Source organism: Kluyvera sp. 142486 (genome assembly GCF_046569695.1).
Taxonomy (GTDB): Bacteria; Pseudomonadota; Gammaproteobacteria; order Enterobacterales; family Enterobacteriaceae; genus Kluyvera.
In genome coordinates, this window is the sequence record NZ_JBKHUI010000023.1 from 1 (window position 1) to 56786 (window position 56786).

At 56.2% G+C, this 56786-nt stretch carries 51 protein-coding genes (1 of these 51 running past the window's edge); 27 read left to right on the plus strand and 24 right to left on the minus strand.

The features are described from left to right. The first annotated feature begins 382 nt into the window (after window positions 1–382). The 8 genes from yecR (at window position 383) to ACLGE8_RS20460 (ending at window position 7931) form a co-directional block, all read left to right on the plus strand. Window positions 383–610 carry a YecR family lipoprotein gene (gene yecR, locus ACLGE8_RS20425; RefSeq protein ID WP_411000900.1) on the plus strand — a complete coding sequence of 76 codons (228 nt, stop codon included), beginning with the start codon at window positions 383–385 and terminating at the stop codon, window positions 608–610. A gap of 669 nt (window positions 611–1279) precedes the next feature. After that, the gene (gene sufA / locus ACLGE8_RS20430) at window positions 1280–1648 is read left to right on the plus strand and encodes a Fe-S cluster assembly scaffold SufA (protein WP_333494896.1); all 369 of its coding nucleotides are present in this window, start codon (window positions 1280–1282) and stop codon (window positions 1646–1648) included. Window positions 1649–1658: 10 nt separating this feature from the next. Next, window positions 1659–3146, plus strand: coding sequence for a Fe-S cluster assembly protein SufB (gene sufB / locus ACLGE8_RS20435; protein WP_411000787.1), 1488 nt, complete (start codon window positions 1659–1661; stop codon window positions 3144–3146). 17 nt (window positions 3147–3163) lie between these two features. Beyond that, window positions 3164–3910 carry a Fe-S cluster assembly ATPase SufC gene (gene sufC, locus ACLGE8_RS20440; protein ID WP_411000789.1) on the plus strand — a complete coding sequence of 249 codons (747 nt, stop codon included), beginning with the start codon at window positions 3164–3166 and terminating at the stop codon, window positions 3908–3910. Beyond that, window positions 3885–5159 carry a Fe-S cluster assembly protein SufD gene (sufD, locus tag ACLGE8_RS20445; protein WP_411000791.1) on the plus strand — a complete coding sequence of 425 codons (1275 nt, stop codon included), beginning with the start codon at window positions 3885–3887 and terminating at the stop codon, window positions 5157–5159. Before sufC ends, sufD begins: the two co-directional genes overlap by 26 nt. Further along, the gene (gene sufS / locus ACLGE8_RS20450) at window positions 5156–6376 is read left to right on the plus strand and encodes a cysteine desulfurase SufS (RefSeq protein WP_411000793.1); all 1221 of its coding nucleotides are present in this window, start codon (window positions 5156–5158) and stop codon (window positions 6374–6376) included. Before sufD ends, sufS begins: the two co-directional genes overlap by 4 nt. 12 nt (window positions 6377–6388) lie before the next feature. Beyond that, window positions 6389–6805: a cysteine desulfuration protein SufE gene (sufE, locus tag ACLGE8_RS20455; RefSeq protein ID WP_411000795.1), complete on the plus strand. Its 417-nt coding sequence runs from the start codon at window positions 6389–6391 to the stop codon at window positions 6803–6805. A 109-nt stretch (window positions 6806–6914) separates the two neighbouring features. Continuing rightward, on the plus strand, window positions 6915–7931 hold the full coding sequence (locus tag ACLGE8_RS20460; RefSeq protein ID WP_411000797.1) for a L,D-transpeptidase family protein: 1017 nt from the start codon (window positions 6915–6917) through the stop codon (window positions 7929–7931). A 65-nt stretch (window positions 7932–7996) separates the two neighbouring features. Here the strand turns inward: ACLGE8_RS20460 and ACLGE8_RS20465 are convergent, their stop codons facing one another. Both ACLGE8_RS20465 and pykF read right to left on the minus strand, forming a co-directional pair. Next, the gene (locus ACLGE8_RS20465) at window positions 7997–8233 is read right to left on the minus strand and encodes a major outer membrane lipoprotein (RefSeq protein ID WP_002908860.1); all 237 of its coding nucleotides are present in this window, start codon (window positions 8231–8233) and stop codon (window positions 7997–7999) included. A 311-nt stretch (window positions 8234–8544) separates the two neighbouring features. After that, window positions 8545–9957, minus strand: a complete 1413-nt coding sequence (gene pykF, locus ACLGE8_RS20470; RefSeq protein WP_185668662.1) for a pyruvate kinase PykF — start codon at window positions 9955–9957, stop codon at window positions 8545–8547. 464 nt (window positions 9958–10421) lie between these two features. Here pykF and fumD point away from each other — a divergent pair, with 464 nt between their 5' ends. Further along, window positions 10422–10634: a fumarate hydratase FumD gene (fumD, locus tag ACLGE8_RS20475; protein WP_185668663.1), complete on the plus strand. Its 213-nt coding sequence runs from the start codon at window positions 10422–10424 to the stop codon at window positions 10632–10634. A 19-nt stretch (window positions 10635–10653) separates the two neighbouring features. Here the strand turns inward: fumD and ACLGE8_RS20480 are convergent, their stop codons facing one another. Further along, window positions 10654–11292: a TetR family transcriptional regulator gene (locus tag ACLGE8_RS20480; protein WP_411000802.1), complete on the minus strand. Its 639-nt coding sequence runs from the start codon at window positions 11290–11292 to the stop codon at window positions 10654–10656. A gap of 132 nt (window positions 11293–11424) precedes the next feature. On the opposite strand from ACLGE8_RS20480, the gene ACLGE8_RS20485 reads away from it, so the two are divergent. The 4 genes from ACLGE8_RS20485 to ACLGE8_RS20500 all read left to right on the plus strand — a co-directional run bounded on the left by ACLGE8_RS20485 (window position 11425) and on the right by ACLGE8_RS20500 (window position 16351). Then, on the plus strand, window positions 11425–13275 hold the full coding sequence (locus ACLGE8_RS20485; RefSeq protein WP_411000804.1) for a bifunctional sugar phosphate isomerase/epimerase/4-hydroxyphenylpyruvate dioxygenase family protein: 1851 nt from the start codon (window positions 11425–11427) through the stop codon (window positions 13273–13275). A 92-nt stretch (window positions 13276–13367) separates the two neighbouring features. After that, window positions 13368–14717 carry an MFS transporter gene (locus ACLGE8_RS20490; RefSeq protein WP_220439727.1) on the plus strand — a complete coding sequence of 450 codons (1350 nt, stop codon included), beginning with the start codon at window positions 13368–13370 and terminating at the stop codon, window positions 14715–14717. After that, entirely contained in the window at window positions 14707–15543 is an 837-nt protein-coding gene (locus tag ACLGE8_RS20495; RefSeq protein ID WP_411000806.1) for a shikimate dehydrogenase family protein, read from the plus strand. Before ACLGE8_RS20490 ends, ACLGE8_RS20495 begins: the two co-directional genes overlap by 11 nt. 67 nt (window positions 15544–15610) lie before the next feature. Continuing rightward, entirely contained in the window at window positions 15611–16351 is a 741-nt protein-coding gene (locus ACLGE8_RS20500) for a substrate-binding domain-containing protein (protein WP_411000808.1), read from the plus strand. Here ACLGE8_RS20500 and ACLGE8_RS20505 read toward each other — a convergent pair. The 3 genes from ACLGE8_RS20505 to ACLGE8_RS20515 are packed head-to-tail and all read right to left on the minus strand — an operon-like array spanning window position 16335 to window position 19142. Then, complete coding sequence (locus ACLGE8_RS20505) at window positions 16335–17084, minus strand: ABC transporter ATP-binding protein (RefSeq protein ID WP_411000810.1); 750 nt, start codon at window positions 17082–17084, stop codon at window positions 16335–16337. The two genes, ACLGE8_RS20500 and ACLGE8_RS20505, sit on opposite strands and share 17 nt — an antisense overlap. Beyond that, on the minus strand, window positions 17081–18088 hold the full coding sequence (locus ACLGE8_RS20510; protein ID WP_411000812.1) for a FecCD family ABC transporter permease: 1008 nt from the start codon (window positions 18086–18088) through the stop codon (window positions 17081–17083). The genes ACLGE8_RS20505 and ACLGE8_RS20510 overlap by 4 nt, the downstream gene beginning before the upstream one ends. After that, window positions 18075–19142: an ABC transporter substrate-binding protein gene (locus ACLGE8_RS20515; protein WP_411000814.1), complete on the minus strand. Its 1068-nt coding sequence runs from the start codon at window positions 19140–19142 to the stop codon at window positions 18075–18077. Before ACLGE8_RS20515 ends, ACLGE8_RS20510 begins: the two co-directional genes overlap by 14 nt. 674 nt (window positions 19143–19816) lie before the next feature. On the opposite strand from ACLGE8_RS20515, the gene ACLGE8_RS20520 reads away from it, so the two are divergent. Next, complete coding sequence (locus ACLGE8_RS20520) at window positions 19817–20719, plus strand: alpha/beta hydrolase (RefSeq protein ID WP_411000816.1); 903 nt, start codon at window positions 19817–19819, stop codon at window positions 20717–20719. A 10-nt stretch (window positions 20720–20729) separates the two neighbouring features. Here ACLGE8_RS20520 and ACLGE8_RS20525 read toward each other — a convergent pair whose 3' ends face one another. Together ACLGE8_RS20525 and ACLGE8_RS20530 are read right to left on the minus strand one after the other, a co-directional pair. Continuing rightward, entirely contained in the window at window positions 20730–21017 is a 288-nt protein-coding gene (locus ACLGE8_RS20525; protein ID WP_411000818.1) for a putative quinol monooxygenase, read from the minus strand. Next, window positions 21018–22025: a zinc-binding alcohol dehydrogenase family protein gene (locus ACLGE8_RS20530; protein WP_411000820.1), complete on the minus strand. Its 1008-nt coding sequence runs from the start codon at window positions 22023–22025 to the stop codon at window positions 21018–21020. Window positions 22026–22272: 247 nt separating this feature from the next. On the opposite strand from ACLGE8_RS20530, the gene ACLGE8_RS20535 reads away from it, so the two are divergent. Both ACLGE8_RS20535 and ACLGE8_RS20540 read left to right on the plus strand, forming a co-directional pair. Then, window positions 22273–23139: an aldo/keto reductase family oxidoreductase gene (locus ACLGE8_RS20535; RefSeq protein WP_411000822.1), complete on the plus strand. Its 867-nt coding sequence runs from the start codon at window positions 22273–22275 to the stop codon at window positions 23137–23139. Window positions 23140–23147: 8 nt separating this feature from the next. Next, window positions 23148–23558, plus strand: coding sequence for a GFA family protein (locus ACLGE8_RS20540; protein WP_411000824.1), 411 nt, complete (start codon window positions 23148–23150; stop codon window positions 23556–23558). 94 nt (window positions 23559–23652) lie between these two features. On the opposite strand, the gene azoR is transcribed toward ACLGE8_RS20540, so the two are convergent. Further along, the gene (gene azoR, locus ACLGE8_RS20545) at window positions 23653–24255 is read right to left on the minus strand and encodes an FMN-dependent NADH-azoreductase (RefSeq protein ID WP_411000826.1); all 603 of its coding nucleotides are present in this window, start codon (window positions 24253–24255) and stop codon (window positions 23653–23655) included. A 199-nt stretch (window positions 24256–24454) separates the two neighbouring features. Here azoR and hrpA point away from each other — a divergent pair, with 199 nt between their 5' ends. Then, window positions 24455–28357, plus strand: coding sequence for an ATP-dependent RNA helicase HrpA (gene hrpA / locus ACLGE8_RS20550; RefSeq protein WP_411000828.1), 3903 nt, complete (start codon window positions 24455–24457; stop codon window positions 28355–28357). A 158-nt stretch (window positions 28358–28515) separates the two neighbouring features. On the opposite strand, the gene ACLGE8_RS20555 is transcribed toward hrpA, so the two are convergent. The 6 genes from ACLGE8_RS20555 to ACLGE8_RS20580 form a co-directional block, all read right to left on the minus strand. Then, window positions 28516–29175, minus strand: a complete 660-nt coding sequence (locus tag ACLGE8_RS20555; RefSeq protein ID WP_411000830.1) for an O-methyltransferase — start codon at window positions 29173–29175, stop codon at window positions 28516–28518. Between the two features lie 21 nt (window positions 29176–29196). Then, window positions 29197–30573, minus strand: coding sequence for an efflux transporter outer membrane subunit (locus ACLGE8_RS20560; RefSeq protein WP_411000832.1), 1377 nt, complete (start codon window positions 30571–30573; stop codon window positions 29197–29199). Continuing rightward, window positions 30570–31655, minus strand: a complete 1086-nt coding sequence (locus ACLGE8_RS20565; protein WP_411000834.1) for an HlyD family secretion protein — start codon at window positions 31653–31655, stop codon at window positions 30570–30572. The genes ACLGE8_RS20560 and ACLGE8_RS20565 overlap by 4 nt, the downstream gene beginning before the upstream one ends. A 24-nt stretch (window positions 31656–31679) precedes the next feature. Next, window positions 31680–33332 (minus strand): MFS transporter, encoded by a 1653-nt coding sequence (locus ACLGE8_RS20570; RefSeq protein ID WP_411000836.1) that lies wholly within the window; start codon window positions 33330–33332, stop codon window positions 31680–31682. Then, entirely contained in the window at window positions 33332–33763 is a 432-nt protein-coding gene (locus ACLGE8_RS20575) for a MarR family winged helix-turn-helix transcriptional regulator (RefSeq protein WP_411000838.1), read from the minus strand. Before ACLGE8_RS20575 ends, ACLGE8_RS20570 begins: the two co-directional genes overlap by 1 nt. A gap of 203 nt (window positions 33764–33966) precedes the next feature. Next, a complete protein-coding gene (locus ACLGE8_RS20580; protein ID WP_411000840.1) occupies window positions 33967–35289 on the minus strand; it encodes an MFS transporter in 1323 nt (440 codons plus the stop codon). A 328-nt stretch (window positions 35290–35617) separates the two neighbouring features. Here ACLGE8_RS20580 and ACLGE8_RS20585 point away from each other — a divergent pair, with 328 nt between their 5' ends. Then, window positions 35618–36412 (plus strand): YdcF family protein, encoded by a 795-nt coding sequence (locus tag ACLGE8_RS20585; protein WP_411000842.1) that lies wholly within the window; start codon window positions 35618–35620, stop codon window positions 36410–36412. Window positions 36413–36440: 28 nt separating this feature from the next. On the opposite strand, the gene ACLGE8_RS20590 is transcribed toward ACLGE8_RS20585, so the two are convergent. Then, a complete protein-coding gene (locus tag ACLGE8_RS20590) occupies window positions 36441–36968 on the minus strand; it encodes a hypothetical protein (protein WP_370631777.1) in 528 nt (175 codons plus the stop codon). Window positions 36969–37192: 224 nt separating this feature from the next. Between ACLGE8_RS20590 and aldA the strand changes: the two genes are divergently transcribed. Then, window positions 37193–38638: an aldehyde dehydrogenase gene (aldA, locus tag ACLGE8_RS20595; protein ID WP_411000844.1), complete on the plus strand. Its 1446-nt coding sequence runs from the start codon at window positions 37193–37195 to the stop codon at window positions 38636–38638. A gap of 43 nt (window positions 38639–38681) precedes the next feature. On the opposite strand, the gene ACLGE8_RS20600 is transcribed toward aldA, so the two are convergent. From ACLGE8_RS20600 to gap, 4 genes are all read right to left on the minus strand, one after another. Next, the gene (locus ACLGE8_RS20600) at window positions 38682–39569 is read right to left on the minus strand and encodes an alpha/beta hydrolase (protein WP_411000846.1); all 888 of its coding nucleotides are present in this window, start codon (window positions 39567–39569) and stop codon (window positions 38682–38684) included. A 31-nt stretch (window positions 39570–39600) separates the two neighbouring features. After that, window positions 39601–40659, minus strand: a complete 1059-nt coding sequence (locus tag ACLGE8_RS20605) for a bifunctional transcriptional activator/DNA repair enzyme AdaA (RefSeq protein ID WP_411000848.1) — start codon at window positions 40657–40659, stop codon at window positions 39601–39603. Further along, the gene (locus ACLGE8_RS20610; protein ID WP_411000850.1) at window positions 40643–41419 is read right to left on the minus strand and encodes an isocitrate lyase/phosphoenolpyruvate mutase family protein; all 777 of its coding nucleotides are present in this window, start codon (window positions 41417–41419) and stop codon (window positions 40643–40645) included. The genes ACLGE8_RS20605 and ACLGE8_RS20610 overlap by 17 nt, the downstream gene beginning before the upstream one ends. 123 nt (window positions 41420–41542) lie before the next feature. Next, the gene (gene gap, locus ACLGE8_RS20615) at window positions 41543–42544 is read right to left on the minus strand and encodes a type I glyceraldehyde-3-phosphate dehydrogenase (protein ID WP_411000852.1); all 1002 of its coding nucleotides are present in this window, start codon (window positions 42542–42544) and stop codon (window positions 41543–41545) included. 227 nt (window positions 42545–42771) lie between these two features. Between gap and cybB the strand changes: the two genes are divergently transcribed. From cybB to ACLGE8_RS20640, 5 genes are all read left to right on the plus strand, one after another. After that, the gene (cybB, locus tag ACLGE8_RS20620) at window positions 42772–43299 is read left to right on the plus strand and encodes a cytochrome b561 (RefSeq protein WP_411000854.1); all 528 of its coding nucleotides are present in this window, start codon (window positions 42772–42774) and stop codon (window positions 43297–43299) included. Window positions 43300–43369: 70 nt separating this feature from the next. Next, window positions 43370–44008: a leucine efflux protein LeuE gene (gene leuE, locus ACLGE8_RS20625; protein WP_333494924.1), complete on the plus strand. Its 639-nt coding sequence runs from the start codon at window positions 43370–43372 to the stop codon at window positions 44006–44008. Between the two features lie 239 nt (window positions 44009–44247). After that, entirely contained in the window at window positions 44248–44523 is a 276-nt protein-coding gene (locus ACLGE8_RS20630) for a metal/formaldehyde-sensitive transcriptional repressor (protein ID WP_368301229.1), read from the plus strand. A 23-nt stretch (window positions 44524–44546) separates the two neighbouring features. Continuing rightward, window positions 44547–45665 carry an S-(hydroxymethyl)glutathione dehydrogenase/class III alcohol dehydrogenase gene (locus tag ACLGE8_RS20635; protein ID WP_411000856.1) on the plus strand — a complete coding sequence of 373 codons (1119 nt, stop codon included), beginning with the start codon at window positions 44547–44549 and terminating at the stop codon, window positions 45663–45665. A 138-nt stretch (window positions 45666–45803) separates the two neighbouring features. Beyond that, a complete protein-coding gene (locus tag ACLGE8_RS20640) occupies window positions 45804–47501 on the plus strand; it encodes a methyl-accepting chemotaxis protein (RefSeq protein ID WP_411000858.1) in 1698 nt (565 codons plus the stop codon). Between the two features lie 140 nt (window positions 47502–47641). Here ACLGE8_RS20640 and ACLGE8_RS20645 read toward each other — a convergent pair whose 3' ends face one another. From ACLGE8_RS20645 to pcaH, 4 genes are all read right to left on the minus strand, one after another. Beyond that, on the minus strand, window positions 47642–50017 hold the full coding sequence (locus ACLGE8_RS20645; RefSeq protein WP_411000860.1) for a glucose/quinate/shikimate family membrane-bound PQQ-dependent dehydrogenase: 2376 nt from the start codon (window positions 50015–50017) through the stop codon (window positions 47642–47644). 286 nt (window positions 50018–50303) lie between these two features. Next, the gene (locus ACLGE8_RS20650) at window positions 50304–51227 is read right to left on the minus strand and encodes a LysR substrate-binding domain-containing protein (protein ID WP_411000862.1); all 924 of its coding nucleotides are present in this window, start codon (window positions 51225–51227) and stop codon (window positions 50304–50306) included. A 212-nt stretch (window positions 51228–51439) separates the two neighbouring features. Continuing rightward, on the minus strand, window positions 51440–52060 hold the full coding sequence (gene pcaG, locus ACLGE8_RS20655; protein ID WP_411000864.1) for a protocatechuate 3,4-dioxygenase subunit alpha: 621 nt from the start codon (window positions 52058–52060) through the stop codon (window positions 51440–51442). After that, window positions 52057–52797 (minus strand): protocatechuate 3,4-dioxygenase subunit beta, encoded by a 741-nt coding sequence (pcaH, locus tag ACLGE8_RS20660; protein ID WP_185668696.1) that lies wholly within the window; start codon window positions 52795–52797, stop codon window positions 52057–52059. Before pcaH ends, pcaG begins: the two co-directional genes overlap by 4 nt. 225 nt (window positions 52798–53022) lie before the next feature. Here pcaH and ACLGE8_RS20665 point away from each other — a divergent pair, with 225 nt between their 5' ends. The 3 genes from ACLGE8_RS20665 to ACLGE8_RS20675 all read left to right on the plus strand — a co-directional run. After that, entirely contained in the window at window positions 53023–54366 is a 1344-nt protein-coding gene (locus ACLGE8_RS20665) for a VOC family protein (protein ID WP_411000866.1), read from the plus strand. A gap of 46 nt (window positions 54367–54412) precedes the next feature. Beyond that, window positions 54413–55918: a carboxylesterase/lipase family protein gene (locus ACLGE8_RS20670; protein WP_411000868.1), complete on the plus strand. Its 1506-nt coding sequence runs from the start codon at window positions 54413–54415 to the stop codon at window positions 55916–55918. 113 nt (window positions 55919–56031) lie between these two features. After that, window positions 56032–56786 carry the 5' end (the start) of a glucan biosynthesis protein D gene (locus ACLGE8_RS20675; RefSeq protein ID WP_411000870.1) on the plus strand. Its footprint extends 901 nt past the window's final position, so the window shows 755 of its 1656 coding nt (coding positions 1–755); it begins with the start codon at window positions 56032–56034; its stop codon lies beyond the right edge, outside the window.

Here is a 56786-nt window from a genome sequence, read left to right on the forward strand (position 1 = left end):
ACGGCCACATCTGGCCCTGAAGTACAAAACGCCCGATGACGTTCATCAGGCGTTTTATCGACAGAAAACTGTCAACCTATATCAGGACTAGTCAAGGCTCCCGGAACCCCATCAGGTACTTTGTCGTTAAGCATTCGGAGAGCCAGAACCTCCGCCAGGTACAACGTCAACCGAGCGTCCGGTGCGCGGTAAAGGGCGCATTGAGATAAGAGCCTGCCATTACAAAGCTCGTCTGCGCGTGGGCTTGATAAGGGTCATGGTCCTGCAAGCCAGAATGCTCCAGAATTTCTAAACTAACTCTGGGGGAAATATGCGTCTTATTTGGATTGTGCCAGTACTGGCTCTGGCAGGGTGCGCATCGGTTAAGCCGGTTGCGTTCCATATGGTTGGTGGCTCAAAAGCCGATGGTTACGTCACACTTGAAAGTGACATTTATAACTACTATACAACCACACCTGACATTAACAGCCCGCAGGTCCTATCTGTTGCAGCTAAACGATGCGCTATGTGGGGGTTCCATGGGCAGCCAGACCCTGTTGGGGATCATAAGGAAGTCGATATTCCTTTCCAGGGAATGAAATGGGTACAGAGTTACCAATGCTCTGAATAACATAACCGCCTCCGGGCGGTTTTTTATTGCCATCACCATGGGCGGATCCATCGTAATGGCGTAAAAAAGAGCCTAAATCATCGCCCTTGTGTCAACTGGCCTGATGAGTGATGAGGACAAACAAAAGCTGATTGCTTGGCGGCTTTAAGTGAAGGTTCTGGATGCGACGCCGGAGATTGAGTGGCCGCTGGTGCCTACGGTGTGATGGGGTTGTCGATCGGACGGCACTATGAAACTGCATACAAACAACTTCCACCTGAATCAGAAGGGGGCAGATTGGGGGCAGAATGCATGCTGGGGAAAGTTTGGGAGCATCAAAAAGGCCGCATATGTCCCTATATGTCCATACGGCACTTTTTCTAACCCCCTGATTATCTTCTAAGTGCTTGATTCACTGAACTCCTCAAAACCGATTAAATAAATAGGCATTGGCTATACATCTTTAGCACATCTCGCCAATTCACCTATCATCATCGATAAGGCCATTATTTTTCAAAACATTGTAAAAATAAATCTATCTCAATCGGCGCTTGTCGCAGGGTCTATGCTTATAAAAAGGCATGAATAAAGGGAAAACGGGGAATACCCCCACGCGGTGCGGGTTGAAGTGATAATCATTATCACTAACATAGCGTTATCCCTTTGTGGCTCCACTGATGAGGTAGACCTATGGATTTGCATTCAGGAACTTTCGATCCCAGCGATGTGACCTGGCGCGGCGTGACGCTCACTCCGCCCGCGGCGGCGCATATACGGGAGTTGGTCAAACAACAGCCCGGTATTCAGGGCGTGCGGCTTGGGGTGAAACAGACCGGCTGCGCGGGCTTTGGCTATGTGCTGGACGCGGTGAGTGAACCGAATAAAGACGATCTGCTGTTTGAAGCCGACGGCGCGAAGCTGTGGGTACCTTTAAGCGCGATGCCGTTTATTGACGGCACGGAAGTGGATTACGTGCGGGAAGGATTGAACCAGCTGTTTAAATATCATAACCCGAAAGCGCAGAACGAATGTGGCTGCGGCGAAAGCTTCGGGGTATAGGCGGTACATAATGACGCGCAATACTGATGCAAGTGACGATGTCCAGACCTGGGCCGGCGGCCCGCTGAACTATAAAGAAGGGTTTTTTACCCAACTACAGACCGACGAACTGGCGAAAGGGATCAACGAAGAGGTGGTGCGGGCTATTTCAGCCCGCCGTAATGAGCCCGAGTGGATGCTGGAATTTCGCCTGAAGGCTTATCACGCCTGGACCCAGATGCAGGAGCCGCACTGGCTTAAGGCCCACTACGCCTCGCTGAACTATCAGGACTACAGCTATTACTCTGCGCCGTCATGCGGTAACTGCGATGATACCTGTGCTTCTGAACCGGGCGCGCAGCAGCAAACCGGGGCCAGTAGCTTTTTGACCGATGAAGTTGAAGCGGCCTTTAACCAGCTCGGCGTACCGGTGCGCGAAGGCAAAGAGGTGGCGGTGGATGCCATTTTTGACTCCGTTTCGGTCGCAACTACCTATCGCGAAAAACTGGGCGAGCAGGGGATCATTTTCTGCTCCTTTGGTGAAGCGATCCACGATCACCCTGAACTGGTCCAGCGCTACCTGGGCACCGTCGTGCCGGAAAACGATAACTTCTTCGCCGCGCTAAATGCGGCGGTGGCCTCGGACGGCACCTTTATCTATATCCCGAAAGGGGTGCGCTGCCCGATGGAACTATCGACCTATTTTCGTATTAACGCCGAGAAAACCGGCCAGTTTGAACGCACCATCCTGATTGCCGATGAAGGTAGCTACGTCAGCTATATCGAAGGCTGTTCCGCCCCAGTGCGCGACAGCTATCAGCTGCACGCGGCGGTCGTTGAGGTGATCATCCATAAAGACGCGGAGGTGAAATACTCCACCGTCCAGAACTGGTTCCCCGGTGACAACAACAGCGGTGGGATCCTCAATTTCGTTACCAAGCGTGCGCTGTGCGAAGGGGAAAATAGCAAGATGTCCTGGACGCAGTCGGAAACCGGCTCGGCCATCACCTGGAAATACCCGAGCTGTATCTTGCGCGGCGATAACTCGGTTGGTGAGTTCTTCTCAGTGGCGTTGACCAGCGGCCATCAGCAGGCTGACACCGGCACTAAGATGATCCACATCGGCAAAAACACCCGATCGACGATTATTTCGAAGGGGATTTCTGCGGGTCACAGTCAGAACAGCTATCGCGGGCTGGTGAAAATCATGCCAACAGCGACCAACGCGCGTAACTACACCCAGTGCGACTCAATGCTAATTGGCCCCGACTGCGGCGCGCATACCTTCCCGTACGTCGAGTGTCGCAACAACAGCGCGCAGCTGGAACATGAAGCCACAACCTCACGAATTGGTGAAGATCAGCTGTTTTACTGCCTGCAGCGCGGCATCAGCGAAGATGACGCTATCTCGATGATAGTGAATGGTTTTTGTAAGGATGTTTTCTCAGAGCTGCCGCTGGAATTCGCCGTGGAAGCGCAAAAACTGCTGGCTATCAGCCTCGAACACAGCGTCGGTTAAGGATTAAGGGAAACGGTATGTTGAACATCAACGAATTAGAAGTCTCGGTTGACGATAAAGCGATCCTGCGCGGCGTTAACCTGAACGTGCGTCCAGGTGAGGTGCACGCCATTATGGGGCCAAATGGCTCAGGGAAAAGTACGCTCTCCGCAACGCTGGCGGGGCGTGAAGATTACACTGTTACCGGCGGTTCGGTAACATTTAAGGGCAACGACCTGCTGGCGTTGTCTCCGGAAGAGCGGGCCGGAGAGGGCATCTTTATGGCCTTCCAGTATCCGGTCGAGATCCCAGGGGTCAGCAACCAGTTTTTCCTGCAAACTGCGCTGAACTCGGTGCGCGCGCATCGTGGGCAGGAGCCGCTGGATCGTTTTGACTTCCAGGATCTGATGGAAGAGAAAATCGATCTACTGAAGATGCCAACGGATCTCCTGACCCGCTCGGTTAACGTTGGATTCTCCGGCGGCGAGAAAAAGCGCAACGATATTCTACAGATGGCGGTACTGGAGCCGGAGCTTTGCATTCTCGATGAAACGGACTCCGGGCTGGATATTGATGCCCTCAAAATCGTTGCCGACGGCGTGAACTCGCTGCGTGACGGCAAGCGGGCGTTTATCATCGTCACCCACTACCAGCGTATTCTGGATTACATCAAGCCGGATGTGGTGCATGTGCTTTATCAGGGGCGCATTGTGAAATCCGGCGACTTCCGTCTGGTGAAACAACTGGAGGAGCAGGGCTATGGCTGGCTTAGCGAACAACAGTAGCGCGCTGCAGCAGTGGCATGCGCTGTTCCAGTCGCGGGGCGGCAACGTGTCGCCTCAGGCGCAGCAGCACCTCCAGCAGGTAGAAAAGCTGGGTCTGCCAACGCGCAAAGATGAAGACTGGAAGTACACCTCGCTGGATAAACTGCTCGCCAGCACTTTCGTCGCTCCGGCGCTGCCGGCGCTGACCGCCGCTGATCGCGATGCGCACGCAGTGGAGCTGGATGCTTACCGGCTGGTGTTTGTTGACGGGCAGTTCGATGCTCGACTGAGCGACGATTTATCGGCGAGCGGCTTTGAGGTGACGGTGGATAACCAGCGTCAGTCGCTGCCGGAGGCCGTGCACGGTGAAGTATTCCTCCATCTGACCGAAGGGCTGGCAACCAGCGTGACCCATATTGCGGTGGCTCGTCATCAGCATCCGGCAAAACCGCTGTTGCTACTGCACATTACCCGTGGCCTTGATGCTGATGAGATGAACACCGCACACTATCGCCACCACCTGCGGCTGGCGGAAGGGGCACAGGCGACGGTGATTGAGCAGTACGTTAGCCTGAATGCAGCGCGCCATTTTACCGGTGCGAGGTTGACCGCAGAAGTGGCAGACAACGCGCAACTTCAACATTTTAAACTGAACGGTGAGAATGCCCTGAGCTATCACTTCGCCCACAACGATCTGCGATTAGGGCGCGATGCCTCGGCCTTCAGTCACAACTTCCTGCTGGGCGCGGCGGTCACCCGTCACCACACCAGCACACAGCTGAATGGCGAGAACAGCACCCTGCGGGTTAACAGTCTGTCGATGCCGGTGGGCAACGAAGTGTGCGATACCCGTACCTGGCTTGAACATAATCAGGGTTACTGCAACAGCCGCCAGCTGCATAAAACTATCGTTAACGATAAGGGCCGGGCGGTGTTTAACGGCGTGATTACCGTGGCACCGCACGCGATTAAAACCGACGGGCAGATGACCAACAACAACCTGCTACTTGGCCGGCTGGCGGAAGTGGATACCAAGCCGCAGCTGGAAATCTACGCCGATGACGTGAAGTGCAGCCACGGTGCCACCGTGGGTCGTATCGACGATGAGCAGCTCTTTTACTTACGCTCACGCGGGATAGCGCAGGAGGAGGCGAAGAAAATCATCCTCTATGCGTTTGCCGCCGGGCTGACCGATGCCATTGCCCTGGAAGCGCTCAAACAGCACGTTCTGGCGCGTATTGGGCTGCGTCTGGCAGGAGGTAAACAATGACTTTTTCAGTACAACAGGTTCGCGGTGATTTTCCGCTGCTGGCACGTGAGGTTCACGGTCAGCCGCTGGTGTATCTCGACTCGGCCGCCAGCGCGCAAAAACCAGAGCAGGTGATCAACGCCGAAGCGACCTTTTATCGCCACGGCTATGCCGCTGTACACCGGGGGATCCACACGCTCAGCGCCGAAGCTACACAGCGCATGGAAGATGTTCGTCAGAAAGTGGCGCACTTTCTCCATGCCGCCAGCGCTGAAGAGATTGTCTTTGTTCGCGGCACCACCGAAGCGATTAACCTGGTGGCAAATAGCTGGGGAAATAGCAACGTCAAGGCCGGTGACAATATCGTGATCACCGCCATGGAGCATCATGCCAATATCGTACCCTGGCAGATGCTCTGCGCGCGCAGTGGGGCGGAGCTGCGGGTTATCCCACTTACGCCTGACGGCACCCTGCAACTCGATGCTGTAGAGTCATTATTTGACGAACGTACCCGGCTGCTGGCAGTCACCCAGGTCTCTAACGTACTGGGCACGGAGAACCCGCTGCCGGCGCTGATCGCCCTGGCCCATCGCCACGGTGCGAAGGTGCTGGTGGACGGTGCGCAGGCGGTGATGCATCTGCCGGTTGATGTGCAGACGCTGGACTGCGATTTCTATGCGTTCTCCGGCCATAAACTGTATGGCCCAACCGGAATTGGCGCGCTGTATGTCAAAGCGGAGATCCTGCAGGAGATGCCGCCGTGGGAAGGAGGCGGTTCAATGATCGCCACCGTCAGCCTGACTGAAGGCACTACCTGGACCAAAGCGCCGTGGCGTTTTGAAGCGGGTACGCCTAACACCGGCGGCATTATTGGCCTTGGTGCGGCGTTGGACTACGTGAATACGCTGGGGCTGACGGCGATCGATGAATACGAGCAGACGCTGATGCGCTATGCGCTGGACGCGCTGGCGACCGTGCCTGACCTGCACCTTTACGGTCCCGCTGAACGACGTGGGGTGATAGCCTTCAATCTGGGTAAGCATCACGCCTATGACGTGGGCAGTTTTCTTGATAACTACGGCATTGCCGTGCGTACCGGACACCATTGCGCCATGCCGCTGATGGAATTCTATCAGGTACCCGCCATGTGCCGGGCCTCGCTGGCGATGTACAACACCGTAGAAGAGGTCGACAGGCTGGTGGCAGGATTACAGCGTATCAGGCGCTTATTGGGTTAACAGGGAGCAACGATGGCGGCTTTACCGGATAAAGACAAACTGCTGCGCAACTTCACGCGCTGCGCCAACTGGGAAGAGAAGTATCTCTATATCATTGAACTGGGGCAGCGATTAGCGCCATTAAGCGCTGAACAGCACAGCCCGGAGCATATCATCCAGGGCTGCCAAAGCCAGGTGTGGATAGTGATGGGGCGTGATGAACAGGGCAGGATAACTCTGCAGGGCGATAGCGATGCCGCTATTGTTAAAGGCTTGATTGCCGTGGTGTTTATCCTCTACGATGGGATGACCCCCGCCGATGTTCAGGCATTCGATGTTCGCCCCTGGTTTGAACAGCTGGCGCTGGCGCAGCATCTGACACCATCGCGCTCCCAGGGGCTGGAGGCGATGATTCGGGCAATTCGTACGCAAGCAGCAAGTTTTAGCTAATATCAAATAGACAGCTTTCATTCTGTTACGAAAGGCGGGCTTAAGCCCGCCACGCTGGTGGTTCAGCTTTCTGGCACGTTGTCAGTGAATATGAATAAGGAATCCAGATATGAAGCGCGCGTCCCTCTTAACACTCAGCATTTTAGGAGCCCTCAGCGCCATTTCCAGCGCCTGGGCCGTTGACTACCCGTTACCCCCTGCCAACAGTCGTTTAATCGGCCAGAATCAAACCTACACCGTTCAGGACGGTGATAAGAACCTACAGGCTATCGCCCGACGCTTTGATACGGCGGCGATGCTGATCCTCGAAGCCAATAACACCATCGCGCCGGTGCCAAGACCCGGTACCGTTGTGACTATCCCGTCGCAGATGCTGCTGCCGGATGTGCCGCGTGAAGGGATTGTGGTGAACCTGGCTGAACTGCGTCTTTACTACTTCCCGCCGGGAGAGCAGCAGGTGCAGGTCTATCCTATTGGCATAGGTCTGCAAGGGCTGGAAACGCCTGAAATGACGACACGCGTTGGGCAGAAAATCCCGAATCCGACCTGGACGCCAACAGCGGGCATTCGCGCACGATCTCTGGAGCGTGGCGTCACGCTGCCCGCGGTGGTACCCGCAGGGCCTGGTAACCCGCTGGGGCTCTTTGCGCTGCGCCTGGCGTACGGTAACGGCGAATATCTCATTCATGGCACTAACGCCCCGGACAGCGTCGGTCTGCGCGTCAGTTCGGGTTGTATTCGCATGAACGCGCCAGATATCAAAGCGCTGTTTGCTCAGGTTCGCAGTGGAACGCCAGTCAGGGTGATTAACGAACCGGTGAAGTATGCCGTCGAGCCGGATGGCTCTCGTTATCTGGAAGTGCATCGACCGCTGTCGCAGAGCGAAGCACAGGACACGCAAACCATGAAGATGACGTTATCCCCTGGCTTTAAGCAATTCGTCCAGCAGGCGAGCGTAAGCGAAGACCAGGTGAAGAAAACGCTGTCGCGTCGTGCCGGTTATCCGGTGATTATCTCTGCGGGGAAAGGTACGGCTTCTGCGGCTGAACCCGTGCTGTCGGTACAGAACAGTGCGCGGGGAGAAACGGTAGGTGCAGAAACGTCATCCGGGAAGGTGACGCAGTAGAGCCGGGCAAATCACAGACAAAAAAAAATGGCGCACAATGTGCGCCATTTTTATTACCAGAACTCTTACTTACGGTAAGAGTGAGCCTGGTTGTCCAGACGCTGGTTAGCACGAGCTGCGTCGTCTTTAGCAGCCTGAACGTCGGAACGCATTGCGTTCACGTCGTTGCTCAGCTGGTCAACTTTAGCGTTCAGAGTCTGAACGTCAGAAGACAGCTGATCGATTTTAGCATTGCTGGAGCAACCTGCCAGCAGAGTAGAACCCAGGATTACCGCGCCCAGTACCAGTTTAGTACGATTCATTATAAATACCCTCTAGATTGAGTTAATCTCCATGTAGCGTTACAAGTATTACACAAACTTTTTTATATTGAGAATATTTTTTTATCCCTTTTCCCTTATTTTTGATCGTTCGCTCAAAGAACCATCGACTTTGGGATTTTATGGCGAAAAAGTGTGTGAAAACAGAGGACTTCCATCGGATTCATCTTAGATAATCTGAGTTTAAATAGTGACAGCCTATTTGATTTTTTATTGAGCTCAGTTATCGGAGTGTATAAAAAAAGCGCCCAGAGGGCGCTTTTTTAAGCAAACTATAATAAGTATGTAAATTATTACAGTACGTGCACGGATGCAGTGTTGGTGGTTCCGCTTGGAACCAGCGCACCAGAAACCATGACAACAACGTCACCTTTCTGAGCCAGACCGCTTTCCAGAGCCACTTCTTTACCCATACGGTAGAAATCATCGGTAGAGCTGATTTCTTTGACAACCTGAGCGATAACACCTTTGCTCAGCACCAGCTGACGAGCAGTGGTTTCATTGGTGGTCAGCGCCAGAATAGTGGCATCCGGGAAGTATTTACGGATAGCACGTGCAGATTTACCGCCCTGGGTAGCAACCACGATCAGCGGTGCGTCCAGTTTTTCAGCAGTTTCAACGGCGCCACGGCATACGGCTTCAGTGATGCGCAGTTTACGGCTGTCGTTGTTGAAGTCCAGACGGCTGGTCATCACGCGGTCAGTACGTTCGCAGATGGTAGCCATGATGGTTACCGCTTCCAGAGGGTACTTACCTTTAGCGGATTCGCCGGACAGCATGACTGCATCGGTACCGTCGAGGATGGCGTTCGCTACGTCGCCTGCTTCTGCGCGGGTAGGACGTGGGTTTTTGATCATGGAATCCAGCATCTGAGTCGCGGTGATAACGACTTTACGTGCACGGATACATTTTTCGATGATCATCTTCTGCGCGAAGATAACTTCTTCAACTGGGATCTCAACGCCCATATCGCCACGAGCAACCATGATGCCGTCAGACGCTTCGAGGATTTCGTCGAAGTTGTTCAGGCCTTCCTGGTTTTCGATTTTGGAGATGATCTGGATGTTTTCGCCGCCGTGCGCCTTCAGGTGCTCGCGAATTTCAACAACGTCAGAACGTTTACGGATAAAGGACGCAGCAACGAAGTCAACGCCTTGCTCGCAACCGAAGATCAGATCCTGTTTGTCTTTCTCAGCCAGTGCTGGCAGAGCGATAGAAACGCCTGGCAGGTTAACGCCTTTGTTTTCGCCCAGGTCACCGTTGTTCAGTACTTTACAGATAACCTTGTTACCTTCGATAGCGGTTACTTCCATACCGATCAGACCATCGTCTACCAGTACGGTGTTGCCCACAGTCAGGTCAGTAGTGAAGCCTTCGTAAGTCACAGCAACGATTTCGCTGTTACCCACAACGGATTTGTCGGTGGTGAAAGTGAAGGTCTGGCCCGCTTTCAGGGAAACGTCGTTACCGCCTTCCAGCTTGATGGTACGGATTTCTGGACCTTTGGTATCCAGCAGGATAGCTGCTTTCTTACCGGTTTTGCTCAGCACGTTGCGCAGGTTTTTGATGCGCTGACCGTGTTCAGCGTAGTCGCCGTGGGAGAAGTTCAGACGCATGACGTTCATGCCAGCGTCAAGCATTTTGCCTAACATCTCTTCGGATTCAGTTTTCGGCCCGATGGTACAAACAATTTTGGTCTTTTTCATGACAGTCTTAGTCTTTAAGTTGAGATTGAGAAGGATTGGGAATTTGAATTCTCGCTCCATGCGCGCACGGCCACGGAGTCAAACTGGTATTACGAAAGTTGCTATGCCACGCCATAAGGATAGGTGACATAAAAAAAGCGTGCAGAGGAAAGTGTGCTAGAGGTTCAGCATAGTTAAATAGGCGATGTTTTAATCGTTTATTAATGCAGTCCAATGAGCTGAAACCATTCAAGAAAGAAACGCCGCAGATTATACGATGTTATGTTGCAAAAAGAAAATAAAAACACCGTTTCAAAATCAAAATCGCCAATTAACAAAACAAAAACGAATTATATCTAAAAATGTAACAGCGATGATGCGCAACAAACCGCGGAAAGCCGCACGGTGGCTGTTGCTGATTTGCTTTATCCACTAATAGAATCAATAATAATTTGATTATTAATGGAAATTAGCGAGCGTAAACGATGGGAAATCAGGCGAAAGACGACGTTTTATATCAGGAGATGTGCCGCGTGGTCGGCAAGGTAGTGCTGGAAATGCGCGATTTAGGGCAGGAGCCGAAGCATATTGTGATTGCAGGCGTCGTGCGTACGGCGCTGGCGAATAACAAAATCCAGCGCTCAGAGCTGACGCGCGAAGCGATGCAAAAGGTGGTGACTGCGCTTTCAGGGCAGTGATAACGCCTTAAAATAATGATCAGGCGATGACAAAGCGCAGAATCGCTTTGACTGCCAGCTCGCTGTGGTGGGAAATCAGCGCGTCATCATCGATATCCGGAAGCGGGCCATCCAGATAGAGGCTGTTAAAGCTATAAAAGTTGGACACCTGATAAAAGCTGAAGCTGCTGATAAGGCGGTGCACGTCGCGGGCTTCAAGCGCAGGCTGAAAAATGCCCTGCGCCTGCCCGCGATGAAGGATGTGCTCCAGCAGCGAAAGGGCGCTTTTGTTGAGTCGTTTCAGGTCGCCCGACGCCAGAAGCCATTTCCCGCGCTGCATGTTTTCCATACAGATAATCCGCATAAAGTCCGCATGCTCGGCGTGATAACGCACGCTCCATTTCACCAACTGCACCAGCGCCTCTACCGGCGGTTGATTCTCCAGGCCGAGTTGCTGCTCTGTTTCTCGAATTCGCGTATAGACATATTGAAGAACCGCCTGGTACAGCTGCTCTTTGGTTTTGAAGTAGTAAACCACCATGCGTTTAGTGGTCTGCGCCTCCCCGGCAATCTGCTCCATTCTGGCTCCCGCCAGCCCATGTTCAGCAAACACGGCAATGGCCGCGTTGAAAATACGGTTCTTCAGCGATTGGGCTTCGTCTTGAGCAATGGCGGACATAACAACTCCTGTTAACTTTTCCAAGGGAACAAAAAATACACACAATGATCACAATTTAGCAACCAAATATGGCGATAACGAACCAAATGATTCATATTCATCCCACCGTTACCGCATAAGCCTGGTGAAACTATGTTGCGTTCTATTGCTACCGTGTCTATTTCTGGAACCCTGCCCGAAAAGCTGAGCGCAATTGCAGCGGCAGGCTATCAGGGCGTTGAAATCTTCGAAAATGATTTGCTCTATTATACCGGTACGCCTGCGGATGTCCGTAGCATGGCCGACGATCTGGGGCTTAAAATCACCTTATTTCAGCCGTTTCGCGATTTTGAAGGCGGCACCCGTGCGCAGTTTGCCGCCAATCTTGAGCGGGCGAAGCGTAAATTTGCGCTGATGCACGAACTGGGCTGCGACACGCTGTTGCTTTGCAGTAACGTTCAGGCGGACTGCTCTGCTGATATTGACCTCCAGATTGCCGATCTCCGTGCGTTGGCGACGCTCGCCGAGCAGGAAAATATCCGCATTGGCTATGAAGCGCTGGCCTGGGGAACGCACGTCAACCGGTGGTACCAGGCCTGGGAAAGGGTGAAGGCGGTAGATAGCCCGGCGCTGGGTATCGTGCTCGATAGCTTCCATATTCTGTCGCTCGGTGACGATCTCAGCCGCCTGCATGAAGTTCCGGTCGATAAAATTACCTTCCTGCAGCTGGCCGATGCGCCGCTGATGAAAATGGACGTGCTCGAGTGGAGCCGCCATTTCCGCTGCTTCCCCGGCCAGGGAGAACTGCCGCTGGTGGAGTTTACGCGTGAGCTTACGCGTGTAGGCTATCGCGGGCCCTGGTCGCTGGAGATCTTTAACGACGGTTTCCGCGCTTCACCGAATGGTGCAACGGCAAAAGATGGCTACCGCTCTCTGCTGTGGCTGGAAGAGCAGACGTACCGTGCGTTGGGGCACACCGACGCCGGTCTGTTCCAGACCGCGAATTTGCCCACTTATCAGGGTACCGAGTTTATTGAATTTGCCGCCAGCCCCGCTGAGGCGAAAAAACTGAGTGCCATGCTTAGTGGGATGGGCTTTACGCTCGCTGGTACGCACCGTTCAAAGCAGGTGGCGCTGTGGAGCAACGGCGCGGCGCGGGTGATTATCAACTATCAGCCGCACAGCTGGGCCGATCACTTCTATCAGCGTCACGGCGTGTCGCTGTGCGCAATGGCGCTGCGGGTCAGCGAAAGCGCGCCGATTGTGGCGCGGGCAAAAGCCTATGGTTACGCCACCTGGCAGGGCGAGGTGGGGCCGAATGAGAGCGCCATCCCGGCGGTTTGCGCCCCTGACGGCAGCCTTATCTATCTGGTGGAAGGCAATCAGGACATCTATAGCCAGGATTTCAACCTCACCGCAACGGCAAACGCCGGTGTGCTGCTGGGCATTGACCATCTGGCGTTAGGGATGGAAGCCGATAGCCGGGATAACTGGGTGATGTTCTGCCGCGCGGTATTAGGTTTTACGCTCGAACATGAACAGACCATGCCCGACCCATACGGACTGGTGCGCAGCCTGGCGGTGCAAAGCCCGCAGGGTAACATTCGTCTGGCGCTGAATATCTCGCAAAGCCGAGCTACCCAGATTGCGCGTTCCGTTGCCTGCTACCAGGGCGCGGGGCTCCAGCACGCCGCGTTTGCCTGCCGTGACCTGCCGGGATTACTGGATAAGCAACCGCTGGCGGACTCGCTCTCCTTGCCGGTACCGGCAAACTACTATGATGACCTGCTGGCCCGCTTTGGCGACCCGGAGCAAGTTGCCCTTATGCAGCGCCAACAAATTCTCTACGACCGCGATGCCGCGGGCGGTGAGTTTTTACATCGCTACACCTGGCCCTTCAGCGAAGGACGCTTCTTCTTTGAATTAACCGAAAGACGCCACGGCTATACGCAGTATGGCGCGGTCAATGCCGCCGTTCGGCTTTCGGCTATGCAGTACCGTTAGCGCGCGGGAATGAACCACCCGGTACGCTAACGTCACAGGACAGACCATAACAATAAACACTCATCTGCACTCGACAACGACAGGTAACTACTATGAATTCACTCGGCCATAATCGCGTGGCTACCGCTGAGGCGGTTAACGCGGTTCCCCGTACCCGGCGGCGCATCGGCATTCTCGCGCTGCTGGCCGTTGGGACAATGATTAACTATCTCGACCGCACCGTGCTCGGCATTGCCGCTCCGCAACTCACCCAGGAACTGGGTATTGGCGCGGCGGTGATGGGGATCGTCTTCTCTGCCTTTGCCTGGACCTACGCGCTGGCACAGATCCCCGGCGGCATGTTCCTCGACCGCTTTGGCAACAAGGTGACCTACTTTCTGGCGCTGGGGTTCTGGTCACTGTTCACGCTATTCCACGGGTTTGCCGTGGGGCTGAAATCGCTGCTGCTGTGCCGTTTTGGCCTTGGTATCAGCGAAGCACCGTGCTTCCCGGTGAATAGCCGTGTCGTCAGCGCCTGGTTTCCACAGCACGAGCGCGCCAAAGCAACGGCGGTTTACACCGTCGGGGAATATCTCGGCTTAGCCTGCTTTGCGCCGCTGCTGTTCTGGATTATGGACGGTTTTGGTTGGCGCACGCTGTTTATCACCGTCGGTGTGGTCGGCATTCTGTTCGCGCTAGTCTGGTGGCGCCATTACCGTGAGCCGCATGAAGATGTGCGTCTGAGCGAGCAGGAACGCGATTACATCAGCGCGGGCGGCGGTATGACGACCGGGGCCGAGCAGCGCAAAGCCTTTAGCTGGCCGTTAGTGCGCCAGTTGTTGCGCAAGCGTCAGATTGTTGGTGCCAGTATTGGTCAGTTCGCGGGTAACACCGTACTGGTCTTCTTCCTCACCTGGTTCCCTACCTATCTGGCTACTGAACGCCATATGCCGTGGATCAAAGTGGGCTTCTTCGCCATCATGCCGTTCCTGGCGGCAGCGGGCGGTGTGATGTTCGGCGGCTGGGTGTCTGACAAGCTGCTGAAAGCGACCGGAAACGCTAACCTGGGGCGTAAATTACCCATCATTGCCGGGCTGCTGATGGCAAGCTGCATCATTAGCGCCAACTGGCTCACCAGCGATACGGCGGTGATTATGGTGATGTCCTTTGCCTTCTTTGGGCAGGGAATGGTTGGCCTCGGCTGGACCTTAATTTCCGATATGGCGCCAAAAGGGCTAGGCGGCTTGACCGGCGGGCTGTTCAACTTCTGTGCCAACCTGGCGGGGATCCTCACTCCGCTGGTGATTGGCTTTATCGTTGCCGCGTTCGGTAACTTCTTCTACGCGCTGTTCTATATCGGCGGTGCGGCGCTGCTGGGCGTGGTGGCTTATCTTTTCATCCTTGGCGACGTGAAACGCATTGAGCTGGATCTGCCGGAGCAGGAGAGCACTCATGCAAATTAGTGGGCATACGCGGTTAATTGCTCATTTGGGGTACCCGACCGAAAGTTTCAAAGCACCGATGATCTACAACCCCTGGTTTGAAAACCAGGGCGCCGATGTCAAAGTGGTACCGATGGGCGTGAAGCCGGAAGATTATGCGGCGTTGATTCCGTCAATCTTCGCCCTGACCAATATTGCCGGCGCGCTGGTGACTATGCCGCATAAAGTCGCCACCTGCGAACTGGTGACCCGCATGAGCCCCACCGCGCAGATTGCCGGGGCGTGTAATGCGATTCGCCGGGAGGCAGATGGCACGCTCACCGGTGATATGTTTGACGGCGATGGTTTTGTCCGCGGGATCCAACGTAAAGGCTTTCGTACTATTGGTGCACGTGCGCTGGTCACCGGTTGCGGCGGCGTGGGGTCGGCGATTGCCGCCTCGCTTGCTGCCGCGGGCGTCAGCGCGCTAACGCTGTTCGACGCCCGCGAAAGCACAGCGGATGCGCTAGCGGCACGGCTGCAAGCGCACTATCCGCAGTTGCGGCTGACGGTGATGTCTTGCGACCCGGCAGGGCACGATCTGGTGGTGAACGCCACGCCGCTCGGTATGTCGCCCGGTGACCCACTGCCGGTTGATATGTCGCGGGTGGCTCCCGGCACCTTTATCGGTGAAGTGGTGATGAAGCAGGAATACACGCCATTTTTACAAGCTGCGATGGAACGCGGTTGCCCGGTGCAGCGCGGTACCGACATGTTGTTTGAGATGATCCCAGCGTATCTGGATTTCTTCCATTTACCGGTTGCTACACCGGAACAGCTGCAGGCGCTGGCGGATATTCGCTACTAAAGCGCTGGTCAGCAGCGTAATAGCCTGGGTAACATAACGCCTATGTCCAGGCTTTTGCGTAGCTTTTATGAACTCTACACTCACTCTGCTGGCGGCGGGCAGCCTCCGCCGCGCTTTTATTCCGCTTCAGTCTCTCTTTTCCGTTCAAACCGGGATACCCGTTGAACTTGTCTTTGGGCCCGCCGGGCTGCTGCGTGAGCGCATCGAGAATGGTGCGCCGTGTTCGCTCTTTGCTTCCGCTAACCGACAGCACCCGCAAACGCTCTGCGATAGCGGGCGGGCGCACGGCCTGCAGATATTTGCGCGCAATACGCTGATTGTGACGGTCAGAAATACTCCGCAAACGTCGGGTAAAAGCTGGCTCGAACTGTTGAGCGACCCATCGCTGCGTCTGGGGACGTCAACGCCGCTGTGCGATCCCTCGGGGGATTACACCTGGCAGCTGTTTGAACAGCTTGAGGCAGGTTATCCTGGGCTCGGCGAATCGCTTAAACGGCGGGCAATGCCGTTGGTAGGCGGGCGCGAATCACTGACGGTTCCCGCAGGTGAAATGGCGAGCAGCTGGCTGATTCGTGAAGAGCTAGCCGATCTGTTTATCGGCTATGCCCACTACGCCACGGCGCTGCAAGGCGAGCCGGATGTACGCAGCGTGGTGATTCCGCAGGGGTGGAATATTCGCTGTGACTACTATATGGCGATGCTGGATGAAAGCGCCGCCGCGCAGCAGTTCTACCGATTTATCCTCGCGGATGAAGGGCAGCGCTGCCTGTGCGATGCGGGCTTTATGTCGGCTAGCGACGCAGGGTAAATAATGGCGTGACCACGGCGGCAGGGTAATCCTCAAGCTGTAGCTTGCGGACCTTAACGCCGTACGCCTGCTGTAGATTCTGTTCCTGCACGATCTCGTCGGTCGGCCCCGCCAACCACTGACGGTTGGGCAACAGCAGCAGCGTATGGCTGGCGACCTGCAGCGCGTGCGTGGGGTCGTGGGTAGTGAACATCACCGTGCGCGACTGTGCGTGGGCCAGGTCGCTAATCAGCTGTAGCACCGTTTGTTGATTTCCCAAATCCAGCGCCGAGCAGGGTTCATCCAACAGAATGTTCTGGCTGGCGCTGACTAGCGCACGGGCAATCATCACCAATTGCTGTTGGCCGCCAGACAGGTTGCTGAACAGCGCGTCGGCAAGTGCGGTAATGTTCAGCAGCGCCAGCGCTGCCATCACCTGCTGTTCATCCTCTTCCTGTGGCTGCGAGAAGAGGGCGATATGCCGCGCGCGGCCCATCAACACCACTTCCCGTACTCGCCAGGCAAAGGCCGGGCGAAACGACTGTGGCACGATGCCCACGCCGCCGGTCACGGTAATATCACCCGCTATGGTCGGTAACACGTCGGTGATGGTGTCCAGCAGTGTGCTTTTTCCGCGCCCGTTCGCCCCCAGAATGGCCCAGACTTCACCGGGCTGACAGTGCAGGCTGAGCGGCGCAAACAGCGGCGTTTTATGGCCGTACTCCAGTTGGGAAAGGGAAAGCGTTGGGGTCATTTGAGCATCCCTTTTCGGCTTGCGCGCACCAGCATGACGGTGAAGAGCGGGGCGCCCACCAGCGCGGTAATGATCCCAATGGGGATCTCGGCGGCGGTCAACGTGCGGGCGAGGTCATCTACCAGAATCATAAAGCTTGCCCCCATCCAGAAAGCGCAAGGCAGCAGGCGGCGGTGATCGGCACCGGAGAGCATCCGCGCCAGATGCGGGATCACCAACCCCACCCAGGCGATGCTGCCGCTTACCGCTACCTGTGCAGCCACCAGTAGCGCACAACATAGCAGCACGCCACGGCGTAGCGCGGTGACGCGAACGCCAAGGGCGCGAGCGTCTTTATCATCCAGCGACAATAAATTGATGCGCCAACGCAGCTTGTAGAGCGCCAGCGCCGCCACGGCGACGGGGATCGACAGCAGTAGCACTTTGGTCCAGTTGGCGGTGGCAAAACTGCCCAGCAGCCAGAACACAATGTTGGGCAACACCTCTTCGGTATCGGCCATGTACTGCATCAGACTTACCAGTGCGGCGAAGAAGCCGCTGAGAATGATCCCGGCGAGAATCAGCACCAGGGTGCTTTCTCTTCCCTGAAGCGCGGCGAGCAGATAGACCAGCGTCAGCGCCAGCAGACCAAAGAAGAAGGTGGAGCCCATCATCATCGGCATGCTGAAGCCAAGCAGAATGGCTAGCGTGCCGCCAAAGGCAGAGCCGGAGGTCACGCCGATAATATGCGGGTCGACCAGGGGGTTCTGAAACACGCCCTGTAGCGTCGCCCCGCACAAGCCTAGTGCACCGCCTGCCAGCATGGCCATCAGAATACGAGGAAGGCGCACGGACCAGACAATCTGATGGGCAATATCGGCATCGCTATGCGGATGCGCGAGTTGATTCAGCACATCGCTAATCGACAGGCCATACTGCCCAAAACAGAGTGAGACCACGGCAACCACCAGGGTGAGTAACATCAGCCCACCCTGTACCGTTTTCGGATGGCTACTGATGTGCATTAGCCTGCCAGTCGGTGCGGTAGAAACGATGGTAGTAATCCTGCGCCTGCGCATCGACATCAACGTTTTTATAGCGTTCCGGGTAGAGCTTTTTCGCCATCCACAGTTCGCCAATCGCCAGCGCTTCAGGCATCGGGTAGCCCCACGCTTTGGCGTATTCCGGCATCAACCAAACGCGATGATTTTTGACCGCATCAATGCCTTGCCACTGCGGATCGCTGGTGATCTGTTTCACCACATCCGGATAGCGATCCTGGACGAAAATGACCTGCGGATTCCACTGTAATACCTGTTCAAGTGAGACCTGACGCGCGCCTTTTACCGTTGCTGCCGCCACGTTCATTGCGCCCGCATGCTGCATCATCAGGCCGGTATATTTACCGGAGCCGTAGGTGTTGAGATCCGGGTTCGCCATGTAGACGCGCACTTTCTCTGTCTGCGGGATGTTGGCTACCGGAGCGTTGAATTTCGCACGAGCATTGAAGGTGTAGTCGATAAGCTGGTTGGCTTGTGCTTTGCGGTTGACCACTTCGCCAATCAGACGAATACCCTGTTTGAGCCCTTCGTTGTAGGCGTGCTCTTCATCCGCCATCGTCGGGTTCATCTTATTCTTCTCACCAGCAGCATCTTCACGCAGCGATATCGCGACAACCGGGATACCGGCGTTAGTGATCTGTTGAATCATCGCTTCTGGCGCGTAGTTGGCGACAAACACCACCTGCGGGTGCAGTGCGAGGAGGCTTTCGATATTGACCTGGGTCAGGTCGCCCGGCATTGGCATTTTTTCAATGCCCGGCATAAAGCGGGCAAACTCTGGACCGAGCTGTTTTTTCCAGCTGCTCAGGACACCGACAATATCATCAGAGGCGTTGAGTTGGACCAGCAGGTTTAGCGTCTGGTGTTGGAGAACCACCACGCGGTTAACGGTATCGGGAAGGGTTACCTGACGGCCAAGCTGATCGGTAACGGTACGGTCAGCCAGCGCAGGGGTGGCGGCAACCAGGCTTGCGCATGCCAGCGTCAGGCCAAGGAGTAAACGTTGTAATGTCGACATAAGTCACTCAGTAAGGAGGGGAAATAAACGATGTGTATTTGATTATATAACGTTGAAAAATGCAAACCATCCGAGAATATTACCCCTAAATATCTACGGCCAATGCCATGCATAACAAACCCTTAACGAAAAAGGCCACCAGGTTTTACCCCAGTGGCCCGGTTCGGGCGCATGCCATCATTGCGACGAGGCATCACGCTCCTGTCAGGTTAGAGGTTGAAGAAGTGACACACCAGCGTGACCACGATAGGCCCAACCACTGACGTCACAACCGCAATCACTAACGCTTCCCTGAACGTCATATAACCGCCTGTGTTGCAATGGCAACCGTACGCGGCTATCCTTGAGTCGTTGAGGTTCAAGAATGGCCCTCGTTACGTTGCCAGGTTATACCAAACAACGTGCGGGGGTTTTCTCTTTCCAGCAACAGGTGCCGCCGGGGATAAAGTCCCCGCAACATTGCGCCTCCCCCGAATGCTCGGGATTGCGGAGATCCTATAGCAGGCGCTCAGGCGCTAGCAATTAAAATGGCTGTGTTTATATCCAGCTGTCCGCTTTTCAGAATTTAGCCCACAACAAACGGGATATCTCCGTAATCATTGGTCATAAATCCTCCATTCTTCATCCTTCCTTTTTTGCTTAACTGTTGATTCCGTCCTTATCGAGATGCACTTATGCACCGTCGCCATTTTCTGTTGGGTATCACCGCCACGCTATTTTCAGCCCGATACGGTTTTCCATCGGCTTTGTCTGCGCCCCGACAGCAGCAGACAATACCGCTATGGCCCGCCACCCCCCCGGGCGGTGGTGGGCCGATGGGGCCGATACGGGTAAGCCAAAAAGGGGCGCAAAGCCAAATAGTAACACCGTCAGTCACGGTGCTAACGCCGAACGAACCTAACGGCCACGGGGTATTGATTGCGGCGGGCGGCGGCTATCAGCGAATTGAAATGGTCATGGAGGCCTGGCCTGCGGCACGTTGGTTGGTCGCCAGAGGCTATACCGCCTATCTGTTGAGCTACCGACTGCCGGGAGAAGGTTGGCACGATGGCAATCTGGTCGCTTTACAGGATGCGCAGCGCGCGTTGAGGATCGTGGCGCAACGGGAAAAACAGGTGAGCGCACTGGGGTTCTCCGCCGGAGGGCATCTGCTGGGAATGGCAGCGACACGGTCGAATTATCATAGCTACCCGGCGCAGGATGCGCTGGATGAACGACCGGCAAGCGTAAGCCGTGCGGCGCTGATTTATCCCGTAATTACGCTTGAGAAACCCTATACCCATACCGCAACGCATAAAGTACTGGTGGGAAAATCGGCGACGGAAAGCGAAGAGGCGGCATGGTCGGTGCAACAATACGTTACGCCGCAAACGCCGCCGATGTTTCTGGTACAGGCTGAGGACGATCCGGTGTCCGATCCGCATAACACGCTTATCATGCAGGCAGCCTGTCTGCGCGAGCAGGTGCCGGTATCGATGTACCGTTACCCAACCGGCGGGCATGGCTTCGCGTTAGGCAGGCCAGGGACGAAAACGGTCGAATGGCTTGCCCATTACGAAAAATGGCTACAGGAGTAGCGCGACGGGATTACTCGATGGGCGTCAGGTAATCCAGCCGCAGCGGCTCGGCTAACAGGCTGTCCATCTGCCCGATAAAGGTCTGGAAATGCGGCAGTGAGATGTGTGTCTTCAGCGCGTCCTCGTCATCCCAGGATTCCCGGACATAAAAGGTGTCCGGCTCATCGCGCAGCTGAAACAGCGCATAGTCATGGTTCCCCGGCTCCTGACGCGTTGGAGCCAGCAGGGCTTTCAGCGCTTCGCTTAACGCTTCACGTTTTCCCGTTTTCGCCTTCAGTACGGCAATAATTGAAATCATTTAAAATCCCTCCAGAACAATTTTTCCTACCGCCCGGCCGGTTTCGAGCTGGGCGTGCGCTTTGCGCAGGTTTTCCGCGGTGATGGCACCGTAATGCTCGCCAAGCGTTGTGGTGATGATTTTTTGATCGATTAGAGTGGCGACCTCGGTCAGCAGCTTATGCTGTGCAATGATGTCCTGGGTTTCAAACATGGAGCGGGTGAACATAAACTCCCAGTGCAGTGAGATGCTCTTCAGCTTTAATGGGCGTGCGTCAAGGCTCTCCGGATCGTCAATTAACGCCAGCTTTCCCTGCGGCGCCAGGGCAGCAATCAACTCAAGGTAGTGCTCGTCGGTATTGTTGAGGCTGGCCACATGCGTGACGGCTGGAATACCAATACGGGCCAGTTCCTGAGTCAGCGGCTGGCGATGATCAATCACGTGATGCGCGCCAGCATTGCGGACCCACTGCTGACTTTCCGGGCGTGAAGCGGTACCGATCACGGTCATTTTGGTGAGCTTGCTTGCCAGCTGCGTCAGGATGGAACCTACGCCGCCTGCCGCACCGACGATAAGCAGGGTATCGCCTTCGTTGCCGCCGCGGGCAACGCCCAGACGGTCGAATAGCAACTCCCAGGCGGTAATCGCCGTTAACGGCAGCGCCGCGGCGGAAGCGTTGTCCAGCGTGCGCGGTTTCAGCGCCACAATACGTTCATCGACCAACTGGAACTCGCTGTTGCTGCCCGGGCGTCCCAGGGCACCGGCGTACCAGACTTCATCACCAGGGGCGAATAGCGTCACCTGCGGGCCTACGGCCTTCACCACGCCAACGGCATCCCAGCCCAGCACGCGCGGCGTGTCGCTGCTAAATCCGGCGCGAACCTTGGTATCCACCGGGTTCACGGAAATGGCTTTGACTTCGACCAGCAGATCGTGGCCTGTGGCCTCAGGCATCGGCAGTTCAATCTCGCTGAGAAAAGGAATGTTGCTGCCTTCGCTGGCAGCGTGGGTAATGGCGAATGCTTTCATGTTATTTCTCCGGGTCTCAATGGGAATAGCCGAATAGTAGAAGCATGTCGCTGCGGGAAAAATAGCGCGCTGGCGATAAGTGTTATTCGCAAAGGGCGAAAATCCCTATAAAAAACATCTTCAGCGCCGGAAAATTACGTGGGTAGGGTCACTTTTTTGCGTTTATGGCATGAAAAGCACAGTGGCAACCTATAAAGCGTTCCTATACTGACGGTCACATTCATCATGATGTTACAGGCAGGACGTTATGACCCGTTACACTACGTTTTCCCTTGGTTCTCAATTCGTTAATCGCCTCGGTTACGGGGCGATGCAGCTGGCAGGCCCTGGCGTTTTCGGTCCGCCAAAAGATAGACATGCCGCGATTTCCGTGCTGCGCGAAGCGCTGGCGCTTGGTGTAAATCATATTGATACCAGCGACTTCTATGGACCGCATGTGACCAATCAGATTATCCGCGAAGCGCTGCATCCTTATGCCGACGACCTGGTGATTGTGACTAAAATTGGCGCGCGTCGTGATGACAAGGGAGCCTGGCTGCCGGCGTTTTCCGCCGAGGAATTAAAGCAGGCGGTTCACGATAACCTGCGCAACCTCGGCCTCGACGTGCTGGATGTGGTCAATATGCGCGTGATGATCGGCGACGGCCATGCGCCACGAGAAGGTTCTATCGAAGCCAGCGTCAGCGTACTGGCCGAACTGCAGCAGCAGGGGCTGATAAAGCATATTGGGGTAAGTAACGTGACGCTGACGCAGGTAGCGGAAGCGCGTAAGCTAGCTAACATCGTCTGCGTGCAGAACGAGTACAATATTGCGCATCGCCGCGATGACGAATTGATCGATACACTGGCGCGTGACGGTATCGCCTATGTACCGTACTTCCCGTTGGGCGGTTTCTCGCCGCTGCAATCTTCCGCGTTGAACGATGTGGCGAGTTCTCTTGAAGCCACGCCGATGCAGGTGGCGCTGGCTTGGTTGTTGCACCGTTCACCCAATATTCTGCTGATCCCCGGCACGTCATCGGTGACGCATCTGCAGGAAAATATGGCGGCGGGGCAACTGACCTTACCTGAGGATGCGCTGGCGACGCTCGACGGCATCGCGGCTCGCGCATAACGGGAGGCTTGATGAGCGACAAACGTTCCGCCCAATGCCACTGCGGCGCAGTGGCCTTTACCGTGGTGCTTAGCGATGGCCTGAATACGGCCCGGCGCTGCAACTGCTCTTATTGCCGGATGCGCGGTGCGGTCGCGGTTTCTGCGCCGTTGTCGGGCATCGAAATTTTGCGTGGTCAGGATAAATTAACGGAGTATCGCTTTAATACCGGCGAGGCCGTTCATTTTTTCTGTTCGGTGTGCGGCATTTACACCTTCCATCAGCGGCGTTCGAATCCCCAGCAATATGGGATTAACGTCGCCTGCCTTGAGGGCGTGTCACCGTTTGATTTTGCCTGTGTAGAAGTTCATGACGGTGTTCATCATCCGAAAGATGGCGGCGGTGGCATTGCTGGATATTTGCGCTACGACAACAAGTAGCCGGAGACAGTCCCGGCGGCGCTGCGCCTGGACGGACTACAAAAAACAAAACCCTGCTCATGTGAGCAGGGTTTTTGTATTTACTGCGGAGCGATTACGCGACCAGGCTGTCGATCACGGTTTTCGCATCAGCGGTTGCTTTGGTGGCTACTTCTGGACCGTAAGCGATACCTTCCGCGAAGACCACGTTTACGTCGGTGATCCCGATGAAGCCCAGGAACACGTTCAGGTATGGGGTGATCAGGTCAGTTGGGCTATCTTTATGGATGCCGCCGCGGCTGCTCAGTACGATAGCGCGTTTACCGGTTACCAGACCTTCAGGACCTTTCTCGGTGTAACGGAAGGTGACGCCTGCACGGGCAATCAGGTCGAAGTAGTTTTTCAGCTGCGTAGGGATGTTGAAGTTATACATCGGCGCGGCGATAACGATCACGTCGTGGGCCTGCAGCTCAGCAATCAGTTCGTCAGAGAGCTTCAGCGCTTCCTGCTGACGTGGGGTCAGTGGGGAGTCGCTTGGGCGCAGCGCGCCGACCAGTTCGCCATCCAGCACCGGGATTGGATTGGCAGCCAGGTCACGGACGGTGATTTCGTCAGCGGAGTGCTTTTCACGCCACTGTTCAACAAAATAGTCGGACAGCTGACCTGATTGAGAGTAGCCTGCCAGGATGCTGGATTTCAGAACTAATACTTTGCTCATAGGTAATTCCTTATATTTGATTGACGGGCGATGCCCTGTTGCTTGATGACACTTTATTCACAATCCTGCCACAGAGATAGCGCAATATATCGAAGTCTATGTTCAGTTTTTTTGAACAAGGCTCGAAATGCGCAAGTGTGGTATGCTATGACGATTCTTTATGAGAGCTTTTCCCGGCAGTGCGCTGCCCAATAACACTATGACAGAACAACAAAAAATCACCTTTGCGATGCTCAGCCAGCGCCTTGATACGCTGACGCTGCGGGATAAACAGCGCTTTGCCCGCCGACTTCACGGCGTTAAGAAGGTTAAAAATCCTGAAGCACAACAGGCCATTTACCAGGAGATGGCGCAGGAAATTGAACAGGCTGCCGGTAAGGTTGTGCTACGTGAAGCGGCGCGTCCGGTGATTGAATACCCGGAAAACCTGCCGGTTAGCCAGAAGAAACAAGACATCCTCAACGCCGTACGCGACCACCAGGTGGTGATTGTCGCGGGCGAGACCGGTTCGGGTAAAACCACCCAGCTGCCGAAAATCTGTATGGAGCTGGGGCGCGGGATTAAAGGGCTGATTGGCCATACCCAGCCGCGTCGTCTGGCGGCGCGTACCGTTGCCAACCGTATTGCCGAAGAGCTGAAAACCGAGCCGGGCGGCTGCATTGGCTACAAGGTTCGCTTTAGCGATCACGTCAGCGATAACACCATGGTCAAACTGATGACCGACGGTATTCTGCTGGCGGAAATCCAGCAGGACCGCCTGCTGATGCAGTACGACACCATCATTATCGATGAGGCGCACGAACGCAGCCTTAACATCGACTTCCTGCTCGGCTACCTGAAAGAACTGCTGCCGCGTCGCCCGGATCTCAAGGTGATTATCACCTCGGCGACCATCGACCCGGAACGCTTCTCGCGCCACTTTAATAACGCGCCGATTATCGAAGTTTCCGGCCGCACCTATCCGGTGGATGTGCGCTATCGTCCGATTGTCGAAGATGCAGACGACACCGAGCGCGACCAGCTTCAGGCTATTTTCGACGCCGTCGATGAACTGGGCCAGGAAGGGCCGGGCGATATCTTAATCTTTATGAGCGGCGAGCGTGAAATTCGTGACACTGCCGACGCGCTGAGCAAACGCGACCTGCGCCATACTGAGATCCTGCCGCTCTACGCCCGCTTATCGAACAGCGAGCAGAACCGCGTCTTCCAGTCGCACAGCGGACGACGCATCGTGCTGGCGACCAACGTGGCGGAAACCTCGCTGACGGTGCCGGGCATCAAGTATGTGATTGACCCCGGTACGGCGCGTATCAGCCGCTATAGCTATCGCACCAAGGTGCAGCGCCTGCCGATTGAGCCGGTTTCTCAGGCCTCCGCAAACCAGCGTAAAGGCCGCTGCGGCCGTGTGTCGGAAGGTATCTGTATTCGTCTGTACTCCGAAGATGACTTCCTGTCGCGCCCGGAGTTTACCGACCCGGAAATTCTGCGTACCAACCTGGCCTCCGTTATTTTGCAGATGACCGCGCTGGGGCTTGGCGATATCGCCGCGTTCCCGTTCGTGGAAGCGCCGGATAAACGCAATATTCAGGACGGTGTACGCCTGCTCGAAGAGCTGGGCGCGATCACCACTGATGAACAAGCCACTGCCTATAAGCTGACGCCGCAGGGCCGCCAGCTAAGCCAGCTGCCGGTTGACCCGCGTCTGGCGCGCATGGTGCTGGAAGCGCAGAAACACGGCTGCGTGCGCGAGGCGATGATCATCACCTCGGCGCTCTCCATTCAGGACCCGCGCGAACGTCCGATGGACAAACAGCAAGCGTCCGATGAAAAGCATCGCCGTTTCCACGACAAAGAGTCAGATTTCATGGCCTTTGTAAACCTGTGGAACTACCTCGGCGAGCAGCAAAAAGCGCTGTCGTCGAATCAGTTCCGCCGCCAGTGCAAGCTCGACTTCCTCAACTACCTGCGGGTGCGTGAGTGGCAGGATATCTACACCCAGCTGCGTCAGGTGGTGAAAGAACTCGGCATCCCGGTAAACAGTGAACCGGCAGAGTATCGCGAAATTCATATTTCGCTGCTGACCGGTCTGCTGTCGCACATCGGCATGAAAGATACCGACAAACAAGAGTTTACCGGCGCGCGTAACGCCCGCTTCTCCATCTTCCCAGGCTCTGGCTTATTCAAAAAACCGCCAAAATGGACGATGGTCGCTGAACTGGTGGAAACCAGCCGTCTGTGGGGGCGCATTGCCGCGCGCATCGACCCGGAATGGGTAGAGCCGGTGGCGCAGCATCTGATCAAGCGCTCCTATAGTGAACCGCACTGGGAACGGGCGCAGGGCGCGGTGATGGCGACAGAGAAAGTGACCGTCTACGGGCTGCCGATTGTGGCGGCGCGTAAGGTTAACTACAGCCAGATTGACCCGGCGCTGTGCCGCGAGCTGTTTATTCGCCACGCGCTGGTGGAGGGCGACTGGCAGACCCGTCACGGCTTCTTCCGCGACAACTTAAAGCTGCGCGCTGAAATTGAAGAGCTGGAAAACAAATCGCGTCGCCGCGACATCCTGGTGGATGACGAGACGATGTTTGAGTTCTATGACCAGCGCATCAGCCACGAGGTTATCTCCGCGCGCCACTTTGATAAGTGGTGGAAGCAGGCCAGCCGTGAAACCCCGGATCTGCTCAACTTCGAGAAGAGCATGCTGATAAAAGAAGGGGCGGAGCAGGTCAGCAAGCTGGACTATCCGAACTTCTGGCATCAGGGCAACCTGAAACTGCGTCTCACCTATCAATTTGAGCCGGGGGCTGACGCCGACGGCGTAACGGTGCATATTCCGCTGCCGCTGTTAAACCAGGTCGAAGAGGCCGGGTTTGAGTGGCAGATCCCGGGGCTGCGCCGTGAGCTGATTATCGCGCTGATTAAATCGCTGCCGAAGCCGTTACGCCGTAACTTTGTGCCTGCGCCGAACTATGCCGAGGCCTTCTTAGGCCGCGCGACGCCGCTGGAGCTGCCGCTGCTCGATTCACTGGAGCGTGAACTGCGCCGGATGACCGGCGTCACCGTTGACCGCGAAGCCTGGCAGTGGGATCAGGTGCCCGATCACCTGAAAATCAGCTTCCGCGTAATAGACGACAAAAACAAGAAGCTGCAGGAAGGGCGCTCGCTACAGGCGCTGAAAGATACGCTGAAGGGCAAGGTGCAGGAGACGCTGTCGGCGGTCGCCGACGACGGTATCGAGCAGAGTGGCCTGCATATCTGGAGTTTTGGCGACCTGCCGGATCGCTACGAGCAGAAGCGCGGCAACTATAAGGTCAAAGCCTGGCCAGCGCTGGTGGATGAACGTGACAGCGTAGCCATTAAGCTGTTTGATAACCAGTTGGAACAGCAGCAGGCAATGTGGCGCGGCTTGCGTCGTTTGCTGTTGCTGAACATCCCGTCGCCGATTAAGTATCTGCATGAGAAACTGCCGAACAAAGCCAAACTGGGGCTCTACTTTAACCCGTACGGCAAGGTGCTGGACCTCATCGACGACTGCATCTCCTGCGGCGTGGACAAGCTCATTGACGAAGCGGGCGGGCCGGTGTGGAGCGAAGCGGGCTTTGCGGCGCTGCACGAAAAGGTGCGCGCCAATCTCAATGAGACGGTGGTAGAGATTGCCAAACAGGTTGAGCAGATTCTGACGGCGGTATTTAACATCAACAAACGGCTGAAAGGGCGCGTGGATATGAGCATGGCGCTGGGGCTGTCGGACATTAAGGCGCAGATGAACGGCCTGGTGTACCGCGGTTTTGTCACCGGCAACGGCTTCCGTCGCTTGGGCGATACGCTGCGTTATTTGCAGGCGATTGAAAAACGTCTGGAGAAAATGGCCGTCGACCCGCACCGCGACCGCGCGCAGATGCTGAAAGTGGAAAGCGTCCAGCAGGCCTGGCAGCAGTGGCTGAACAAGCTGCCGCCGACACGCCGTGAAGATGACGATGTGAAGGAAATCCGCTGGATGATTGAAGAGCTGCGCGTCAGCTTCTTTGCTCAGCAGTTGGGGACGCCGTATCCGATCTCGGATAAACGTATCCTGCAAGCGATGGAACAGATCGTCGCCTGATCCCTCTGGTACTGGACCACACGGTGTTGTAGGCCCGATAAGCGTAGTGCCATCGGGCAGATTCCGGCACATTGCCGGATGGCGGCATTGCCTTATCCGGCCTACATAATGTTGTAGCCCGGGTGAGGCGTACGCCGACCCCGGGTCTTCACCTCAGACTACGCGTTCACCCACGCCAGCGTAAACCCATCCCATCCCTTAATCCCGACCGTTTGCAGCGCCGTGACCGTCAGGCGCGGGTCGTTATGCATCATTTCAATAAACCGACGCACGCCGAGCACGCGATCGTCGGTGCTGTTAGGGTTGGTGACCTCGCCGTCGCGCACCACGTTATCGCCAATAATCAACGTCCCTGGGCGAGAATACTTCAGCGCCCATTGCAGGTAGTAAGGGTTATTCGGCTTATCGGCATCAATAAAAATCACGTCAAACGGCGCAGCATCCTCAAGCGTCGCCAGCGAATCCAGCGCCGGGCCTTCGCGCAGCGTCACCACCTCATCAAGCCCGGCGAGGGTGAGGTTCTCCCGCGCCACGCGGGCGTGCAGCGGGTCGGCTTCGAGGGTGATTAAACGGCCGCCCGGCGGCAGTTCGCGGGCCATCCAGATGGTGCTGTACGCGCCCAGCGTACCTATCTCCAGAATCGATTTCGCGCCCACCATGCGGATAAACAGCGCCAGTAGCTGCCCTTGATTAGCCGCTACGTCGTGCGCGGGCAGACCGGCGCGATGGTTGTTTTCCAGCACCTGAGACAGCACGGCATCATCGGGAATCAGGTTATCTATCAAATAATTATCAACGTCCGACCACTGTTTTTGCATTGTGACACCCCTTGGGATTTGTCAGCCTGACAGCGAAGACCAGCCGCCTCCTAGCGACCGGTAAAGATCGATTTGCGCCAGCAGCAGGTTGTTTTTCACCTGTACTACGCTGATTTGCGTTGAGAACAGGGTACGCTGCGCATCCAGCACATCAAGATAAGAAGAGTAACCGTTGTTGTAGCGATTCTGCGCCAGCCGCAACGTCTCCTGTGCGACTTCTTCCTGGCCCTGCAGTTCAGTCAGCTGTTCGCCGTAGCGGGTGATGGCATCGAGGCTATCGTTGACCTCTTTAAACGCGCTGCGCACCGTTTTTTCATAGCTGTACAGCGCCTGATTGCGCTGGGCCATCGATACGTCGACCTGCGCATTTAGCGCCTGACGGTTGAGCAACGGCGCAAGAATACTGCCGCCAATGCTCCAGAGTCTTAGCGGGTTATCGAGCAGGTCTGGCAGCGTGCGGTCCTGGAGGCTGCCGGTTGCCGTCAGATTAATGGACGGCAAAAGTTTGGCCTGCGATGATGCCAGAGTCGCATCGGCAGCGATCAACTGGCGCTGGGCCTGAGCGATATCGGGGCGGCGGTTGAGCAGCGTAGAGGGAAGCTGCGACGGCAGCGAAAGTGGGGTGAGTTTATCAAACGCGTTGCGTTTCACTTCGCCGGGATTATTGCCGAGCAGCACGCTGAGCGCGTTTTCCTGCTGGGCGATTTGGTGGCGTAGCAGCGGCACCTGAGCACGCGTAGAACGTAGCGCTGAATCCGCCTGCATCAGTTCGAGGCGAGAGGTATAGCCGGTTTCATACTGACGCTTTGCCAGCTTATACGCCTCTTCCCGCGACTTCAGCGTTTGTTCCGTGACCTGTAGCTGCTCATCGAGCGACAGCAGGGTGATATAGCCGACGGAAACCGAGGTCGCGACCGTCAAATCTGCGGCAGCGGCGGCGGCTTTTTGCGCCTCCAGAGTTGCCTCAGCGGCATCGGACGCGCTGCGATTCGCCCCCCAGAGATCAACATCGTAGCTGGCGGTCAGACCGCCTTTATAGACGGTGCTGTGAATCGGCAAACCGGTGGCGGCGGACTGCGCTCGGGCACGGGTGCCGGTCAGCCCGGCGTCCAGCGTGGGGAACAGGCTGCTGTCGGCGGAATAGGCGCGCGCCTGATATTCATTCACCCGCTCGCGGGCGATCAGCACATCGCTGTTGTAGCGCAGCGCCTGGTCAACGTACTGATTGAGCGCGCTGTCGTGGAAATTGCGCCACCATACGCCCTCGACCGGGCTTGCGGGACCAATATCGGCGCGCCAGGCGGCAGGAATATCCAGCGTAGGCTCAGCTCGCTGCACGTCGGCAGACTGACAGCCGACCAGCGCGAGAGCCAGCGCCAGGGCGACGGGGCGGATCATGGCTTCGTCTCCGCACGGGTATCTATTGTGACCTGTACCGACATTCCCGGGCGCAGACGCTGCAGGTTTTTCTGCCCATCATCCACGGCAATACGCACCGGAATTCGCTGGGCAATTTTGACAAAGTTCCCGGTGGCGTTATCCGGCGAAATCGCGCTGAATTCCACGCCGGTGGCGGGTGAAATGCTCTGCACGGTACCGCTGAATTTCTCACTATTTAGCGCATCGACGGTAAAGGTTGCCGCTTGACCAATCCGCACTGTTGCAAGCTGGGTCTCTTTCAGGTTGGCGATAATCCAATGCTGCGGCGGTACCAACGGCGTTAAGTGTGTTCCGGCGGTGACATAAGCGCCAAGCCGTACGGCGATTTGCCCAAGCTGGCCGTCAGTGGGGGCGATAATGCGGGTGTTTTGCAAGTCAATTTCCGCCAGTTCCAGCGAGGCCTTGGCGTTGGACACGTCGGCCTCCAGCGCGTCACGGTTGACGATGGTGGTTTGCAGATCCTGCTTCGACATCTCCAGCGTGGCCTTCGCCTGCTCGATATCCGCCGTGCCCTGCGCGGCGCTGGCGCGAGCGGAGTCACGCTCACGAATCGACAGCGAACCGTCAGCCGTCAAATCCTGCACGCGCTTTAAATCCGCCTGGGATTTCAGATTCTGCGCGCGGGCGTTTTGCAGCACGGCTTCATTGCGGGCAATCACCGCCTCGGCGCTTTTACGCTGCTGGAGGTTATTGCGTAGCGCCGCTTCCTTCATTGCTAACTGCGCCAGTGCCTGGTGCACGCGTTGCTTATAGATACGGTCATCAATCTGGAACAGCACCTGGCCTTTTTTGACCTGGTTAAAGTCCTGCACGTTTACCCCGGTGACGTAGCCGCTGACCTGCGGGCTGATAAAGGTAGTCTGGCCTCGCACGTAGGCGTTATCGGTGAATTGACTGTGGCGGGTAAACGGCGGTAGCTGCCAGGCGTACAGAATCACCAGTGCGCCGACGAGGCCGATGGCCGCGGCGGTGAAAATGGACACCACGCGGATATTGTTTCGGGTATTGGCCTGTTGTTGGGCCGCATCCTGCTGACTCATAACGACTCCAGATCTCTCTTGTTGTTATTTGCTGCCCGTCGCACGTTTCAGCGCGATATGGGCGGTAATACGCAGTCTTAGTAATCGCCAGAACACCCACAGCAGCGTGGCGGCGGAAATGGCCGCAGTTAGCAGATAGGTGTCATTGTAGGCGAGAATATTGGCCTCCAGCGTGGAGAGGTTTTGTAGCACGGTACTGGCCTGAACGTTCAATAGCGCGCTATCGCCAAGCTGGCTTTGATACTGCTGGGCGTAAAGCTGTAGCCGCTCGTTAATCACCGGGTTGAGGGTGGTTATCTGGTCGGCAAGCTGGCTGGAGTGGAATTTCTCACGCCAGGTCTGGAACGTGCCGAGGATCGCGGAACCGAGCAGGCCGCCAATGTTCTGGCTCATGCCAAACAGCACTGAGAAGCTCACCAGGTTGCGCTGATCGGCAATCACCCCGCCAATACCCGCAAGCATGGCGGGCGCAAGGAAGAAGGCGCTACCGAAGCCGAGCAGGAACTGGCTGAACATCAACTGGTCCGGGCGAGTCAGGCTGGTGGACTGGCTATCCAGCAGGGAGGCTATCATGATGAGGGTCAGCGCCGTTGCGGTCGGCCAGTAGAGGCGGCGCGGGTTGAGCGTCAGGCAACTGGCGATAATTCCGCAGGTAATGCCGGCAAAAATGGACCAGGCCAGCGTCGTCATCTGCTCATTTTGCAGACCTACGTACTGGAGCCAGCCGATCACGCCGGTGTTCTGCTCTGCCAGCACGATGCGGATCAGCACCATAATCAGCCCCAGACGTAAAATACTGCCGCTGGAGAGCCAGCGGGTATTGAGCAGCGGGTTGGCACGATTATGTTCAAAGATGATAGCCGAGAAGATCAGCACCACCGCCCCGGCCAGCGACCAGCCAATCCACGGTGCTTCAAACCACCAGTCCAGGCGGCCTAACGACAGTACTGCACAAATCAGCGCCATGCCGGGTGCCAGCAGCATAAAGGTGATGAAATCTTTCTTCTCGAACACTTTTTTGCGATCGCTCGGCGGCAGCTTGAGGGCGATAACGCAGGCCAGCGACACCAGCGCGAGCCCCAGTTCGAAGAAATAGAGCCCGCGCCATTCATCAATTTGCAGCAATTCAGTGGAGAACAGGCGGGCGATGGGGATCGCCAGCGACGAACCGGTTATCCCAATGGTCAACGCCTTCAGGCGATGCTTTGCCGGCCAGGCCTGCACCTGATAATAGATCCCGAGCGAACTGAGCGCCGCTGCCACCATGCCGTGAGCGGCGCGCACCATCAGCGCTGAACTGAGGTCGTTGACGAACAGGTGAAAGAAGGTGACCAGCACGTAGAGCACCAGAAAGCCTTCGGTAAACGCCCGCAGACCAAACTGCTGGCGAAATTTCACCAGCAACAGGTTAATGGAAACGTTGGTCATGACGTACACCGCAGGCAGCCAGGCGATTTCCGTCGACCAGGCGGCAAATGAACCCTGCAGGTTTTGCAAATTGGCCGTGACGACCGCGTTGCCGAGCGCCCCGGTGAGGCAGACCAGCAGGCCGACGATCCCGTAAGCGACACGCTTTGGCGCGCTGTGAATCGGCGTTGACGGGGAGCCGAGGATCGCCGGTTTTTCGTGGGGCGCCCAGTCGTGCGGGGCGTAAGGGTCGCGGCGCGGTGGAGCCATTATTTTTTCTCCACTTCGCGCAGCAGTCGAGTGAGTACGCGTTGGGTAATTTCTTGCTCTTCCGGGGTAATCACCGTCAGAATCTCTTCGCGCAGTTCATCCGCCACGGCTTTCACCTGATGATAAAGCTCAAGTCCTTTTGGCGTGGCGACCAGCAGCCGCTTACGTTTATCGCGCTCGGTCAGCACTCGCTCGACCAGTCCGGCCTCGACCAGTTTGTTAATCAGCGGCACAACGGTGGCGCTTTCTACTCCTAGCTCCTGAGCCAGTTCAGCTTGCGATAGCGGCTGTTCGTTGCGCGCAATGCTGGCCACGGCGACCCATGTGGCCTGGCTCATACCCAGATCTTTCAGTCGACGGTTTACCGCCAGCCGCCAGTGGTGGGCGGTGAGATAGAGGAGATGAGAAAAATTAAGTTGACGGTTATCCATAGGCGATACGTTCATAATCATTAGAGCTCTAATGATTTTACGTTCGCTGAAAACCATAATTCAAGTGAATGTGAAAAATAAATGTTACAGAAGGGTGATTATTTGTTTGCTATGTGATGGGTTATAGGCCGGATAAGGCGGAGCCGCCATCCGGCACTGTGCTCAATGTTGCCCGATGGCGCTTCGTTTATCGGGCCTACGGATTAAATCTGACTGGTCTGCGCGTTCACCGCAGCCGCGTGATTTTTTCGACGGCTGGCAAAGAAAATCGCCGTCAGAGAAATCGCCACCGTCGTTGCCAGATACCAGGCCACCGGAACCCAATCACCGTTGTATTTCGCCAGCAGACCAGTCGCAATCAGCGGTGCAGTTCCGCCTGCCAGCGCTGCGCCAATCTGATAGCCCAGCGTGATGCCGGTATAGCGTACGTTGGCGCTAAAGATTTCTGAGCACAGCGTACCCAGCACGGCGGTAATCGGTGACCATAAAATCCCGAAGGTGATAACGGTAGCGAGGGTAATCCCCCAGGTGGTGCCGGTGTTGAGCAGCAGGAACCACGGCACGATAAACAGACCCAGCAGTACGACGCTAATCGCGTACATCCGCTGACGGCCAATCTTATCGGAGAGCAGACCCATCAATGGGATCATCACCGTAGAGACCAGTGCGCCGAGCGTCACCGCTTCCAGCACCTGCGACTTCTGATAGGTCAGGGTGGTGGTAGCGTAGCTCACAACGAAAGTGGAGAAGATATAGAACGGAGCGGTTTCCACCACCTTCAGACCGGCCGCGATAATCACTTCACGCCAGTGATGGGTCAGGGTTTCGCGCAGGGGCGCTTTAGCGACATTTCCAGACGATTTCACCTTCTTAAATTCCGGTGTTTCGTCGATATCTTTACGGATCCACAGGCCAACCAGCACCAGTGCCGCGCTCATCAAAAACGGAATGCGCCAGCCCCAGGAGAGGAACTGTTCTTCGCTGAACAGGGTCATCAGCGAGACGATAAAGGTCGCCATCAGCATCCCAATGGTTACGCCCGCCTGCGGGATACTGCCGAAGAAGCCTTTACGCTTTTCCGGCGCATATTCATAGGCCAGCAGCAGCGCGCCACCCCATTCACCGCCGATGCCAATCCCCTGAATAATACGCATCAGAATGAGTAAAATCGGTGCCCAGATGCCAATCATGTCGTAGGTCGGCAGCAGGCCAATCATCACGGTTGCACTCCCCATTAGCGATAGGGTTAGCACTAGCGTTTTTTTACGACCAATACGGTCGCCAATGTGGGCAAAGATCACGCCGCCAATCGGGCGGATAAAGAAAGTGAGCGAGAAGGAGAGGTAGGAGAGAATCAGGCCGATGACTGGGTCAACCATCGGGAAAAAGATCTTATTGAACACCAGTGCGGCTGCTGTACCGTATAAAAAATAATCAAACCATTCAATGGAACTACCGGTCAGACTCGCAATCAGGACCCTCTTATTCTTTTTCAGGATCGTGGTGCTACTTTCTTGTATTGTCATGAAGAATAACTCCCGCCACATTGGGTTAACATCAGGTATCACCTTTTTTGTTTGAATGGTGCAACCTGGATTGTGAAAAAGGTTGTGTGTTTGTTAAGCAACTTAGATATGGGCGTTATTTTTGGCAAGCCTGTTGTTGAAATTTGTGAGCAAAAATGAGAACCATTTCTGTTTGCTTTGACTAAAAATTTGCAATGATATGGGTTTAAATCCTGAAAAACATCTTTTAAATAGTGCTTTATTCAGGTGCAACCCTATCGTTTTTAGACGTTTCTGGTTATTTCAGGATTGTTACAAATTGGTAGAGACGAAGGGAGTAGAGCAGGCGATGAACGTATCAAATTTACCGCAGGAAACGCTGAACGCCGCCAACGAACTGGGGCGTTGGCTGGCACAAAATGATTTTGCCGCGCCGCCGCAGGCTTCACAAACGCAGTGGGTGGTGATGGCGGGTAATGCCGTGATGCCAACCATTGAGGCCGCCTGTCAATTGGTGAGCGAACACGGCGGTTCGCTATTGATAAGCGGCGGCATTGGTCATTCGACGAACTTCCTCTATGAGGCTATTGCCCAGCACCCGCGCTATCAAAGTCTTCGCTGCAATGGTGAAGCCGAGGCTACGCTACTGGCGGAGATTGCCCACCGCTTCTGGCAGATCCCGCGGGAGCGCATTGTGGTGGAAGACCAGTCTACCAACTGTGGTGAGAATGCCTGGTTTACCCGTCGGGTGATGGAAGAGAGGGGTATTCATCCACAGACGGTGACGGTGGTGCAGGACCCAACCATGCAGCGCCGCACGATGGCGACCTTTACCCGCGTCTGGCAGGGCGTTGACAGCGCTCCGCGCTGGCTCAGCTATCCGGGCTACGTGCCGGAACTGCTCAATACGCCGGAAGGCGTCAGCTACCGCCAGCCTGCGGTTGGGCTGTGGCCAGTATCGCGCTATCTGTCGCTGCTACTTGGTGAGGTGCCGCGCCTGCGCGATGATGCTCTGGGCTACGGGCCGCGCGGAAAAGACTTTATCGCCCACGTCGATATTCCCGCTGAAGTTGAAGCCGCCTGGCAGCATCTTTCGACCGACCCTCAGCTTCAGCAGGTCTTAGCCAACCGTTCGATGGCATGACGCCAATCCGGCCGCCGTCTTGGCCGGGTTAGCGGAAACTCCACTGCACGCTGACCACAAATATCGACGGCAGAATGATGCCGCTTTCAATACCGAAATAGTCGGTAAAGTTGTACTGCAGCCCGTGGTAGATATACGGAGAGAAGCCCACGCCGGTGATTTTTTTCGCCGTGTGGTAAGTGCCGGAATCCCCGCAGTGGCTGAAGGCATCAAAAAAGAACTCGCCGGTATAGGCGTACACGCCTTTAAAGGTCCAGCCCTTATTCTGGCCGCTGCCCTGGAGCCAGTCACGACGCACGCCCAGCGACAGGCAGCGATCAGCAAAGCTGTTTTTCATCGTTCCGACCAGCAGACTGTATTTGGAATCTTCTGAGAACTTACGTTCGATGGAGAAAAAGTCGTTATTAAATTTTTCGTTATATTGACCGTGGTTGCCGCTCATATGGTAGACAAAAGAGCCGGTATTGACGGAGTAGAGATTTATCTCATCTGCAAAGCTGGAGGCGGCCGGCAGCAGTGCCGACGCAAATGCCAGCACGCTGGGTATTTTACGCATTTTAAAACTCAGTAAAGCCAGAAAGAAAAAACATTGCGCTACATGATAGGTCTTTCGCGATAAACCTCGGCTAAACCAGCGCCGCATCCTGTGGAAAATTAGCGCGCTATCTTTTCGCGCGGCTTCACAGAAACAGACATAATCGGTTGGAAAAGTTGCCAGAGTGTATATGTATTTAACAATATTTTTACTTGTTAACGACCTAACACAGACAGGAGCAGCTCATGACGTCACCCGTGCAACACCCGATGTATATCGATGGTCAGTTCGTCACCTGGCAGGGCGATAGCTGGATTGATGTGATTAACCCAGCAACCGAAGCGTGTCTTTCCCGTATTCCTGATGGCGATGCCGAGCACGCGAAGCAAGCGATTGATGCCGCTGAACGCGCGCAGCCTGCCTGGGAAGCGCTGCCAGCGATTGAACGTGCCGGATGGCTGCGTAAAATTGCTGCAGGCATTCGCGAACGTGCGGCGGAAATTAGCCAGATGATCGTTGCCGAAGGCGGCAAAATTCAACAGCTGGCAGAGGTTGAGGTGGGCTTTACCGCTGACTATATCGAGTACATGGCCGAGTGGGCGCGTCGTTACGAGGGGGAGATCCTGCAAAGCGATCGCCCCGGTGAAAATATCTTCGTCTTTAAACGTGCGCTGGGGGTGACCACCGGTATTCTGCCGTGGAACTTCCCATTCTTCCTGATTGCCCGCAAGATGGCGCCAGCGCTGATTACCGGCAATACCATCGTTATCAAACCAAGCGAGTTCACACCGAATAACGCCATCGCCTTTGCTGAAATTGTCCATAAAATTGGCCTGCCGAAAGGCGTTTTCAACCTGGTGCTGGGACGCGGTGAAACCGTGGGTCAGGAACTGGCGGGTAACCCGAAGGTGGCGATGGTCAGCATGACCGGCAGCGTGGCAGCGGGTGAGAAAATCATGGCAGCGGCGGCAAAAAATATCACCAAAGTGGGACTTGAACTGGGCGGCAAAGCGCCGGCGATCGTGCTGGACGACGCCGATATTGAGCTGGCGGTGAAAGCGATTGTTGATTCGCGCGTGATTAACACCGGGCAGGTGTGTAACTGCGCCGAACGCGTCTATGTGCAGAAAGGGATTTACGATAGCTTCGTCAACAAGCTGGGTGAAGCGATGAAAGCCGTCGCGTTTGGTGACCCGGCAAAACGCAACGATATAGCCATGGGGCCGTTGATTAACGCCGCCGCGCTGGAGCGTGTAGAGCAAAAAGTGGCAAAAGCCGTTTCCCAGGGGGCGAAGGTGGTACTGGGCGGTAAAGCGGTAGAGGGCGCAGGCTATTTCTACCCGCCAACGCTGCTGCTGGACGTGCGCCAGGAGATGAGCATCATGCACGAAGAGACCTTCGGCCCGGTACTGCCGGTCGTGATGTTCGATACGCTGGATGAGGCGCTGAAGATGGCGAACGACAGTGACTACGGTCTGACCTCATCGGTCTATACCCGCGACCTCAACCAGGCGATGAAAGCCGTACGCGGCCTTAAGTTTGGTGAAACCTATATCAACCGCGAAAACTTTGAAGCGATGCAGGGTTTCCACGCTGGCTGGCGTAAGTCCGGCATCGGCGGGGCGGACGGCAAGCATGGGCTGAATGAATACCTGCAAACGCAGATGGTGTATTTGCAAACGCAGGGTTAAGTACTATTCCCGGCGTCGCAATCCAGTTCATCATCAACCGTGGTCACACCGCTACCGGCAACCCCTCGGCATCGCGAATACCAAACCCGTGCCGCCCCTGTTCGAACAGATGCATCTCCACCGGCACCTGCTGCGCGTGCAGCGCATTAAACAGCGCCAGGCTGTTTTCCACCTTCACCGCCGGATCGTCGACCGCATGCAGCAAGAAGGTTGGCGGCACCTGACGGTCGACACGTTTTTCCAGCGAGTAATGCGCGCGCTGCGCCGGGTCAGGCGTATCGCCAATCAGCGCACGGCGCGAGCCGGGGTGGCCGAAGCCGTCGTCCATGCTGATAACGGGGTAGACCAGCGCCATAAAATCAGGCCGGGCGGAAATCTCATCAATCTCGTCCAGCGGTGGATAGGCCTCCTCCAGATAGCGCGTGCCAAGGCTTGCCGCCACGTGCCCGCCAGAGGAGAAACCGAGAACGCCGATTTTGTCAGGAGAAATCTGCCAGCGGGCGGCCTGGCTGCGGAGGGTGCGCATGGCGCGTTGAACGTCTGCCAGCGGGGCATTGGCTCCCTCCTGGTGACCGTCTCCCGGCATGCGATAGGTCATCACAAATAGTGTATAGCCCTGAGCGGTAAAATCAGGGGCCAGCGCCGTGCCTTCTTTATCCAGCACCACCCGTTGATAGGAACCGCCAGGCGTCACCAGAATCCCCACGCCGTTGGGATTCTCGGGTTGAAATACCGTTATCTGCGGTGCACGAACGCCGGTGACCGCGCGATCCCACGCGCTGCTGCCGGTGTGGTCGCTTTCCAGCGTGGGCGTTACGCCACTGGTGCTGGCACCCGGCGCATCGCCGCCGGGCCAGAGGGAGAACGTGGTGGACGTGCGGGCTGCCTGGGCCATCCGTGTCAGTAAGAGATCCTTGGGCGTTGCGTTCATGGCATCCTCAATCGGTTTGATAAAGCGCGGATTATCTCTCCGCGCGGGCTATTTTGCTCTCGTGTTCCAGCAGCCAGGCCTTGCGGGCAATGCCGCCGCCGTAGCCGGTCATGCTGCCATCTTTGCCAATCACCCGATGGCAGGGAATGACGATAGCAATGCGATTTGCGCCGTTGGCTGCCGCAACGGCACGGGCGGCGGTGGGTTTGTTGAGCGCTTCGGCCAGCGCCTGATAGTGGGTGGTTTCGCCGCAGGGGAGCAGACACAATGCCTGCCAGACGCGGCGTTGAAAGTCGCTGCCGGGCGTATCCAGCGCCAGGGTGAAGTGCCGACGCTGCCCGGCAAAATACTCGCCAATCTCTTTTTCCGCCTGCCGGGTATGATCATTTTGCCCGGCGATAATGCGGGCATTCAGCAGGCGCTGGATATCGCTAAATTCAGTCTCCAGCATTCGGCGGTCGACAAACTCAAGCAGGCACACCCCACGTTCGCTGGCGCAGACGAACATCGGCCCAATCGGCGTGGTAAAGCGGTGAATCAGCAGCGAAGGTTGGACCGTTACCGGAGAGGAACCGGTGAGTTTTTTATAGGTATAGCCGAAGCCGCTGAGCGATTCGTATCCGCTATCAAAAGCCACGTCCGTGGCGCTGCGCCCACTTTTCAACTCCTGCAGGGCAACGTTAACCCGCTGCATCCGCTGGAACGCCTGAAAGGTGATGCCGTGATGGTGCAAGAACCAGCGTCGTACGCGCTCCGGGCTGATATGGTGTTCACGAAGGTGGGTATCGCTGACGCGCGCTTTCGGCGTTTGCCGCACCAGCTCAAGCGCCTGCTCGATAAAATCCGGCGCGCTACAGGCGTTTTCGGTGGGGCGGCATACCTTGCAGGGGCGAAAGCCTGCGTCCAGCGCCGACTTAAAATCACGGTAGAACTCCACGTTTTCCCGCTTCGGTTTTCGTGCCCGACACACCGAAATACAGAACACCCCGGTGGTTTTTACCCCGACGTAGAACACACCGGTATACTCCGATGCCCGCGCCAGCAGCGCCTGGTACCAGGTGTCGCACTGGGCGCTATCGGTGACTTTCATCGTCGAAGACTCCTGCAAAGGACGGCTGATGGCGAAGGGTTAACAGTAGATCGTTTAGCCGGGTTTGTATTGCACTATGTACCGCATTCCCCATGGAAATGCGACGTACGCCAAGTTCTGCCAACGTGGCGAAATCGGCCAGTTCGGGAACCGCCATCACGTTCAGCGGCAGGGTGGTTTGCTGGACAAGCGTGGCAATATCCTGCGCGCGGTGGACACACGGCACAAACAGCCCGTCGGCACCGTTTGCCGCATAGTGAGCTATGCGTGACAGCGTCACCTGCAATGCGTCAGCTACACCGAGCAAAAAGGCATCGGTACGCACATTTAAAAAGAGCGAACAGCCACTGGCGTTGAGCGCTTTGCGGATCGCCAATAGCCGATGGGCAAAATGGTCTGCGTTCTCCAGACTTCGCACACTGCCCTGAACCCGGCTATCTTCCAGATTCACTCCCACCACGCCAAGCGCCGCCAACTGCTGCAAATTCTCAACAATACCGTCCACGCTGTTGGCATATCCGGCTTCCATATCCACGCTGAGTGGCAATGTGGTACAGGCGCGAATACGGCTAACCAGATAGCGCAGCTCGGCAAAAGCGAGGCCTTCACCGTCGGCGTAGCCCAGCATGGCCGCGATGGCGGCGCTGGATGTTGCCATCGCCTGATATCCGGCGTTTTCGGCCGCCAGCGCGCTGGGTACATCCCAGATATTGGCGATAAGCAGAGGCTGAGGTTGATGGTGTAATTGACTGAAGTTCATAGGACTCTCCGGTTGTGTTTGCAAGCCGAGTGTGCCGCGACAGGCAAAATGCCAGCAACCGAAAATCAGACGACCATTTTTGACGGAAAGACGGCGGGGGCATGATACCGCCCGCCGGAGGCGTTACATTTTGGCGAATTTTTCCAGCACACGAATCAGTTGGGTCACAAAGCCATATTCGTTATCGTACCAGGAGACGGTTTTTACCAGTTGCAGGCCGCCCGCCTCAGTCACTTCGGTTTGGGTGGCATCGAAAACGGAGCCGAAATGGGTGCCGATAATATCGGAAGAGACGATCTCCTCTTCGGTATAGCCAAACGATTCATTGTTGTGCGCCGCATTCTTCATCACCTGGTTGACCTCCTCGGCGGTCACTTTCTTACCCAGGATGGAGACCAGTTCGGTAACCGAGCCGGTTTTGGTCGGCACGCGCTGGGCATGGCCCTTCAGCTTGCCGCTCAGCGCCGGGATCACCAGACCAATGGCTTTAGCTGCCCCGGTGGTATGCGGAATGATGTTCTCCGCCGCCGCACGTGAGGCCCGCAAATCCTTACCGCGCGGCCCGTCAACCAGTGACTGGGTGCCGGTGTAAGCGTGAATGGTGGTCATGGTTCCGACTTCAATGCCAAATGCATCGTGAAGGGCTTTGGCCATTGGCGCCAGGCAGTTGGTGGTGCACGAGGCGACGGAGATAATCTTATCGCTGGCGTTCAGCGTATCGTCGTTGACGTTAAAGACGAGGGTTTTCATGTCGCCCGCAGGGGCGGAGATCAGCACTTTTTTCGCCCCGGCATCAATGTGCGCCTGTGATTTTTCCGTCGAGGTGTAGAAGCCGGTGCATTCGACAATCAGCTCTGCGCCCTGGGCGGTCCACGGAATGTTTTGCGCCTCTTTTTCGGCGTAAACGGTGATGGTTTTACCATTCACAATCAGCGCATTATCGTTGTAATCAACGCTCCATGGGAACGGGCCGTAGTTGGAGTCATGCTTCAATAGATAAGCCAGAACTTTAGGGGAGGTGAGATCGTTAATCGCGACCACTTCATGACTGCTGGATACTTCCAGTAAACGGCGCAGAACCAGACGGCCAATACGCCCAAACCCGTTAATGCCAATTTTACTCATGGTGCTCTCCTGTCAGTGATGGGATGTCAGCCCAATACGCGTGCGTCAGATCGATTCAATGAATAAGTTTGGATTATGTATTTCACCTGTCCAGGCTTAGTTCAGCAGGGCTGGAAGGGCAACGCTGTCGCGAAAATTTAATTTGTATCGATTTGAAAAAGTTAATGAAATTTTAATGAATCGCGGCTATTTTGCTTTTTTATGTTACTTCTCAGAGTATTTTGGCGATGAACGATAAATATTCCCGCTTACAAATTGCCATCCACTGGCTGGTTTTCCTGTTGGTGGTGGTGGCCTATGCGGCGATGGAGTTACGCGGGTTTTTCCCCCGCAGCGACCGCCCGGTCATTAACATGATCCATGTGTCCTGCGGGATCAGCGTACTGGTGCTGATGGTGGCGCGTCTGCTGATTCGCCTGAAGCGCCCGGCGCCGCCGATCGTGCCGAAGCCAAAGCCGATGATGACCGGCATGGCGCACCTGGGGCATCTGGCTATCTACCTGCTGTTTATCGCGCTGCCGCTGATCGGCCTTATCATGATGTATAACCGTGGTAACCCGTGGCTGGCGTTTGGTTTCACCATGCCGCACGCGGCAGAGGGGAATTTTGACCTCGTCGATACGCTTAAGCACTATCACGTGTTCCTCGCCAACCTCGGCTACTGGCTGATTGGCCTGCATGCGCTTGCCGCGCTGGCGCACCACTATTTCTGGAAGGACAATACGCTGCTGCGCATGATGCCGCGCAAGCGTTAACAGGCTTTCAACTCCCTGGGCTCTGCGCTACCATAAGTCTTATGTCTGACGTATGAGTGGAGAGAACAGGGTGTTCGCAGATTTTGGTGTACTTAATTACTGGACCTATTTGCTCGGGGCCATCTTTATTATTCTGGTGCCGGGGCCGAATACCTTCTTCGTACTGAAGACCGGGGTGTCGCACGGTATCCGCAAAGGCTATATGGCGGCGCTCGCGGTGTTTATTGGCGACGCCGTTCTGATGTCTCTCTCATTTGCGGGCGTTGCCACGCTGATTAAGACCACACCGGTGCTGTTTAATATCGTGCGCTACCTTGGGGCCATTTATCTGCTCTATCTTGGCGGCAAGATGCTCTACAGCACCCTGAAGCGCAAAAATGCCGAACACGATGAAGCGGCAGAACCGGGCCACGCTATCTTCAAACGTGCGTTAACGCTGAGCCTCACTAATCCGAAAGCGATCCTGTTTTACGTCTCGTTCTTCGTGCAGTTTATTGACGTTCACGCGACAACCCCCGGCCTGGCATTCTTTATCCTCGCGGTCACACTGGAGTTGGTGAGCTTCACCTACCTGAGTTTCTTGATCGTTTCCGGCTCGCTGGTGACGCGCTATGTGAAAACGCGTAAAAAACTGGCGAAAATCGGTAACAGCCTGATTGGCCTGGTGTTTGTCGGCTTTGCTGCGCGTCTGGCAACGCTCCAGTCCTGATAGCTCTCCTGGCCCGATAACCCTTATCGGGCCAGTCTGTTTTATTCCATTGCACATCACGATAACGGCGCATGCCGTCTATCACATCCCCGTAATAAGCGTCTAAACTTACTGTTCTGGAAGCGTAAATTCGCGCCGCTGACGATATGTGCTTTCGCGCATTTGAAAAAAATAAAACATTTATTTTACATCAACACAATGAGATTGATAGTATACCCCCCTATACTATCGGAGGAGCTATGCCGCATTCACTCGAAGACAAAAAACGGGCATTAAGCCGAGTGCGCCGTATTAAAGGGCAGGTTGAAGCGCTGGAACGCGCGCTGGAATCGGGTGACTCCTGCCTGACCATCCTGCAGCAAATTGCCTCTATTCGCGGGGCCTCTAACGGCCTGATGGGCGAGATGGTTGAAATGCACCTTAAAGATGAACTGGTCAGCGGTGAAACCACGCCGGATCAGCGAGCGGTGCGCATGGCTGAGGTCGGTCACCTGCTTCGGTCCTATTTAAAATAATCCCCATAATGGAAAAGAGAGTTATGAAATCACGTGCTGCAGTTGCGTTTGGCCCAGGTCAGCCGCTGAAAATTGTGGAAATTGACGTTGCGCCGCCGAAGAAGGGTGAAGTGCTGGTCAAAATCACCCATACCGGCGTTTGCCATACTGACGCATTCACCCTGTCAGGGGATGACCCTGAAGGCGTGTTCCCGGCGGTGCTTGGCCATGAAGGCGGCGGCGTGGTGGTGGAAGTGGGCGAAGGGGTGACGAGCCTCAAGCCGGGCGACCATGTTATTCCACTGTATACCGCAGAATGCGGCGAGTGTAAGTTCTGTAAATCGGGCAAAACCAACCTCTGCCAGGCGGTTCGCGCCACTCAGGGCAAAGGGCTGATGCCGGATGGCACCACGCGTTTCTCCTACAACGGCGAACCGATTTATCACTATATGGGCACCAGCACCTTCAGCGAGTACACCGTCTGTGCGGAGATCTCGCTGGCGAAGGTGAACCCGCAGGCGCCGCTGGATAAAGTCTGCCTGCTGGGCTGTGGCGTGACCACCGGTATCGGCGCGGTACACAACACGGCGAAAGTGAAAGAGGGCGATACCGTGGCGGTGTTTGGCCTCGGCGGTATTGGTCTGGCGGTGATTCAGGGCGCGGTACAGGCGAAAGCCGGGCGCATTCTGGCCGTGGACATGAACCCGGAAAAATTCACCCTCGCGCGTGAAATGGGCGCAACCGACTTTATCAACCCAAAAGATTACGATAAACCGATTCAGGACGTGATCGTTGAACTGACCGACGGCGGCGTGGACTTCAGCTTCGAATGTATTGGCAACGTCAACGTGATGCGTTCGGCGCTGGAATGCTGTCATAAAGGCTGGGGTGAAAGCATTATCATCGGCGTGGCCGGTGCGGGTCAGGAAATTAAAACCCGCCCATTCCAGCTGGTGACCGGTCGCGTATGGCGCGGTTCAGCATTCGGCGGCGTGAAAGGCCGTACCCAGCTGCCGGGCATGGTGGAAGAGGCGATGGCGGGCAAAATTCAGCTCGACCCGTTTATTACCCACCGTCTGCCATTAGACCAGATTAACGAAGCGTTCGATCTGATGCACAAAGGGAAATCTATCCGTACCGTCATTCATTTCGGCAATAAATAATCCTCCCCCCAACCAGCGGGATCGTCCCGCTGGTTCTTCGAAGTGTGACCCGCCTTGCGTTTTGCACCATTGCTGATAACAAATCAGCGCTAATGGCCGATGACTCTATTACTTACCTCAAGTACAAGAGAGTCACTCATGGAAAAAAAATCCGCGCAGCCGCGTCGCGCACAAAAGGTCGGCTTCTTACATCATATCCGTCTGGTGCCGTTTTTCGGCTCGGTGCTGGGCGGCATTCTGGTGCTGTTTGCGCTGAGTTCAGGGCTGGCAGGCTATTTTATGTGGAAGGCCGATAACGACCAGCGCGACGTTACCCAGGAGCTGCAGGTGCGCGTGGGGCTTTCCGACAGCGCCAACTATCTGCGTGAAGCCCGTATCATGATGATCCACGCGGGCGCGGACAGCCGTATTGCTGAAATGGAGAGCATGAAGAAAAACCTGGCGGCGGCAGAAGACCGAATTAAACGTTCCCAGGATGGGTTCAAGCTCTACGCCAATCGCAGCGTGAAAACGCAGGCGGATGAAGCGCTGGATGCCGAAATGAATCAACGCTACAGCGCCTATTTAGAAGGGATGGCGCCGATGCTGAAATACGCAAAGAACGGCATGTTTGAAGCCATCATCAACTATGAAAGCGAACAGGCGCGCGCGTTCGACGACGCGTACAACGATGTGCGCAATAAGGTCATTACGATTCGTACCGCTCGCGCCAATCAGCTTGCCGAACTGGCCCACGGCCGTACCCAACTGGGCGTGATGTTTATGATTGGCGCGTTTGTACTGGCGGTGCTGATGACCATCGTCACCTTTACCACCCTGCGTAACGTGGTGATCCTGCCGCTGCAGCGCGCGGGCGTGCGCATTGCACAGATTGCCAATGGTGACCTGACGATGCCGGATGAACCGGTAGGGCGCAGCGAGATAGGTCAGCTCAACGGTCATCTGCAAAAAATGCAGCACTCGCTGGTGCAGACCGTGGGCAGCGTGCGCCAGGGGGCCGAAGAGATTTATCGCGGCACCAGTGAAATCTCCGCCGGCAATACCGATCTCTCTTCTCGTACCGAGCAGCAGGCGGCGGCGATTGAACAGACAGCTGCCAGCATGGAGCAGTTAGCCGCAACGGTGAAACAGAACGCCGAGAACGCCCATCATGCCAGCAAGCTGGCGGAGGACGCTTCGGGTAAAGCAACGCGCGGCGGCCAACTGGTCTCCGGCGTGGTGTCGACGATGGGCAGCATATCCACCAGCTCGAAGAAAATTTCTGAGATAACCTCGGTCATCAACAGCATTGCCTTCCAGACCAACATTCTGGCGCTGAACGCGGCGGTGGAAGCGGCGCGCGCGGGTGAGCAAGGGCGCGGATTTGCAGTGGTAGCGAGTGAAGTTCGCACGCTGGCAAGCCGCAGCGCCCAGGCAGCGAAAGAGATTGAGGGGCTGATCAGTGAATCGGTAACCTTGATAGAACGCGGCTCAGGTGAAGTGGTTCGTGCGGGTACCACGATGACCGATATTGTGGATGCGGTAAAACGCGTGACCGATATCATGCTGGAGATTGCGGCAGCCTCTGACGAGCAGAATCGCGGCATTCAGCAGGTGAGTCAGGCGGTGACCGAGATGGATAACGTCACTCAGCAGAACGCCTCGCTGGTGGAGGAAGCCTCTGCGGCGGCGGCTTCATTGGAGGAACAGGCAGCGCGTTTAACCGAAGCGGTAGGGACGTTCCGCCTACAGTCCAGTGCGCACGTTGAAACGGTGAAAGCGGTGGCAAAAGCCACGTTTAACCCGGCCCGCCCGGCGGCGGCAACCGCAGGTGCGGATAACTGGGAAACGTTTTAAGCGAGTGCCTTGCCGGATGGCGGCGTAAACGCCTTATCCGGCCTGGCAAAAATAAGCCTCGCCACCGTAAAGGTGACGAGGCAGCGTAGGCCTGATAAGCCAGCGCCATCAGGCACAATACGCGCACGGTAGTTCGAGTATCAGTGACTATCCGGCAGCGCGTAGGCAATGATGTAATCACCGCGATCCGGCGACTGGCGTGCGCCACCCGCGTTAATCACGATGTACTGTTTGCCAGTTTCCGGTGACACATAGGTCATTGGGCCAGACTGACTGCCAACCGGCAGACGGTCTTTCCAGATCTCTTTCCCGGTTGCGGTATCAAACGCGCGCAGATAGAAATCCTGAGTACCGGCGAAGAACAGCAGGCCAGACTGAGTCGAGAGGGACGCGCCGAGCGTAGGCATCCCGATAGGAATCGGCATATGCATGCGAATGCCCAGCGGCCCGGTATCTTCAACCGTACCAACCGGTACCTGCCAGACGATTTTCCCGGACTTCAGATCCACCGCAGACATGGTGCCGAACGGCGGTTTCTGGCATGGAATACCCAGTGGTGACAGGAAACGCTCGCGCATTGCGCCGTACGGTGTACCGTCCATCGGTACAATACCCATCTCTATACCACTAGCATTCTTCGCCACATTGGCGCGTGGCACCATATAGTTTGCCAGACCCAGACGCATATCGTTGACGAACATCAGGCTGTTGTTCGGGTCAACCGACACGCTGCCCCAGTTCATTCCGCCCAGTGAGCCAGGATACTGCAGAGAACGGTCTTCGCCTGGTGGGGTGAAGATACCCTGATGACGCATCTCTTTAAACTGGATGCGGCACAGCAGCAGATCAACCGGCGTAGCACCCCACATATCGGACTCTTTCAGCGTTTCGTTGCCGATCATCGGCATTCCCACGGAGTAAGGCTGAGTAGGCGAGTAGCGCTCACCGGGCACGTTGCCTGCCGGAACCGGACGTTCTTCGACTTTGGCTACCGGCTCACCGGTTTCACGATTGAGCATAAAGATCATGCCCTGCTTGCTGGTCTGGACCAGCACCGGCGTGTTGCCACCTTTACCATCTGGCAGGTCGTATAACAGCGGCTGCGACGGCAGGTCAAAGTCCCACAGGTCGTGGTGGGTGGTCTGATAGTGCCAGCGCACTTTACCGGTGGTGGCATCTACCGCCACGATAGAAGAGCTGTATTTATCGTCGAGTGCGGTACGCTCACCGGCCCAGAAATCTGGGGTGGCGTTACCGGTCGGCAGATAAACCAGGTTCAGCTTCGCGTCGTAAGACATCGCGGACCAGACGTTCGGCGTACCGCGCGTATAGGTCATCCCTTCCGGCGGCAGGCCGGTCAGGTTCGGGTTACCCGGGTCCCACGCCCAGGCGAGTTTACCGCTATGTACATCGTAAGCGCGCACTACGCCCGGCGGCTCGCCGGTGGAGAAGTTATCGGCCACGCGGCCGCCCACAATCACCACATTACCCGCTACTAATGGCGTAGAGGTCTGCTGATAGTAGCCCGGCTTGATATCACCCATGCCGATACTCAGATCAACCACGCCGTGGTCGCCAAAGTCGTCACACACTTTACCGTTATCGGCATTGATAGCGATAAGACGCGCGTCGGTGGTCGGCAGGAACAGACGGCGCGGGCAGGCGGCAGGTTGAGTTGCCGGTGCCTGTGCGGTAACGGAAGGGGTGTCTTCAAAGTAACCCAGACCGCGACAGCGCTGCCAGTTAGGCGCGGTGGCTTTCGAATCGTAGCGCCATTTCTCTTTGCCCGAGTCAACGTCCAGCGCCAGTACTTTGCTGTACGGTGTGCAGACGAACAGGGTGTCGCCAACCTGCAACGGGGTGTTCTGATCTTCCGCACCTGAACCGTTGCTCTGGGGAATATCACCCGTATGGGCAACCCACGCGACCTGCAGCTTATCGATGTTCTGCTTGTTGATCTGGTCTAACGCGGCAAAACGGTCGCCGTGGGTGGTGTTGCCCCAATGTTCCCAGTTTTTCTGCTCATCGCCGGGCGCTACCGGTTTGACCGGCACCGCTTCGGTGGCTGAAACCAGCGTTTGCGGCTTGAACATACCGCCCATGCTCACCAAAAGCACAACGGCAATGACGGCGGCGAGGCCAAAGGCCGGGCCTTTTTTGGCGGGCTGAACGTGCGACATAAACGGCCACACCAGGGCGCAGAGAAACGCCAGCACGCCAAAGGTAAACAGGCGCGAGAAGAGCGGCCAGAAATCCCAGCCTGCATCGCTGATTGACCAGACGATCGCCACGATAAACGCCAGCGCGTACAGCACTATCCCGCCGCGACGCTGACGAGCAATCAGAATGGCGCTGACCACCATCACCAGCCCCATCAGGGCAAAGAACCAGGAGCCACCGACGCTGGCGAGTTTCGCCCCCAGCACACCGATAGCCAGGCCGACGATCAACATCAGCGCGATAAGAAGCCACTGCAGGACTCGTGGGAATCCTCGTGGCACGTTGCCAGTTGCCATACCTTTCTCCTTAAAACAGCAAAATGCGCACAGTTGAACCATGTGGTGTGTTTTGTGCTGTGCTTTTGTTTTGAATGAAATGCTAACGTGCTTCTAAATGAGGCATTTTGTTTGTGTATGCAATCAAGAATGAACCATTTGGTTAAATTATGGATATGATAGATCTGTTAAATTGCATTGCGCAATTGTTAATAAATGATTTCGCATTAATTGCGTAGAGAGAAAGTAAAATAGCGCGGAAAAACGAAGGCACTTAGCCCGCCAGGCGACGGGCCGGTGTGATTTTTCAGGAAGGCATTGACTTGCGTACTGCGCTCAATAGCGTCTGTGCGCCGGAAGAAAGCGGGGTGTCCACCCGCGTGAGAATGCCAATCGGCTCTCCCTGGCCCTGCGTCGCAATCGGCAGGGCGGTCAGTACGCCGCGGCGTAAATCGTCTTTCACCGCGCCGGAAGGCACAAACCAGATATAGTTGTAATCAACGGTGAGCTGGCGCGAAAGCGAGGCGGAGAGCGTCTCAATACAACCGGCAGGCATTTTGCAGCCCTGGCTTTGCAGCAACGTCTCCGCATTCTGGCGCGGGACGGTGCCTTTTGGTGAAACCACCACCGGCCACTCCAGTACGCGGCTCAGGGTAATGTTTTCATGCAGCAGCGGGTGATCGGGGCGTACCACCAGCTTCAATGATTCCAGGAACAACAGCTCATAGTTCAGCCCGGTCATCAGTTCCGGGTCAGACATGCGGCCAATCCCCAGATCGATATCGCCGGACTTCAGCGCGGCCAGTAGCATGGTGTTATTCATGGTGGCAACCTGGAGCGTCACATCTTTTTGCTGCTGGTGGAATTGGCCTATCACGGCAGGTAATACGCCCAGGGCAGCCGTCGGTAGAGCACCGATGCGCACCACATCATTGTTAACACCTTCTTTACGTATTAACGCCTGACCGGCGGTATTCAGCGCATCAAGCACCTTCACCGCATGGGTTAAAAATTGTTCGCCGACGAGGGTCAACTGAGCGCCAAGACGGCCGCGTTCGAAGAGGCGAGTACCGGTAAGTTGCTCGAGTTCGTTGAGCGTCTTGGAGAGCGCTGGCTGGCTTAAATTAAGGGTTTCAGCCGCGCGCCCCAAAGTTCCCTGTTGGGCGACGGCCACGAATGTGTGCAGATGGCGCAGACGAATGCGCTGACTAAAGAGAGCATTTTTTTCCATAGGCGATGTTAAAAACAGAGCGGTACGGGTGACAAGTGATGTTGTTTAAATTTGATAACTTGCTAGCAAATTATTATTAACATTTGTGCGGTTTAACAGACAAGCGGTTTGTTGTATTTGGAGAAGTTCCCGGCGTCGCGTTGCTCGACCGGGCTACTTTGCGATAGGTAGCCCGGCCGAGCAACGCGACGCCGGGCCAAAGCGCACCCACCTTACAGATCGAAAAACACCGTTTCGTTCTCACCCTGTAAATAGATATCGAAACGGTACACCGTCTCGTTGCCGCGCGTCTCTTTATGCCCAATCAACGTCTTGCGGCGCACTTCCCATTCGATCAGATTTAGCACCGGGTCTTTGGCATTCGCCTCCTGCTCGTCGGAGAAATACATCCGCGTATTCAGGCCGATATTGATCCCCCGCGCCACGATCCACAGATTGACGTGCGGAGCCATCATGCGTCCGTCGCGGCCCACGGCCTGGCCGGGTTTAATGGTGTCAAAGCGCCACACACCGCTGTCAAAGTTAGAGCAGGCGCGACCCCAGCCGCGGAAATCCTCATCCAGCGCTTTTTCCTGCTGCTGGTCTGCCACATGGTTATAGCGCCCGGCGGCGTTGGCCTGCCAGATTTCAATCAACACATCGCGCACCGGCGTGCCGGAACCATCAAACACGCGCCCCTCAATGGCGATGCGTTCGCCTGGCGTATGGCTGTTGGCAAGCGTCGAGCCGAAGTTTTTTTCGAAGATATGGAAGCCCGCAGCGTCCGGAGCCAGGCCGATATGCACATAAGGGCCTGCGGTTTGCGAGGCGGTTTCCGGTAAATAATCTTTCATCGTGCAGCCCCCTGGGTGCGATTTTCAAACAGCGTGGCGCGTTGACCCCGCAGCACCAGATCAAAACGATAGGCCAGACAGTCGAGCGGCACGGCGGCGTGGGTATCCAGCTCCGCGATCAGCGTGCGAACGGCATCATCGTTATTGATGGTTTTGACGATAGGGCACTGCTTGATTAGCGGGTCACCCTCAAAGTACATCTGGGTAATCAGGCGCTGGGCAAAGGCTTCACCAAAAATGGAGAAGTGAATATGTGAAGGACGCCAGTCGCTCGCCTGGTTGCGCCACGGGTACGGGCCGGGCTTGATGGTGCGGAAGAAGTAGTAGCCGTTTTCGTCGGTCAGCACGCGTCCACAGCCGCCAAAGTTAGGGTCAATCGGCGCCAGATACTGGTCTTTCTTATGACGGTAACGCCCGCCTGCGTTGGCTTGCCACACTTCGACCAGCGTGTTTTTCAGCGGTCGGCCGAAGCCGTCACGCACGTAGCCATGAACGATAATCCGCTCGCCAATGGGCAGGCCATCTTTGGCGTAGTTGAGGATCAGGTCGTTATCCAGCGGGCCGAGATCCTGCTGCGAAAAGACCGGGCCGGTAATTTCAGATAATGAGTTTTGCAGTGAAATCAGGGCATTACGTGGTGAACGCAGCACGCTGGTTTTATAGCCAGGGGCGTAGGCCGGGGGATGATTGTTGTAATCCCGATGAATCACTTCTTGCGGTGACCATTTAGTGCTCATAGGTGGCTCCGTGTAGGGTATTTTATTATTGCCGTAAACAGTGTGTGTAAATATATTGTTAATTTAAAGTGAATTTAAGGTGCTTTTTAGATAACTTATGGTTATGTAATTCGCCATTCACTCAATAAGTTCAGGCAGTTGCCGCGATCACAGTTTGTAAATTCTTACCGCATAGCGCCATGGCCTTTTCTACACTGCAACTATATCCACAGGAGACATGGCATCATGGCGCACACCCTTTCGGCAGATGATATTCGGGAAGAGTTTTCACAAGCGATGTCGGCGATGTATCAGCAAGAAGTTCCGCAATATGGGACGTTGCTGGCATTAGTGGCTGACGTCAATCTGGCGGTGCTGGAAAATAACACGCGTCTGTATGAACAACTGGCTAACGCGGACGAACTGGCGCGCCTCAACGTTGAACGGCACGGCGCGATTCGTGTTGGCACGGCGCAGGAGCTCTCTACGCTGTGCCGGATGTTTGCCATTATGGGAATGTCGCCGGTGGGCTATTACGATCTGTCGGTGGCTGGCGTGCCGGTACATTCGACGGCGTTTCGCCCGGTAGAGGATGCGGCGCTGCAGCGCAACCCGTTCCGTATCTTCACTTCTTTATTACGCCTTGAGCTGATTGACGACCCGGCACTGCGCCAGAAAGCCGCGCAAATCCTCACCCAGCGCGATATCTTTACCCCGCGCTGCCGGGCGCTGATGGATCTCCATGACGATCAGGGCGGATTGACCACACCGCAGGCGCAGGAGTTTGTGCGTGAAGCGCTGGAGACATTCCGCTGGCATCGACATACCACCGTAGATAAAGAAACCTACCAGGCGCTGCACCAGCAGCACCGGTTGATTGCCGACGTGGTTTGCTTCCCCGGTTGCCACATTAACCACCTCACGCCGCGCACGCTGGATATTGACCGCGCTCAGGAACTGATGTCCGACTACGGTATTGAACCGAAGGCGGTGATTGAAGGCCCGCCGCGCCGCTCGGTACCGCTGCTGCTACGGCAGACCAGCTTTAAAGCGCTGGAGGAACCGGTGCAGTTTGCTGGTGAGTCGAGCGGCACGCACACCGCACGTTTCGGTGAAATTGAGCAGCGTGGAATTGCGCTTACCCCCAAGGGCCGGGCTTTGTACGACAAGTTGCTGAGCGAAGCGGGCGTGGGCAAAGATAACCTGAGTCACCAGCAGCATCTGCAAGAGGTGTTCAAAGCCTTCCCGGATAGCGAATTCTTACTGCGCCAGCAGGGGCTAGCTTGGTTCCGCTATCGCTTAACGCCGACCGGCGATGCCCATCGACAGGCGATTCATCCGGGTGATGATCCCCAGCCCTTTATCGAACGCGGCTGGATTATCGCCCAGCCGATCACCTATGAAGATTTTCTGCCGGTCAGCGCAGCGGGGATTTTCCAGTCGAATCTGGGCGGCGATGGGCAGACGCGTACGCACGGCAACGCCAGCCGAGACGCATTTGAATCGGCGCTGGGTCGCCAGGTACTGGACGAATTCAGTCTGTATGAGGAGGCGTCGCTGCGTAGCAAACGTCGTTGCGGTCTGCTCTGAAACAGGTACTCTGCATAGCAGTGTAGAAAACCGAGATGAAGAGTGAATGCAGAATAGCGCAACGCGGGTGGAGACCCGGCAAGGGACGTTAACGGGCGTCGTGGACGAAGATGTGTACCGCTGGAGCGGCATTCCTTACGCCGCGCCGCCGGTGGGCCCGCTGCGCTGGCGCGCGCCACAGCCGCTTTCGCCGTGGCAGGGCGTGTTTCAGGCGGATACGTTTTCCGCCGCCTGCTGGCAGAGCGCGGAGTACTGTCAGGAGTTGGGAGGCGGCGATCCCGGTCGTTTTTCTGAAGACTGCCTCTATCTGAACGTTTGGGCACCGGTTGAACGCCAGGGGCCGCTGCCGGTCATGGTCTGGCTGCACGGTGGCGGTTTTACCATTGGTTCAGGCGGTCTGCCGCCTTATGATGGCAAGGCGCTGGCGCAACGCGACGTGATTGTGGTCACGCTCAACTACCGACTCGGCCACCTGGGCTTCTTTGCCCATCCTGCATTGGAGGGCGAAGACGGCGAACGGCTGTACAATTTTGGCCTGATGGATCAAATCGCCGCGCTGCGCTGGGTTCAGGAGAATATCGAATCCTTCGGTGGAAATCGTGACAACGTCACGTTATTTGGCGAATCCGCCGGGGCGCGTAGCGTCTTGTCGCTAATGACCTCACCGAAAGCTAACGGTCTGTTCCACAAAGCCATCATTCAAAGCGGCTATACCTTGCCTGACCTACCGCGCGACGACGCGCTGGCTCGCGGCGAGCGGCTGGCCGAACACTTCAATTTGCCGAACGCCACGGCGCACTCTCTGCGAGAGATTCCCGCCGAGGCATTCTGGCCGCTCACTGCACCCCATAATATTGGCCCATCCCCGATTGTTGGTGATGCGGTGCTGCCGCAGCCAATGCTCGACGTTTTCTTTGCCGGAAAGCAGCACGCCATGCCGGTACTTGTCGGCTCCAACAGCGATGAAGCCAGCGTGATGGCGGTATTTGGTGTGGATTTAGCCGGGCAAATTCAGAAATTGCGCCGCGAGCGCCGATTGGGCCTGGGGCTGATTAAGCTGCTCTATCCAGGCGTGAAGGGAGATGAAGAGCTAGGACGTCAGGTTTGCCGGGATATGGCGTTTACTACCCTGGGCTACGTGGTGATGCAGGCGCAGCAGCGGGTGAATCAGCCCTGCTGGCGTTACTGGTTTGATTATGTTGCCGAGGCCGAGCACGACACCTATCGTCACGGCGCGTGGCATGGCAATGAGGTGCCCTATGTCTTTGATACATTGGGGCAGATAACGCCCTCCTGCGACTACGTCACGCCAGGCGATCTTCAGATGGCGGCTCAGGTCGCTGACTACTGGGTCAGCTTCGCCCGTGACGCCAGTGCGAGCCATACCGTATTGGCGGGGCCGGTGCGCTGGCCCGCCTGCGTGCGCGGTCGCGACCGGCTTTTGCGCATCGGTTTACGCAAGCACGGCGGGTTCCATGTGGAAAATCGCTTTATGCGCGCGCGTCTGGCGCTGTTCAAACGCGTAATGAAGCATCATGTGAGTCTGGATTGACAGATTTTGTTGCGCTAGCAATTGGATTATCAATCAATTTTGTCTAGAGTGGGCGGCAATAACGCCGTTTTCATTTTGCAGCATTCCGACTTTAAAAGGACGCTTTGCCAGGCATGAATCGCAGACACTTTCTTAAATCTTCAATGGCTGTTGCCGCCGTGTGCGGGACTTCCGGTTTCGCATCGCTCTTCTCCCAGGCCGCGATGGCAGAGGACTCCGGCATTGCCGACGGCCAGACGCGTCGCTTTGATTTCGGCGTACTGCAATCCATGGCGCACGATCTCTCGCGTCAGCCGTGGAGCGGCGCACCGCGCCCATTGCCGGATACCCTGGCTAACCTGACGCCGCAGGCCTATAACAGCATCCAGTACGACGCTGAACATTCGCTGTGGAATAACGTCAAAGAGCGCCAGCTGGACGTGCAGTTCTTCCACGTGGGGATGGGTTTCCGCCGCCGCGTACGGATGTTCTCGCTCGATCCCGCCAGCCATCAGGCGCGTGAAATTCACTTCCGCCCGGAGCTGTTCCAGTACAACGACGCCGGTGTTGACACTAAACAGCTGGAAGGGCAAACCGATCTCGGTTTCGCCGGTTTCCGCGTTTTTAAAGCGCCAGAGCTGGCGCGTCGCGATATCGTTGCTTTCCTCGGCGCGAGCTATTTCCGCGCAGTAGACAGCACCTATCAGTACGGCCTGTCTGCGCGTGGACTGGCGATTGATACCTATACCGATTCGCTGGAGGAGTTCCCGGACTTCACCTCTTTCTGGTTCGAAACCGCGAAGCCGGGCGACACCTCCTTTACCGTCTACGCGCTGCTGGATAGCGCCAGCGTCACCGGGGCCTACAAGTTCGTGGTGCACTGCGAAAA

Excerpts from the sequence above, each read along its gene's own strand:
- yecR (WP_411000900.1), top strand. The coding sequence starts at position 383 with ATGGTTGGTGGCTCAAAAGCCGATGGTTACGTCACACTTGAAAGTGAC.
- sufA (WP_333494896.1), top strand. The coding sequence starts at position 1,280 with ATGGATTTGCATTCAGGAACTTTCGATCCCAGCGATGTGACCTGGCGC.
- sufB (WP_411000787.1), top strand. The coding sequence starts at position 1,659 with ATGACGCGCAATACTGATGCAAGTGACGATGTCCAGACCTGGGCCGGC.
- sufC (WP_411000789.1), top strand. The coding sequence starts at position 3,164 with ATGTTGAACATCAACGAATTAGAAGTCTCGGTTGACGATAAAGCGATC.
- sufD (WP_411000791.1), top strand. The coding sequence starts at position 3,885 with ATGGCTGGCTTAGCGAACAACAGTAGCGCGCTGCAGCAGTGGCATGCG.
- sufS (WP_411000793.1), top strand. The coding sequence starts at position 5,156 with ATGACTTTTTCAGTACAACAGGTTCGCGGTGATTTTCCGCTGCTGGCA.
- sufE (WP_411000795.1), top strand. The coding sequence starts at position 6,389 with ATGGCGGCTTTACCGGATAAAGACAAACTGCTGCGCAACTTCACGCGC.
- ACLGE8_RS20460 (WP_411000797.1), top strand. The coding sequence starts at position 6,915 with ATGAAGCGCGCGTCCCTCTTAACACTCAGCATTTTAGGAGCCCTCAGC.
- ACLGE8_RS20465 (WP_002908860.1), bottom strand. The coding sequence starts at position 8,233 with ATGAATCGTACTAAACTGGTACTGGGCGCGGTAATCCTGGGTTCTACT.
- pykF (WP_185668662.1), bottom strand. The coding sequence starts at position 9,957 with ATGAAAAAGACCAAAATTGTTTGTACCATCGGGCCGAAAACTGAATCC.
- fumD (WP_185668663.1), top strand. The coding sequence starts at position 10,422 with ATGGGAAATCAGGCGAAAGACGACGTTTTATATCAGGAGATGTGCCGC.
- ACLGE8_RS20480 (WP_411000802.1), bottom strand. The coding sequence starts at position 11,292 with ATGTCCGCCATTGCTCAAGACGAAGCCCAATCGCTGAAGAACCGTATT.
- ACLGE8_RS20485 (WP_411000804.1), top strand. The coding sequence starts at position 11,425 with ATGTTGCGTTCTATTGCTACCGTGTCTATTTCTGGAACCCTGCCCGAA.
- ACLGE8_RS20490 (WP_220439727.1), top strand. The coding sequence starts at position 13,368 with ATGAATTCACTCGGCCATAATCGCGTGGCTACCGCTGAGGCGGTTAAC.
- ACLGE8_RS20495 (WP_411000806.1), top strand. The coding sequence starts at position 14,707 with ATGCAAATTAGTGGGCATACGCGGTTAATTGCTCATTTGGGGTACCCG.
- ACLGE8_RS20500 (WP_411000808.1), top strand. The coding sequence starts at position 15,611 with ATGAACTCTACACTCACTCTGCTGGCGGCGGGCAGCCTCCGCCGCGCT.
- ACLGE8_RS20505 (WP_411000810.1), bottom strand. The coding sequence starts at position 17,084 with ATGACCCCAACGCTTTCCCTTTCCCAACTGGAGTACGGCCATAAAACG.
- ACLGE8_RS20510 (WP_411000812.1), bottom strand. The coding sequence starts at position 18,088 with ATGCACATCAGTAGCCATCCGAAAACGGTACAGGGTGGGCTGATGTTA.
- ACLGE8_RS20515 (WP_411000814.1), bottom strand. The coding sequence starts at position 19,142 with ATGTCGACATTACAACGTTTACTCCTTGGCCTGACGCTGGCATGCGCA.
- ACLGE8_RS20520 (WP_411000816.1), top strand. The coding sequence starts at position 19,817 with ATGCACCGTCGCCATTTTCTGTTGGGTATCACCGCCACGCTATTTTCA.
- ACLGE8_RS20525 (WP_411000818.1), bottom strand. The coding sequence starts at position 21,017 with ATGATTTCAATTATTGCCGTACTGAAGGCGAAAACGGGAAAACGTGAA.
- ACLGE8_RS20530 (WP_411000820.1), bottom strand. The coding sequence starts at position 22,025 with ATGAAAGCATTCGCCATTACCCACGCTGCCAGCGAAGGCAGCAACATT.
- ACLGE8_RS20535 (WP_411000822.1), top strand. The coding sequence starts at position 22,273 with ATGACCCGTTACACTACGTTTTCCCTTGGTTCTCAATTCGTTAATCGC.
- azoR (WP_411000826.1), bottom strand. The coding sequence starts at position 24,255 with ATGAGCAAAGTATTAGTTCTGAAATCCAGCATCCTGGCAGGCTACTCT.
- hrpA (WP_411000828.1), top strand. The coding sequence starts at position 24,455 with ATGACAGAACAACAAAAAATCACCTTTGCGATGCTCAGCCAGCGCCTT.
- ACLGE8_RS20555 (WP_411000830.1), bottom strand. The coding sequence starts at position 29,175 with ATGCAAAAACAGTGGTCGGACGTTGATAATTATTTGATAGATAACCTG.
- ACLGE8_RS20560 (WP_411000832.1), bottom strand. The coding sequence starts at position 30,573 with ATGATCCGCCCCGTCGCCCTGGCGCTGGCTCTCGCGCTGGTCGGCTGT.
- ACLGE8_RS20565 (WP_411000834.1), bottom strand. The coding sequence starts at position 31,655 with ATGAGTCAGCAGGATGCGGCCCAACAACAGGCCAATACCCGAAACAAT.
- ACLGE8_RS20570 (WP_411000836.1), bottom strand. The coding sequence starts at position 33,332 with ATGGCTCCACCGCGCCGCGACCCTTACGCCCCGCACGACTGGGCGCCC.
- ACLGE8_RS20575 (WP_411000838.1), bottom strand. The coding sequence starts at position 33,763 with ATGGATAACCGTCAACTTAATTTTTCTCATCTCCTCTATCTCACCGCC.
- ACLGE8_RS20580 (WP_411000840.1), bottom strand. The coding sequence starts at position 35,289 with ATGACAATACAAGAAAGTAGCACCACGATCCTGAAAAAGAATAAGAGG.
- ACLGE8_RS20585 (WP_411000842.1), top strand. The coding sequence starts at position 35,618 with ATGAACGTATCAAATTTACCGCAGGAAACGCTGAACGCCGCCAACGAA.
- ACLGE8_RS20590 (WP_370631777.1), bottom strand. The coding sequence starts at position 36,968 with ATGCGTAAAATACCCAGCGTGCTGGCATTTGCGTCGGCACTGCTGCCG.
- aldA (WP_411000844.1), top strand. The coding sequence starts at position 37,193 with ATGACGTCACCCGTGCAACACCCGATGTATATCGATGGTCAGTTCGTC.
- ACLGE8_RS20600 (WP_411000846.1), bottom strand. The coding sequence starts at position 39,569 with ATGAACGCAACGCCCAAGGATCTCTTACTGACACGGATGGCCCAGGCA.
- ACLGE8_RS20605 (WP_411000848.1), bottom strand. The coding sequence starts at position 40,659 with ATGAAAGTCACCGATAGCGCCCAGTGCGACACCTGGTACCAGGCGCTG.
- ACLGE8_RS20610 (WP_411000850.1), bottom strand. The coding sequence starts at position 41,419 with ATGAACTTCAGTCAATTACACCATCAACCTCAGCCTCTGCTTATCGCC.
- gap (WP_411000852.1), bottom strand. The coding sequence starts at position 42,544 with ATGAGTAAAATTGGCATTAACGGGTTTGGGCGTATTGGCCGTCTGGTT.
- cybB (WP_411000854.1), top strand. The coding sequence starts at position 42,772 with ATGAACGATAAATATTCCCGCTTACAAATTGCCATCCACTGGCTGGTT.
- ACLGE8_RS20630 (WP_368301229.1), top strand. The coding sequence starts at position 44,248 with ATGCCGCATTCACTCGAAGACAAAAAACGGGCATTAAGCCGAGTGCGC.
- ACLGE8_RS20635 (WP_411000856.1), top strand. The coding sequence starts at position 44,547 with ATGAAATCACGTGCTGCAGTTGCGTTTGGCCCAGGTCAGCCGCTGAAA.
- ACLGE8_RS20640 (WP_411000858.1), top strand. The coding sequence starts at position 45,804 with ATGGAAAAAAAATCCGCGCAGCCGCGTCGCGCACAAAAGGTCGGCTTC.
- ACLGE8_RS20645 (WP_411000860.1), bottom strand. The coding sequence starts at position 50,017 with ATGGCAACTGGCAACGTGCCACGAGGATTCCCACGAGTCCTGCAGTGG.
- ACLGE8_RS20650 (WP_411000862.1), bottom strand. The coding sequence starts at position 51,227 with ATGGAAAAAAATGCTCTCTTTAGTCAGCGCATTCGTCTGCGCCATCTG.
- pcaG (WP_411000864.1), bottom strand. The coding sequence starts at position 52,060 with ATGAAAGATTATTTACCGGAAACCGCCTCGCAAACCGCAGGCCCTTAT.
- pcaH (WP_185668696.1), bottom strand. The coding sequence starts at position 52,797 with ATGAGCACTAAATGGTCACCGCAAGAAGTGATTCATCGGGATTACAAC.
- ACLGE8_RS20665 (WP_411000866.1), top strand. The coding sequence starts at position 53,023 with ATGGCGCACACCCTTTCGGCAGATGATATTCGGGAAGAGTTTTCACAA.
- ACLGE8_RS20670 (WP_411000868.1), top strand. The coding sequence starts at position 54,413 with ATGCAGAATAGCGCAACGCGGGTGGAGACCCGGCAAGGGACGTTAACG.